General features: G+C 49.5%; 53 protein-coding genes (1 of these 53 running past the window's edge). 28 read left to right on the top strand and 25 right to left on the bottom strand.

The genetic code is table 11. The annotated features are described in order from the left end of the window. Positions 1-50 precede the first annotated feature (50 nt). From C8R14_RS04715 to C8R14_RS04725, 3 genes are all read left to right on the top strand, one after another. Complete coding sequence (locus tag C8R14_RS04715) at positions 51-362, top strand: S1 RNA-binding domain-containing protein (protein ID WP_011633778.1); 312 nt, start codon at positions 51-53, stop codon at positions 360-362. Positions 363-372: 10 nt separating this feature from the next. Beyond that, the gene (locus tag C8R14_RS04720; protein WP_011633779.1) at positions 373-1179 is read left to right on the top strand and encodes a class I SAM-dependent methyltransferase; all 807 of its coding nucleotides are present in this window, start codon (positions 373-375) and stop codon (positions 1177-1179) included. A 122-nt stretch (positions 1180-1301) separates the two neighbouring features. After that, complete coding sequence (locus C8R14_RS04725; protein ID WP_107818325.1) at positions 1302-1628, top strand: hypothetical protein; 327 nt, start codon at positions 1302-1304, stop codon at positions 1626-1628. Between the two features lie 141 nt (positions 1629-1769). Here the strand turns inward: C8R14_RS04725 and C8R14_RS04730 are convergent, their stop codons facing one another. The 5 genes from C8R14_RS04730 to pmbA all read right to left on the bottom strand — a co-directional run bounded on the left by C8R14_RS04730 (position 1770) and on the right by pmbA (position 7051). Then, positions 1770-2558: an arylamine N-acetyltransferase family protein gene (locus C8R14_RS04730; protein WP_041353690.1), complete on the bottom strand. Its 789-nt coding sequence runs from the start codon at positions 2556-2558 to the stop codon at positions 1770-1772. 131 nt (positions 2559-2689) lie between these two features. Continuing rightward, positions 2690-3604, bottom strand: a complete 915-nt coding sequence (locus C8R14_RS04735; protein ID WP_011633782.1) for a DMT family transporter — start codon at positions 3602-3604, stop codon at positions 2690-2692. Positions 3605-3691: 87 nt separating this feature from the next. Next, positions 3692-4975: a TRAP transporter large permease gene (locus tag C8R14_RS04740; protein WP_011633783.1), complete on the bottom strand. Its 1284-nt coding sequence runs from the start codon at positions 4973-4975 to the stop codon at positions 3692-3694. Positions 4976-5057: 82 nt separating this feature from the next. Next, positions 5058-5612: a TRAP transporter small permease subunit gene (locus C8R14_RS04745; protein ID WP_011633784.1), complete on the bottom strand. Its 555-nt coding sequence runs from the start codon at positions 5610-5612 to the stop codon at positions 5058-5060. A gap of 74 nt (positions 5613-5686) precedes the next feature. After that, the gene (gene pmbA / locus C8R14_RS04750) at positions 5687-7051 is read right to left on the bottom strand and encodes a metalloprotease PmbA (RefSeq protein ID WP_011633785.1); all 1365 of its coding nucleotides are present in this window, start codon (positions 7049-7051) and stop codon (positions 5687-5689) included. 245 nt (positions 7052-7296) lie between these two features. Here pmbA and yjgA point away from each other — a divergent pair, with 245 nt between their 5' ends. From yjgA to C8R14_RS04770, 4 genes are all read left to right on the top strand, one after another. Further along, entirely contained in the window at positions 7297-7827 is a 531-nt protein-coding gene (gene yjgA / locus C8R14_RS04755; protein ID WP_011633786.1) for a ribosome biogenesis factor YjgA, read from the top strand. A gap of 213 nt (positions 7828-8040) precedes the next feature. Continuing rightward, a complete protein-coding gene (locus C8R14_RS04760) occupies positions 8041-8370 on the top strand; it encodes a hypothetical protein (protein ID WP_240142196.1) in 330 nt (109 codons plus the stop codon). 24 nt (positions 8371-8394) lie between these two features. Continuing rightward, complete coding sequence (locus C8R14_RS04765; RefSeq protein WP_011633788.1) at positions 8395-9168, top strand: exodeoxyribonuclease III; 774 nt, start codon at positions 8395-8397, stop codon at positions 9166-9168. Continuing rightward, positions 9165-10559 (top strand): AmpG family muropeptide MFS transporter, encoded by a 1395-nt coding sequence (locus C8R14_RS04770; protein ID WP_011633789.1) that lies wholly within the window; start codon positions 9165-9167, stop codon positions 10557-10559. Before C8R14_RS04765 ends, C8R14_RS04770 begins: the two co-directional genes overlap by 4 nt. 190 nt (positions 10560-10749) lie before the next feature. Here C8R14_RS04770 and C8R14_RS04775 read toward each other — a convergent pair whose 3' ends face one another. The 5 genes from C8R14_RS04775 to C8R14_RS04795 form a co-directional block, all read right to left on the bottom strand. After that, positions 10750-11034, bottom strand: coding sequence for a DDE transposase family protein (locus tag C8R14_RS04775; protein WP_011633790.1), 285 nt, complete (start codon positions 11032-11034; stop codon positions 10750-10752). Between the two features lie 201 nt (positions 11035-11235). Continuing rightward, positions 11236-11586 (bottom strand): cytochrome o ubiquinol oxidase subunit IV, encoded by a 351-nt coding sequence (locus tag C8R14_RS04780; RefSeq protein WP_011633791.1) that lies wholly within the window; start codon positions 11584-11586, stop codon positions 11236-11238. Beyond that, positions 11583-12254: a cytochrome c oxidase subunit 3 gene (locus C8R14_RS04785; RefSeq protein WP_011633792.1), complete on the bottom strand. Its 672-nt coding sequence runs from the start codon at positions 12252-12254 to the stop codon at positions 11583-11585. The genes C8R14_RS04780 and C8R14_RS04785 overlap by 4 nt, the downstream gene beginning before the upstream one ends. After that, complete coding sequence (locus C8R14_RS04790; RefSeq protein ID WP_011633793.1) at positions 12251-14362, bottom strand: cbb3-type cytochrome c oxidase subunit I; 2112 nt, start codon at positions 14360-14362, stop codon at positions 12251-12253. Before C8R14_RS04790 ends, C8R14_RS04785 begins: the two co-directional genes overlap by 4 nt. Positions 14363-14365: 3 nt before the next feature. Further along, the gene (locus C8R14_RS04795) at positions 14366-15355 is read right to left on the bottom strand and encodes a cytochrome ubiquinol oxidase subunit II family protein (protein ID WP_160803458.1); all 990 of its coding nucleotides are present in this window, start codon (positions 15353-15355) and stop codon (positions 14366-14368) included. A 264-nt stretch (positions 15356-15619) separates the two neighbouring features. Here C8R14_RS04795 and galU point away from each other — a divergent pair, with 264 nt between their 5' ends. From galU to C8R14_RS04815, 4 genes are all read left to right on the top strand, one after another. Then, positions 15620-16507, top strand: coding sequence for a UTP--glucose-1-phosphate uridylyltransferase GalU (galU, locus tag C8R14_RS04800; protein WP_011633795.1), 888 nt, complete (start codon positions 15620-15622; stop codon positions 16505-16507). Positions 16508-16678: 171 nt separating this feature from the next. Beyond that, complete coding sequence (locus C8R14_RS04805; protein ID WP_256201559.1) at positions 16679-17404, top strand: baeRF3 domain-containing protein; 726 nt, start codon at positions 16679-16681, stop codon at positions 17402-17404. Between the two features lie 19 nt (positions 17405-17423). Beyond that, on the top strand, positions 17424-18782 hold the full coding sequence (locus C8R14_RS04810; protein ID WP_011633797.1) for an NAD-dependent succinate-semialdehyde dehydrogenase: 1359 nt from the start codon (positions 17424-17426) through the stop codon (positions 18780-18782). A 28-nt stretch (positions 18783-18810) separates the two neighbouring features. Continuing rightward, complete coding sequence (locus tag C8R14_RS04815) at positions 18811-20526, top strand: tetratricopeptide repeat protein (protein WP_011633798.1); 1716 nt, start codon at positions 18811-18813, stop codon at positions 20524-20526. A 90-nt stretch (positions 20527-20616) separates the two neighbouring features. Here C8R14_RS04815 and C8R14_RS04820 read toward each other — a convergent pair whose 3' ends face one another. After that, positions 20617-22455 carry an AMP-dependent synthetase/ligase gene (locus C8R14_RS04820; RefSeq protein ID WP_011633799.1) on the bottom strand — a complete coding sequence of 613 codons (1839 nt, stop codon included), beginning with the start codon at positions 22453-22455 and terminating at the stop codon, positions 20617-20619. Beyond that, complete coding sequence (locus tag C8R14_RS04825; protein WP_011633800.1) at positions 22452-24788, bottom strand: acyl-CoA dehydrogenase; 2337 nt, start codon at positions 24786-24788, stop codon at positions 22452-22454. The genes C8R14_RS04820 and C8R14_RS04825 overlap by 4 nt, the downstream gene beginning before the upstream one ends. 129 nt (positions 24789-24917) lie before the next feature. Between C8R14_RS04825 and C8R14_RS04830 the strand changes: the two genes are divergently transcribed. Then, a complete protein-coding gene (locus C8R14_RS04830) occupies positions 24918-25139 on the top strand; it encodes a hypothetical protein (protein ID WP_041353429.1) in 222 nt (73 codons plus the stop codon). Positions 25140-25258: 119 nt separating this feature from the next. Here C8R14_RS04830 and C8R14_RS04835 read toward each other — a convergent pair whose 3' ends face one another. Together C8R14_RS04835 and C8R14_RS04840 are read right to left on the bottom strand one after the other, a co-directional pair. Continuing rightward, positions 25259-25639, bottom strand: coding sequence for a DoxX family protein (locus tag C8R14_RS04835; protein ID WP_011633802.1), 381 nt, complete (start codon positions 25637-25639; stop codon positions 25259-25261). 47 nt (positions 25640-25686) lie between these two features. After that, positions 25687-26550 (bottom strand): pirin family protein, encoded by an 864-nt coding sequence (locus tag C8R14_RS04840; protein ID WP_011633803.1) that lies wholly within the window; start codon positions 26548-26550, stop codon positions 25687-25689. Between the two features lie 153 nt (positions 26551-26703). Between C8R14_RS04840 and C8R14_RS04845 the strand changes: the two genes are divergently transcribed. The 3 genes from C8R14_RS04845 to C8R14_RS04855 all read left to right on the top strand — a co-directional run bounded on the left by C8R14_RS04845 (position 26704) and on the right by C8R14_RS04855 (position 29710). Beyond that, entirely contained in the window at positions 26704-27618 is a 915-nt protein-coding gene (locus C8R14_RS04845; protein ID WP_242500198.1) for a LysR family transcriptional regulator, read from the top strand. Between the two features lie 170 nt (positions 27619-27788). Then, complete coding sequence (locus tag C8R14_RS04850; RefSeq protein ID WP_011633805.1) at positions 27789-28928, top strand: PEP-CTERM sorting domain-containing protein; 1140 nt, start codon at positions 27789-27791, stop codon at positions 28926-28928. Positions 28929-29014: 86 nt separating this feature from the next. Next, positions 29015-29710, top strand: coding sequence for an FAD-dependent oxidoreductase (locus C8R14_RS04855; RefSeq protein WP_011633806.1), 696 nt, complete (start codon positions 29015-29017; stop codon positions 29708-29710). Between the two features lie 136 nt (positions 29711-29846). Here C8R14_RS04855 and C8R14_RS04860 read toward each other — a convergent pair whose 3' ends face one another. From C8R14_RS04860 to C8R14_RS04880, 5 genes are all read right to left on the bottom strand, one after another. Further along, the gene (locus tag C8R14_RS04860) at positions 29847-30839 is read right to left on the bottom strand and encodes a multicopper oxidase domain-containing protein (RefSeq protein ID WP_011633807.1); all 993 of its coding nucleotides are present in this window, start codon (positions 30837-30839) and stop codon (positions 29847-29849) included. Between the two features lie 208 nt (positions 30840-31047). Then, a complete protein-coding gene (locus tag C8R14_RS04865) occupies positions 31048-31782 on the bottom strand; it encodes a DUF2325 domain-containing protein (RefSeq protein WP_041353431.1) in 735 nt (244 codons plus the stop codon). A 157-nt stretch (positions 31783-31939) separates the two neighbouring features. Then, positions 31940-32128, bottom strand: coding sequence for a hemin uptake protein HemP (gene hemP / locus C8R14_RS04870; protein ID WP_011633809.1), 189 nt, complete (start codon positions 32126-32128; stop codon positions 31940-31942). A 165-nt stretch (positions 32129-32293) separates the two neighbouring features. Then, positions 32294-32431 carry a hypothetical protein gene (locus C8R14_RS04875; RefSeq protein WP_176752566.1) on the bottom strand — a complete coding sequence of 46 codons (138 nt, stop codon included), beginning with the start codon at positions 32429-32431 and terminating at the stop codon, positions 32294-32296. 44 nt (positions 32432-32475) lie between these two features. After that, positions 32476-32691, bottom strand: a complete 216-nt coding sequence (locus C8R14_RS04880; RefSeq protein WP_041353432.1) for a P-loop NTPase family protein — start codon at positions 32689-32691, stop codon at positions 32476-32478. Between C8R14_RS04880 and C8R14_RS04885 the strand changes: the two genes are divergently transcribed. The 3 genes from C8R14_RS04885 to C8R14_RS04895 all read left to right on the top strand — a co-directional run bounded on the left by C8R14_RS04885 (position 32690) and on the right by C8R14_RS04895 (position 35202). Further along, positions 32690-32872, top strand: coding sequence for a hypothetical protein (locus tag C8R14_RS04885; RefSeq protein WP_041353433.1), 183 nt, complete (start codon positions 32690-32692; stop codon positions 32870-32872). The two genes, C8R14_RS04880 and C8R14_RS04885, sit on opposite strands and share 2 nt — an antisense overlap. A gap of 72 nt (positions 32873-32944) precedes the next feature. Further along, on the top strand, positions 32945-34822 hold the full coding sequence (locus tag C8R14_RS04890) for an alpha-amylase family glycosyl hydrolase (RefSeq protein WP_011633811.1): 1878 nt from the start codon (positions 32945-32947) through the stop codon (positions 34820-34822). Between the two features lie 158 nt (positions 34823-34980). Further along, complete coding sequence (locus C8R14_RS04895) at positions 34981-35202, top strand: hypothetical protein (RefSeq protein ID WP_041353434.1); 222 nt, start codon at positions 34981-34983, stop codon at positions 35200-35202. A gap of 55 nt (positions 35203-35257) precedes the next feature. On the opposite strand, the gene C8R14_RS04900 is transcribed toward C8R14_RS04895, so the two are convergent. From C8R14_RS04900 to C8R14_RS04910, 3 genes are all read right to left on the bottom strand, one after another. Then, positions 35258-37351: a TonB-dependent hemoglobin/transferrin/lactoferrin family receptor gene (locus C8R14_RS04900; protein ID WP_011633813.1), complete on the bottom strand. Its 2094-nt coding sequence runs from the start codon at positions 37349-37351 to the stop codon at positions 35258-35260. A 96-nt stretch (positions 37352-37447) separates the two neighbouring features. Then, complete coding sequence (locus C8R14_RS04905; protein WP_011633814.1) at positions 37448-39169, bottom strand: CbiX/SirB N-terminal domain-containing protein; 1722 nt, start codon at positions 39167-39169, stop codon at positions 37448-37450. Positions 39170-39241: 72 nt separating this feature from the next. After that, entirely contained in the window at positions 39242-40543 is a 1302-nt protein-coding gene (locus tag C8R14_RS04910; protein WP_011633815.1) for a DUF2325 domain-containing protein, read from the bottom strand. A 214-nt stretch (positions 40544-40757) separates the two neighbouring features. Between C8R14_RS04910 and C8R14_RS04920 the strand changes: the two genes are divergently transcribed. The 7 genes from C8R14_RS04920 (at position 40758) to C8R14_RS04950 (ending at position 52824) form a co-directional block, all read left to right on the top strand. Then, complete coding sequence (locus C8R14_RS04920; RefSeq protein ID WP_011633816.1) at positions 40758-41999, top strand: sialidase family protein; 1242 nt, start codon at positions 40758-40760, stop codon at positions 41997-41999. Positions 42000-42118: 119 nt separating this feature from the next. Then, complete coding sequence (locus tag C8R14_RS04925) at positions 42119-44608, top strand: TonB-dependent receptor (RefSeq protein ID WP_011633817.1); 2490 nt, start codon at positions 42119-42121, stop codon at positions 44606-44608. A 314-nt stretch (positions 44609-44922) separates the two neighbouring features. Next, entirely contained in the window at positions 44923-47052 is a 2130-nt protein-coding gene (locus tag C8R14_RS04930) for a TonB-dependent receptor family protein (protein WP_011633818.1), read from the top strand. A gap of 65 nt (positions 47053-47117) precedes the next feature. Further along, positions 47118-48356, top strand: a complete 1239-nt coding sequence (locus C8R14_RS04935; RefSeq protein ID WP_011633819.1) for a sialidase family protein — start codon at positions 47118-47120, stop codon at positions 48354-48356. Then, on the top strand, positions 48356-48856 hold the full coding sequence (locus C8R14_RS04940) for a thioredoxin domain-containing protein (RefSeq protein ID WP_041353436.1): 501 nt from the start codon (positions 48356-48358) through the stop codon (positions 48854-48856). The genes C8R14_RS04935 and C8R14_RS04940 overlap by 1 nt, the downstream gene beginning before the upstream one ends. Positions 48857-49001: 145 nt before the next feature. After that, positions 49002-51557 (top strand): 3-hydroxyacyl-CoA dehydrogenase/enoyl-CoA hydratase family protein, encoded by a 2556-nt coding sequence (locus C8R14_RS04945; protein ID WP_258332525.1) that lies wholly within the window; start codon positions 49002-49004, stop codon positions 51555-51557. 64 nt (positions 51558-51621) lie between these two features. Then, positions 51622-52824: an acetyl-CoA C-acyltransferase gene (locus tag C8R14_RS04950; RefSeq protein WP_011633822.1), complete on the top strand. Its 1203-nt coding sequence runs from the start codon at positions 51622-51624 to the stop codon at positions 52822-52824. 53 nt (positions 52825-52877) lie between these two features. Here the strand turns inward: C8R14_RS04950 and C8R14_RS04955 are convergent, their stop codons facing one another. The 3 genes from C8R14_RS04955 to C8R14_RS04965 form a co-directional block, all read right to left on the bottom strand. Next, positions 52878-53216, bottom strand: coding sequence for an MliC family protein (locus C8R14_RS04955; RefSeq protein WP_011633823.1), 339 nt, complete (start codon positions 53214-53216; stop codon positions 52878-52880). Positions 53217-53264: 48 nt separating this feature from the next. Beyond that, a complete protein-coding gene (locus C8R14_RS13470; RefSeq protein WP_166484973.1) occupies positions 53265-53432 on the bottom strand; it encodes a hypothetical protein in 168 nt (55 codons plus the stop codon). A gap of 357 nt (positions 53433-53789) precedes the next feature. Next, positions 53790-53975 carry a hypothetical protein gene (locus C8R14_RS04965; protein ID WP_181413694.1) on the bottom strand — a complete coding sequence of 62 codons (186 nt, stop codon included), beginning with the start codon at positions 53973-53975 and terminating at the stop codon, positions 53790-53792. Positions 53976-54317: 342 nt separating this feature from the next. Here C8R14_RS04965 and C8R14_RS04970 point away from each other — a divergent pair, with 342 nt between their 5' ends. From C8R14_RS04970 to flhC, 3 genes are all read left to right on the top strand, one after another. Further along, positions 54318-56717 (top strand): DNA internalization-related competence protein ComEC/Rec2, encoded by a 2400-nt coding sequence (locus tag C8R14_RS04970; RefSeq protein ID WP_011633825.1) that lies wholly within the window; start codon positions 54318-54320, stop codon positions 56715-56717. A 196-nt stretch (positions 56718-56913) separates the two neighbouring features. Continuing rightward, complete coding sequence (gene flhD, locus C8R14_RS04975; RefSeq protein WP_011633826.1) at positions 56914-57231, top strand: flagellar transcriptional regulator FlhD; 318 nt, start codon at positions 56914-56916, stop codon at positions 57229-57231. 26 nt (positions 57232-57257) lie between these two features. After that, positions 57258-57671, top strand: the 5' portion of a protein-coding gene (gene flhC, locus C8R14_RS04980) for a flagellar transcriptional regulator FlhC (RefSeq protein ID WP_011633827.1). 162 nt of this gene lie beyond the right edge of the window; 414 of the gene's 576 nt are visible here — the first part of the coding sequence; its start codon is at positions 57258-57260; its stop codon lies beyond the right edge, outside the window.

Here is a 57671-nt window from a genome sequence, read left to right on the forward strand (position 1 = left end):
CAAACACAAACAAAAAAAAGCCCGCAATTACGCGGGCTTAGCGGCATTTCATGCCATCAGGTGCCTGGCTGTGCCAGACGCGGAATCATTCCCACCAGATTGTTAAGCCAGGACAGATCGTCAAAGTCAAGGTGCTGGCAGTGGATACCGTACGTCAGCGTATCAGTCTAACCATGCGGATTGATGATGTGCCTGAAGCAACCGAACAGCCTAAAATACATACAGTACATAAAGAAACAGGTAAAGACAACCGCCAGCCCCGGCGTGCTTCTCGTCAACCACAGGTTGCATCCAGAGTAGATAAATCCACATCTGTCAGTGCACTGGCTCTTGCACTGGCGCGGGCGAGGGAAAAGAAATAAAGCTGGATCTATGAGAGAAAAGATAACTTATACGCATGGATACCACGATTCAGTGCTGCACTCGCATAGAAATCGTACTGTCGAAAACTCTGTTGGCTATATTAAAGACAGGATTATCCCCGGGAAAAATTTACTCGATATTGGGTCTGGTGCTGGCACTATTACCGTTGATTTTGCCAGACGGTTAGCGCCTGGCCAGGTTACTGCTGTAGAAATAACTGCTTTAGCACTTGAGTTGACCAAAGCAGAAGTTGAGCGGCAGCATCTGGAAAATGTGAATTTTTTGGTTGGTGATGCCACCACGCTGGGGTTACCCGACAATAGCTTCGATATAGTACATGCGCACCAGGTCCTGCAGCATGTGGGCAATCCTGTACAGGCGCTCCGTGAAATGAGGCGTATCTGTAAGCCTGATGGAATCGTGGCAGTTCGGGATAGTGATTATGGTGGGTTTATCTGGTACCCCATGATTCCTGCACTTGATCAATGGATGAAATACTATCAGGAGGTGACCCGAAGTAACGGTGGAGAGCCTGATGCTGGTCGCTATTTACTCTCTTGGGCGCAACAAGCCGGGTTTACAGAAATCAAATCAACCTCCAGTACTTGGTGTTTATCCACTCCGGGTAGTCGTGCCTGGTGGGGTAGTATGTGGGCAGATCGAATTTTGAAATCGGACATAGCTGATCAGCTTCGTAATGACGGCATTGCAACAGAACAGGATCTTGAGTGCATAGCACAGGCCTGGCTGGCCTGGGCTGCCAAAGAGGACAGTTGGATGTCCATTGTCCATGGAGAAATAGTTTGTTGCCCTTGAATTACCAAAAAATTTCTTTCAGGAGACTTACGTCTCCGATATGCGCTCAATCACGCAGTACGGACAAGAAATTATGCGACTATAAATTGACAGAGTTATTGATCAGTATCAGACATTACAGCATGTTGCGTTTTGCAATATTGACCATTTACTTTGCGGTGTCTGGTGGGCTGTTAGTTAAATTTTTCGATTCTGGTTTCTCTCAACATTATCCTGAATTGCTCTGGTTATTTCAGGTTGGCGGGGGAACTGTCACCATTGCATTTTTCATATATGAAATTGTTCTGGATGATAATTTAAGAAGGTTATGGAAATCTGTTGCCGCGACTGTCAGAAAAAAGGATGATGTCTTGTTAAGCCATCGCCAGTGCTGGAAAAACATTTTGGTTCCGGTTGCAACGTATGGAATTTTTATTGGGACACTCGTTTTCTGGCTAGGTATCGCTTAGGAACACTATCCCTGTAATTAATTGTGCATTGGAGTGTGCATGGTGAAATCCATGTTTCACGGAAGGTGTATCGCAGCACATCATTGATGGTGATAAGGAGATTTAGTCTACAAAGCCACCATGATAATAACCGGTTTGCCATTATTCTTCCGGCCAGCGTATGGCAAACTGTTCCAGTAGAATATTCTTCAATTTATCGGATGGAACATGGTGCGCTATTACGCGACCATCTGGATGACGATGCCTGAATTCTCCATCCAGTAGTGAAAGACGTCCACCATTGGGCAGAGCGCGCGCAGCCATGATCTGTTTTGTAAAACTGGATTCCGGATATGTGCTGGTGTACCAGTTGGCTACTTTCTGATCGCTGGCTGGCATTTCTTCACCCCAGAATTCGTATATGTCCAGCCAGTGGTTATCTGTCCAAACCTGATGAAACCAGCGCCCAGCCTCATGCATCAGCCGGCGGCGATCATGCAATGTATCCTGCTCCAGATTTTCCTGCCACAGCAGAGCCTGTGTCAGCGAATAGCCACCTACACCAACATCGGTCAGCCATTGCTGACCACCCAGCTCGACGCTGATAAACAGGTGGGTACGTGCTGGCATCTCCAAACGATCGGTTACTCGCAGGCGTACCCGTGCCGCCAGCGGTCGTGCCTTGAACCCAAGTTGTAAGAGAATCTGTAGAAACAGACCATTTTGCTCGAAACAGTATCCGCCGCGCTTTGCCAGAACCAGTTTATTAAACAGAGCTTCTGTTTCCAGATGGATCGGTTTTTTCAGAAATACATCTAGATTTTCAAATGGTATCGTCTGCGTATGTGCGCGAGTCAAAGCATGCAATACCTCCAGTGTATTTTCTACCGCACCCTGATAGCCAATCCGTTCGAAGTATTGTGATAAACAGACAGGTGGTTCTTTGTTCATTTTTGATAAAAATCGGTGTATCATAAAGAAAAAATGTGCTGGCCTGACAGCAGGAACTGGTTTCTGGTAACAATACTCAGCCTGGTTGAAGTATGCTCGGAGAAGCCATCCTGTAAAAATACCGGAAATGCTTACAGATTGGTATCGGTTATGACTGCTGGCCTGATCCCGCTGTACTTTACCTGAGCATGCTTGCCAAGCGCGACGATCACAACTACGAGTGTAGCCACCAGCCAGGTGGTGAGGTCCGCACGCTCTCCCAATAGCAATACTGATGCAATAATGGTTAGAAATGGCTGCAATAGCTGGGTCTGGCTGACTTTTGAGATTCCACCCAAAGCGAGCCCGTGATACCAGGGAAAGAAGCCGAGATATTGGCTGATGACCGTGAGATAAATAAATCCAATCCAGGATTCCATAGGTAGGTTCAACGTGGTAGGCGCGTAAAGTACGGTCGGGATGATTAGGACGGGAAAGGAAAAAACCAGCGCCCATGAAATCACCTGAGGCCCGCCTAACGATTTGGATAGCCTCGCGCCTTCTGCATAACTGACGCTGGCACAAATCACTGACCCGAAAAGCGCGAGGTCGGCCAGATGAAGCTTGCCACCAGCCTGATTCAGTGAATAGCCGACTACCACTGCCGCGCCTATCAGTGCAAATAGCCAGAATTTGCCAGATGGGCGCTCGCCTGAAAACAGGGCGGCTGCAACTGCGGTTGCCAGTGGAAAGATGCCGAGAACAACGCCACCATGTGACGCATCAACATAACAAATTGCCCAGGCAGCTAGTAATGGAAAGCCAATCACCGCGCCGAGAGCCACAATTACCAGGCCTTTCACCTCTTCGCGGGTTGGCAGGCGCTGGCGGGTGAGCCATAGAAAAATAGCCGCCAGCAAAGCAGCCCCCGCCCCCCGGCCAAGTGCTACAAAAACCGGGTCAAGTGCAGTAACTGCTGCGCGCATGGCTGGCAGTGTGAGTGCAAAGAAAACTACAGCAATAAATCCATAGAAATAGCCAAGATTCTCGTTACGCGTGTTTGTCATGAAGATCTCGATCAAGATAGGAAGAAGTTCCGGGATGACAGATCTACACCCCGGTGCATGCACTTGTCTGGTGGTTATTCGGAGAGATCAGACAAGTTTGATCAACCCCGGGTAAAGCGCTACCAGTGCCAATGTCAATATCTGCAGCAGGATGAACGGGATAACACCCCGGTAAATATCAAGAGTGGTGATGGATGGCGGTGCAACACCCCGCAGGTAGAATAATGAAAATCCAACTGGCGGAGTGAGGAAAGAAGTTTGTAGATTGAGCGCGACCAAAATACCAAACCAGAGTGGATCAATTCCCAGCTTGATCAGTAGAGGGGTGATCATGGGAATAAAAATATAGGCGATTTCAACAAAATCGAGAAAAAATCCCAGCAAGAAGATGATTAACATCATCAGCAGAATGAATCCCCATTTACCGCCTGGTAAATGGGGCAACAGTAGTTCGGCCGCTTCATCACCACCGGTATAGGTAAACACCATTGAAAAGAATGTAGCACCTGCCAGGATGGTAAATACCATGGTTGTGATCTTAGTGGTTTCCATGGCAACCTGGTGCAGCATGCTGATTTTGAACTTTCCGTTCAGCATGGCCAGAATGATTGCACCGACCGATCCCATCGCAGCTGACTCAGTCGGCGTGGCAATACCAATGATAACTGTTCCCAGTACAATTATGACCAGGGACAAAGCCGGGATGATTGTTTTGAAGGCGTGCCAATATTGCTTGATGAGGGAGCCACTTTTGTTGGGTATAGGAGGGGCTGCTTCTTTTCTGAACCAGGCAAGTATCAGGCAATAAATGATATAAATGACGACCAGCAGCAGGCCAGGTACCAGTGCCGCTCGGAAAAAACTGCCGACCGGCCTTTGTAGTACGTCGCCCATGATAATCAGCACAATCGAAGGGGGAATAATTTGCCCCAACGTGCCCGATGCGCAAATTACCCCGGTAGCCAGCCGCTTGTCATAACCGTATTTCAGCATGATAGGCAGGGCGATCAATCCCATGGTAATGACTGAAGCGCCTACCACGCCGGTGGCCGCTGCCAGCAGCATCCCTACGATGACAGTTGATACCGCCAGACCACCCCGGATACGACCAAACAGGGAACCCATCGATTCCAGCATACTTTCCGCAATGCCGGATTTTTCCAGGATCAGCCCCATGAAAATGAACAGTGGTACCGCCATCAGGGTGACACTGGTCATGATTGAATGCATGCGCTCGGCGACCATCAGGAACAGATGCAATCCCTCGAAATACAGGCCATAGAAAAGTGCTACGCCACCAAAAGTAAAAGCAACCGGAAAGCCGAAAGCCAGCATGATCAGGCAAACCAGGAACATGGACAGCGCAATCATTTGGCAATGGCTCTGGTGAATATTCTGTCTGAGAGTGACAGAATGGCGGTCAGAAAAACTATCCGGACAAGGCTTGACAAGATCATGATTCTTTCTGCTGTGGGGCGGCGTAATCAGTCAGAGGTGGGTTATGTTTTTCCGCCAGCAGCCGCAGATTACGCAAGATTTCTGCCAGTGACTGAATCAGTACCAGACCATAGCCAATTGGTAGTAATGCCTTGAATGCAAAGCGGTAGGGCAGCCCGCCAGGATCGCTGGATGTTTCCTGTAACTGATAGGAATAACTGACGAAATCCCAGGAGCTGTAGAGAATTAGCGTACACATGGGGATGACAAAAATAAGATAACCGCAGATATCGATGATTGCTTTGCGGCGTGGTTTCAGATGGGCGTAAATGATATCTACCCGTACATTGGCGTCTTCTCGCACAACGTAAGCGGCACCCAGCAGGAATATTGCTGCGAACAGGTGCCATTCCAGTTCCTGCATGGCGATTGAGCCGCCGTGAAAAAAGTAGCGTGTGATGACATCAGTGAACACCACGCCGATCATTAGCACGCACAGCCAGCCTGCCAGCCAGCCTGTTGCGCCGGAAATCCTGTTAATCAGGCGTTCCAGTTTGCATAAGATTTCCACTTTGAATCCTTTCAAGGGGATGGGACAGTCGTTGATTTTCCAGTGGTTCTGGCGATATTTTATGTGCTGATAGCTTAATGTCCTGCGATGATCATGCGTTCAATCAGCAGCGAACCACAGTGGCGTGAGCCGCGCACGATGATATCGTCACCAACGGCAACAATACCGGACAACATTTCCTTCAGATTTCCGGCAATAGTGATCTCCTCAACGGGGTAGCTGATCTCACCGTTTTCCACCCAAAATCCGGCGGCGCCCTGGGAATAATCTCCAGTGACGAGGTTGACACCATGGCCAAGCAATTCAGTAACCAGTAACCCTTTATTCATTTTTTTCAGTAGAGCATCGAACGGCAGTGATACATCGTTTTCCAGGATCAGATTATGATTGCCACCGGCATTACCAGTGGAACGCATACCAAGTTTACGCGCTGTGTAGCTGCCCAGAAAATACCCTTGCACGATACCGTTTTCCACCACCTTGCGCGGATGAGTCGCCACCCCTTCATCGTCAAACGCACAGCTTGCCAGACCTTTTGGCAGGTGCGGCAACTCACTGATCTGAATGGTTGCAGGAAATACCTGTTTGCCGATGCTGTCCAGCAGAAAGGAGGATTTGCGATAAAGGCTGCTGCCACTGATTGCCTTGACAAAATACCCCAGCAGACCGGAAGAAATAGTTGATTCAAACAGCACCGGCACTTCGCAGGTAGCAATTTTTCTGGCACCGAGGCGTGCCAGGGTGCGCATACCGGCTTTTTGGCCTATTTCCTCAATGGCTTCGAGATCGCTGGCCGCACGCGCAACGCTGTACCAGTAATCGCGCTGCATGTTATTTTGTTCCCCGGCAATGACCGCGCAGCTGATGCTATGGCGAGATAGTGGATAACCCGCATTGAAGCCATGACTGTTGGCATATACAAACCGGGAAGCACCGGCCGATACACTTGCGCCTTCCGAATTGGTGATACGTTTATCTGTTGCCAGTGCTGCGGCTTCACACCGGCGTGCCAGCTCAATGGCTGTTTCAACAGACAGTGACCACGGGTGATAGAGATCAAGGTCAGGGAAAGAAGTCGCCAGCAGATCCTTGTCAGCGAGTCCCGCATAAATATCGTCAGCCGTGTATCGGGCAATCGACAGAGCGGCAGAGATGGTTTCGCGAATGGCCTGTGGAGAAAAATCCGAGCTGCTAGCATTGCCCCGCTTATGTCCAATATGAACGGTGACAGATAGCCCTTTGTCGCGTGTATATTCAATAGTCTCCACTTCCCCCTGGCGCACGGTGACGTTCTGGCCAGAGCCATCGGAAACATGCATCTCGCATGCGTCGGCACCTCCTTTTTTGGCAAGTGTTAGCACATCATTTGCAATTTGCTGCAGGGTCTCGTAGGGGTAGGTGAATGGCTGCAGCGGTTCCGGATAATTAGAATTATTCATGTAATTGGGTTGGAGACGGTTTATCAGAGCATTGAAAACAGATCCGTTTTCAGATCAGGGCTGATCCGGCCGAAAACGGAACAAAAGAAGAATGATCGTTACAGCTACAGGTTGCTTAGTGATGATCGAAGGTGGTTTTGAATCCATCCATGTGGCATGGACATTACTCTTCAGTGTGCCATGCTTATTACTAAGGTTCCCTAAAGCGGGTTATGATACCAGTTTCTTGACTGTTCCCGATACGTGTGACTGTGCCCAACCATCAGCAGGATATTTCCGACTCCGACCTTGAATCCCGGCCGAGTAAGACCCGTCTTAAACAAGAAATGCATGCTTTGCAGGTGCTGGGTGAGCGGCTGGTTGAGCTTGAACCGGCCAGAATAACCGAGTTGGATCTGCCAGAAAAACTGACAGACGCACTGCTTGAAGCCCGCAGAATAACCAGTCATGGTGCGCGTCGCCGCCAGATGCAATTTATTGGCAAGCTGATGCGTGCAATTGATCCTGTGCCTGTTCAGGAAAAATTGGATGCGTGGCAGCATTCCAGCCTGAAGCATACTGCATGGCTGCATCAACTGGAGCGATGGCGTGATCGCCTGATCAGCGATGAGGCGGCTGTGACTGAATTCGTGCAAAGCTATCCACAAACTGATGTCCGGCAGTTGCGTACCTTGTTGCGCAATGTTGAAAAGGAAAAACTGGCAAACAAACCTCCTAAAAGTTTTCGTGCCTTGTTTCAACTATTGCGACAGATTATTCCGGAAATATCGGCGTAGGTGTGTCATTGGGCTGGATTGCTTGCCATGACTAAAATACCGCCTTTGCGAACATTGCAGGTGTGAAGTAATCGAGCAAGTTTTGAAAAATTATTTTTAAAATTGCTGAAAATGAGCGAAAAATTCGGATTTGTCTATTGATTTGAAGGAGATTAGCAGATGCGGTTGAGATGGATTGTATGTTCAGTATTTTTGATGTTGATGGTTTTGCCTATGACATCATCGAGTGCCCAGCCAGCTGGCACCAATGCAATAGCGGCGAAGTGCAAAGGCTGTTTGTGCCCGGGTGATCCCTGTCAACTTTGCCGGTTGCCACCGCATACGGATGATCCGATTCCTGAAAATGAGCCAGCAACCTGTCGTGCTATTCGGGAAGCTGTTCCACCAGCGTCATTTCAACCAGGAGAAAATGAATATTTTTCTAATCTGGATAAATCGACCATGATGTGTATTCGCAGTGGTGGTGATGTCATTCCGAACACGCGCCGTGCACCAGGCTATCCGGCACGGGTTTATTGCAAACCGGATCTCACACGGCGTTGAGAATTTATTTACCACTATCATCGCATGAGAATTATCACTTTGAACCTGAACGGCCTGCGTTCAGCAGCCAGCAAAGGGCTTTTCGACTGGCTGCCTCAACAGGAGGCGGATGTAATCTGTGTGCAGGAATTAAAGGCACAGCAGAATGATATTAACGGTGTGATGCGCACACCGGATGGCTATAGTGGTTATTTTCACTGTGCTGTGAAAAAGGGTTACAGCGGGGTCGGTATTTATACCCGTCATGCACCTGATCAGATTGTGGAGGGAACCGGTATTGCGGAAATCGATGCAGAAGGGCGCTTTTTAAGAGTGGATTTCGGAAATCTGACGGTTATTTCAATTTATCTTCCTTCCGGCTCCAGCGGGGAACATCGCCAGGCTGCCAAATTTTTCTTTATGGAGCATTTTTTTCCTCTGTTGCAATCATTGGCGGAAGGTGGTCGCGAAGTGCTGCTGTGCGGGGATTGGAATATTGCGCATAAGGAAATTGATCTCAAAAACTGGCGTTCCAACCAGAAAAATTCTGGATTTTTACCGGAAGAACGCGCCTGGCTGTCTACTGTATTTGACGAGTTAAAACTGGTGGATGTGTTCCGCACAATCAATCCGGAGCCGGATCAATATACCTGGTGGTCCAATCGCGGTCAGGCGTGGGCAAAGAATGTCGGCTGGCGAATAGACTACCAGATTGCTACACCGGGTCTGGCGAGCACAGCAACGGGGGCATCAATTTATAAAACAGAACGTTTTTCCGACCACGCTCCTCTGCTCATCGATTACGACTTCAATCCATGAAATTGGATGCATGCATCGGCTGGTTGCATGCGCTGCGTATCTATACTCACCCGAGAGTACTGGGCATGCTGGTGCTTGGGTTTTCTGCGGGCTTGCCGCTGCTGCTGGTATTGGGCACGTTATCGTTCTGGCTGCGTGAAGCGGGTATTGACCGGACAACCATCGGTCATTTGAGCTGGGTGGGCCTGGCCTATGGCTTCAAGTGGGCCTGGGCGCCGCTGGTGGATCGGATGCCGTTACCGCTGCTCACTCGCTGGCTGGGACGCCGCCGCGCCTGGCTGTTTTTGTCACAGCTTTTGATTGGTGGTGCGTTGATCGGTATGGCCAATACTGATCCGGCTGGAGATTTATCGCGCGTGGTGATTTTTGCACTGATCGTGGCTTTCGCTTCGGCTACCCAGGATATTGCGCTGGATGCCTACCGGATCGAGGCAGTTGCCTTGCGGTTACAGGGTGCGATGGCGGCAACCTATCAGGCGGGTTATCGTCTGGCGATGATTCTGGCTTCAGCGGGAGTGCTGTGGATTGCCGCAGCATTTGATGTTTCCCCGGGAGAATATAGCGCCTTATCCTGGCAAATAGCATATTTATTCATGGCGGGTTGCATGCTGATCGGGGTCATTGCCACGTTGATCATCCGTGAACCGGATGTGCCAGTTGGTCAGTCAGCTATTGTGGATGAAATACAGGTAAAGGTAGCGCTTGCCGGTTTGCACCCGGATGGATTGCCAGCTCGGCTGCTTGCCTGGCTGTATGGTGCAATGATTGCGCCGTTTCGTGATTTTATCGTGCGCTATGGCTACCACGCACTGCTGATTCTGGCGTTGATTGCCATGTACCGGATTTCAGATGTAGTGATGGGTATCATGAGTAACCCGTTTTATGTGGACATGGGCTATACCAAGGACGAAGTGGCCACGATTTCCAAAGTGTACGGCGTGCTGATGACCATTCTGGGTGCCGGGATCGGCGGTGTGCTGATTGCGAAAACCGGTGTGATCCGTACCCTGTTTTTGGGGGCGGTACTGTCCGCAGCCACCAACCTGCTGTTTGTGTGGCTGGCGGGCAGAGGCCATGATGTCGGCGGACTGATATTCACTATTTCAGCCGACAATCTTTCAGCAGGCATAGCCTCCGCCGCTTTTGTTACTTATCTTTCAGGGCTGACACACACCGCCTATTCGGCCACCCAGTATGCACTGTTCAGTTCAATCATGCTGCTGCTACCAAAATTTATCGCCGGTTTCAGCGGCGAATTTGTTGATGCTTACGGCTACGCGGTATTTTTCACCGGTACTGCTCTGCTAGGCGTACCGGTATTGCTGTTAGTGTGGAAAGTGGGGCAAATTGACCATGCTGGATCAGTGAAAAATAACTTGCGAAAAGAGTAGGTAAATAGCCAGCCTTCCGGTCATAGATAGTCTGGGCAATTTGGGTTTGGGTTTGGGTATCCATGGCATCAATCGTGGCGATGCAGCCCTCAAGAGCCAGCGTCTGCGGCAACGACGGCATCTGGGCCGAGCGTCGGCAGAATGCTGCCAACCCAGCGACGGGGTGCTACCTTAAATTCCTCCAGGCAGATCAGCCAGAAGAGACGGTCCAAGGTGTCGTGTAGAGGGTGAGCTTGAGATACTGTCGAAGCCAATCCAGCTTCTCGTTCGCCCAGGCCAGTATCTCATTGATCGTAATTACCAGCACTTTAACCAGATCATGCCGACTTTTCCGCTGCCGAGGATCCGTGATTGATACAAAAACATCTGCCAGACGCAGCTTGCCTTCCGTCTCTATAGGATACCCAAAAAACAGAAAACTACACAAATCAACCTTCTGTGAACAAAGATTTTGTAGCTGATTAATCGTAAACATCTATTTCAGACAGTCAACAACATTGGCATTCGTACGATTACCCTGCATTGGAGAATATGACCCCGTAAAAATTTGAGAAAAGTGCTTAACTATGTGGTCGACTATTGCTTGGCAGGAACAGTTTTCACCGGCGTTGCTATTGAAGTGTGAGAGACAGTTGTTATCGACAAGCAAATAGTAGGCCTGCATGACAATCGACTGCTATATGGGTGTCATGCGCTCAGCAAGATTAGCCATAATCCAGATGGTGCCAGCCACCATGATGATCAACAGCGAAGTAGAAAACAGGACCAATAACAGATCCTCACGCTTGCGTTTGCGGTCAAGGTGCAGGAAGTAGCGAAAGTGCACCACGGTCTGCACCAATGCCAGCACCGCGATAGTTATTAACAACGGGTCACGTGCCATGGCTTGCCACTGTACCAGCGCAAAGGGTACCAGCGTGAGGCCAAGCGCTAGACCAAACCCCCACATGTAAGACATGAAATCACGCCGCTCATTGGCCCTGAGCGCGTTGGTCGCGGATGTCCGGGTAACAATAGGTTCACTCATGCCAATCCCGCCAGATAAACTACTGAAAAAATAAAGATCCAGACAATGTCCAGAAAATGCCAGAACAGTGCCAATCTGAGTAGCCCCAGCTTGGTCTCGCTATCCAGGCCATGAACGGCGATTTGCCCCAGCATGCAAACCAGCCAAATGCAACCTGCCATCACATGCAAGCCGTGCAGCGGCACGAGACCAAAGAAGCCCGATAAAAAGCCGCTTTGCGTGGGCAGGCCGCCGGCAGCAAACATGGCGCGAAAATCATTCAGTTCCATCCCCAGGAAAACTACGCCAAGCACCAGTGTGATCAGCAGCCAGCCGACCAAGCGTGATGTCGGGTGTTTGTATTTCATGGCGATTGACGCCATACCGAACGTAAAGCTGCTCGTCAGCAACAGCAGTGTTTCAATGAAGATGGGACCCAAGTGGTACAGTTCGCGCGGGCCAGGGCTGTCTGCAGTGCCATGCAGCAAGGTGGCGTAGGTAGCAAAAGCCATTCCGAAAATAATGGCGTCGCTCATCAGGAATACCCAGAAACCAAACACAGTTGCTTCGGCCTGGGTGTGCGCATCCGAGTGTTCGACCCCGAGGTTCAGGCCCGGGTAGATAAAAATCTCCTTGTTCTGGCGTGCGTCAAGGTAAAACTCCAAGCGCTTGAAAAGCTCTGAGATCATGTGGGCACCTCTACGGTTTCAATCGCGGCACGCCCTTTGTTCGCGGCCGTGTGCTCTTGGCTGCGCTTGATCGGCAGCGCCAAGCGTGCAGCCTGGATCCAGTGCTGATGCGTCCGGCAGACAGCTTCTGCCGGGATGATTTTAAGTGTGTCACGCTGAAAGCCGCGCATCACCAGGGTGCCAATCGTTATCAATCCTGTCAGGATTACGAGCCACCAGATTTGCCATACCAGCCCGAATGCTAACAAGAAGCTAGTGCCGCCAAATACTGGACCCATTGCGCTGTTCTGCGGTATTTCGATATTGACGTATGCATCGGGTTCCTGATAGCCGACGCCAAATTCCTTGGCGGCGGTAAAAGCATCACGATCGTTGATACTTGGAACAACTGGGAAATTGTACTCCGGCGGGGGCGCTGATGTAGCCCATTCAAGGCTGCGACCGTTCCATGGATCGCCCACAAAAACGCGGTTTTTTTCACGATACTTGATTGAAACCCACAGCTGAATTACAAGCGCCATGAGCGCTGCTGCAACCAGTAGAGCACCTACAAATGCAACGATTTCCAGTGGTACGTAGCTAGCCTGTTCGTAGGCAACACTGCGGCGTGGCAACCCCATCAAGCCCAGAATGTACAGCGGGAAGAATGCACCCATCCAGCCAAAAATCCAGCAGTATGCGGAAATTCTTCCCCAACGTTCATCCAGGCGAAACCCGAATGCTTTGGGAAACCAGAAGGTATAACCCGCCAGCATGCCAAACAGTACGCCTGGTACGACCATATTATGAAAATGTGCCACCAGAAAAACCGTGTTGTGTACTTGATAATCCAGGATGGGATTGGCCAGCATGATGCCGGTAATGCCGCCAATCACGAACAGAAAGATGAACGCCAACGAATAAATCATGGGTACACTGAAGCGTATGCGACCGCGAAGCATGGTCCACATCCAGTCATAAATTTTGACTCCGGTAGGAATGCCGATCAGCATGGAGGCAATCCCGAACACCGCGTTGATATGGCCCGATTGACCCATGGTGAAGAAGTGATGCAGCCACACCAAAAATGACAGGAATGCAATCGATATGGTTGCCCACACTAACGATTTATAGCCAAACAGAACTTTACCGGAGAAGGTCGAGAAGATCTCGGAATAGACACCGAAGGCAGGCAAAATCAGAATGTAAACTTCAGGGTGACCAAAGAGCCAGAACATGTTGAGGAAATTCATCTGATTGCCGCCCAGGCCGTTGGTGAAGAAATGAAAATCGAGGTAGCGATCCAGTGCCAGCTGTAGTGTCACTACAGTAAGTGGAGGCATGGCAAAAATCATCATGATAGCGGTGCATAGCGCGGTCCAGGTAAAGAGCGGCATGTAATAAAGCTTCATGCCAGGCGCACGTTTTTTGTAAATGGTGACGGCAATGTTGATGCCGGTGAGTGTGGAGCCCAAAGAAGCCAGTGTGAGTGACCAAATCCAGTAATCAACCCCGATGCCCGGGTTGTATAAGGTTTCGGTATAGGGGGGGTAACCAAACCAGCCACCGGTAGAAAAAGCTCCGACGACAAGTGAAATCATCACCAACGCAGCACCTGCTGCAGTTAGCCACAGGCTGATGGAATTGAGTATCGGGAAAGCAACGTCGCGTGCGCCGATTTGTAGCGGTACGACATAGTTGATGAGCCCCGTGAGAAACGGCATCGCCATGAAGAAGATCATAATCGTGCCGTGCGTACTGAAAAGCTGGGCGAAGTGGTCGGATGAAAGAAAGCCGCCACCTAATCCGACTGCGCCCTGCGCGCGCATCAAAACTGCTTCGGCGATGGCACGCGTTAACATCACCAGTGCCAGCACTACATACATGATCCCAATCTTCTTGTGATCGGTGCTGGTGAGCCAGTCGAACCACAAAGTGCGCCAGGCGCGGTAGCGCGTCAGCAATGCCACCACCACCATCACGCTGATGATTACGAGCGCGGCTGCAAAACTGCCTAGAAGCCCGTTAATAAAAATATCGCTATCATCGCTGCTGAGCATGGCCAGAAACGGAAACGAATCCGCACCGAGAAGTCCTAGCGGATGATTGAAAATGGTAGACCAGCTCATAGGTTATTGACCCTTAGTGATCGCGGGCGCCAGCGCGGTTGACGGCAATGGTTTCTCATCCATGACTGATATCACTAAATCGGTGAAGAAATTAGCTTTCACGCCTGTGAAGTAAACATTACCATCGAAGGTCGGAGCTGCTGGTGCCAGCGCTGTGCTCAGCTGTGCCTTGGTTCCTTGCGTTGCAATGGCGTTCAATGCGGCTGCATCGAACGGGATTCCGGTAGCGCGGACTTGCTGCACCCAGGCATCAAAGTCTGTCAGCGTCATCGCCACAGCGACAAACTTTTGCTGGTGGAAGCCATCGCCGCTATACATGGTGTTTTCACCGAGGAAGTGGCCCGGCCGGTCGGCTTGCAGATTGAGCTGTGTGACCATGCCGCCCATGGCATAAATCTGGCTGCCTAATGCTGGAATGAAAAATGATTGCATCACCGTGGCTGAAGTCAGCTCCATGGTTAGCGGCTGCTCGGCAGGAAACGCCAGCATGCCGACGCTGGCAATGCCATGCTCAGGATAAACAAAGAGCCACTTCCAATCGTAGCCAATTACCTGGACATGGGTTGCTGGTTTACTGGACGCAAGGGTGTGATAAGGGTCAAAGCGTTCTGTATCTTCCCATACCAAGACGCTTAAAAAAAGAACAATGGCGATTGGGATGCCCCAACTGAAATATTCGAGTGGTTTGAAGATCTCCCATCGTGGCACGTATTTGGATTTGGTGGCGCCATAGCGATAGTGCCATGCAATCCACGCCGTACCGATAAACACAGGCAGCGCAATCAGAATGAAGAGGATGGCCACGACCAGCCAGAAATGTTCACTTTGAGCTGTCGCAATTGGGCCTTGTGGATTGAGGAAGCTCAAATGTTCGGCACTGTTACATCCTGAGAGCAACAAGAGTGCAACATAATGAACAGACAAAGTGCCGGTTTGTTGTAAGCCAAGGCCATGCATGTGTAGCACAGACACTGGCGTTGTGGATTTGGGCATCACTGTTCTCATTTGGCTCTGCGTCGATAATAACTACAAACTACGATCAACCAGTCCTACATTAGATACTCATGCATATTGACCAGTTCAAAAACTGGCTTGCAGTATGATTCATCTACCAGAGCAATTTATTGCTTCGTATTGATCGGAGTTCAGTTTTGTGCATCCATGTCATAACATAATATAACTATGCCGGCTTCATCATAGGAAAATTAGTACCGATCGAGTATCCTTATTTGAATTTGAACAAAATAATCTTCTATCATGAGCGTAGTAAAAAAAGCTGTATTCCCGATCGCAGGTCTTGGCACCCGCTTTCTACCTGCAACCAAGGCATCTGCCAAAGAGATGTTACCAGTCGTAGATAAACCGTTAATTCAATATGCCGTTGAAGAGGCGTATGCTGCCGGAATCCGACACATGATTTTTGTGACAGGCCGCACCAAGCGTAGCGTCGAAGATCATTTCGATACGGCCTACGAGCTGGAAAATGAGTTGGAGTTGGCAGGCAAGACCATGTTGCTGGATGTCGCTCGCGGTATTGCTCCCGATGATATGGTCTGCACCTATGTACGTCAATCCCGTGCGATGGGGCTTGGTCATGCGGTGCTGTGCTCAAAAGAGCTGGTTGGTCATGAACCCTTTGCAGTATTACTCGCTGACGATTTAATGATTGGGAAGCCTACGGTAATGGCGCAGATGGTTGAGCAATTTGCCAAAAGGCAAGCCAGCATCCTGGCTGTTCAGGATGTACCACGTGAACATACCAGGCGCTACGGAATCGTCAGCGGCCGTAGTGTGGCGCCAGACCTTGTGGACGTCAGCGGAATTATTGAGAAGCCTGCTCCAGATGTTGCGCCTACAACGCTGGCCGTTGCTGGTCGCTATGTTTTGACCCCGGGTATTTTTAAAGAGCTGGAAAACATGCCTCACGGTGTCGGTGGCGAAATTCAGCTCACTGACGGTATTGCCCGACTTTTGCAACACGAGAAGGTTTTTGCTTATCGCTACAAAGGTGTTCGTTACGATTGTGGAAGCAAGCTGGGATTTTTGCAGGCAACAGTGGATCTTGGCGAGTGCCACGATGAAGTTGGGGCCGAATTTTCAGCATGGCTGCAACAACGCGACGTACATTTGAAGGCTGATAATTAATTGTTTAAAGTGGTGTCTGGATCTGTTCTTACTAACGATGCCTGAAATGTAAGTCCTCAATTGAGGATTTACATTTCAGGCTGAATTCCATCATTTCATGATTTTATATTTTCATAAGTTATAAACTGTGGGGGTTTATTTCTGAAATTTTGTCTGAATTATATACTGATCATTGCGCGTACATCCGCACGACTGATCGAAGCATTTAAAGATCGCCCAATCCATGAATTCGGCCCGCAAACTACTTTGCAAACGGGTAATAATTTTCCGATGGAGAGCCCGTTTTCGTTCGCTGCAGAGGGATTGGATCGTGCCCAAATTCCCAATGATACAGGCTACCTCAAGGAATTCTTTAACCGCGTAGATAAAAGCTTACAGGAAATTCAGAACAATCCCGAGCGTAAACGTTTGCCGGTAATTATCGTCGGCGATGCGCGCAATGCAGCCTTTTTCAAAGAGGTTTGTGACCAGCCAACCGATATCGTCGGAGAAATCACCACTGTGCCTGATTTAAAGGTACCTGCTGAAAAAATTATTCCGGAAGTGCAGGCCATGCTGGTTGAATATCGCCTCAACCGGGCAAAAACAGCTCTGCATCATCTTACCCAGGCACGCGACGCTCATCAATTACTGACAGATTTTTCCACTATTTTCCGTGCTGTGGCCGAAGGAAATGCAGTGCGCTTGTTCGTGCGTCAAGGCTATATTCAGCCGGGCATCATTGATTTTGACCAAAAGATCGTTACTGTTCACGATGATGCTACTGCATCGGATATGACAGATGATGTGGTGGATACATTTATCGAGCTGGGCATGCAACAGGGTGGTGAAATCTGCTTTTTGTCAGCTGAGCAGCTGGGAGAAGAGAAGCCGCTCAGCTTGCAGACAAGATATTAATTGGTTTGTAGAGAGAGTCATGATTCTGACAACAAACCCTGCAACCGGAAAAATACTGCGAACGTACAGGCGCTATTCCGAAACGATGATCTTCAGTGCGCTGGAACATGCGCATGCGGCTCATCTGGCATGGCGGCAGACGCCTTTGTCTGAACGGGCAGGAGTGCTGCTGAAACTGGCAGAAGTTCTGCGAAAGAAATCTGAACAATATGCCCGGCTGATGTCAGAGGAAATGGGCAAAACCAGTCGCGCAGCACGGGCGGAAATCGAAAAATGTGCCTGGTGCTGCGAAGTGTATGCAGCTAACGCTGCAACCTGGCTGGCTGAGGAAGAGGTTGCAGCAGATGGCCGAAAACATCGTATCGTTATTGAGCCGCTGGGGGTCATTCTGGCGGTTATGCCCTGGAACTTTCCGTTCTGGCAGGCGATTCGTTTTCTGGTTCCGACACTGCTGACAGGCAATGGCGCTTTGTTGAAACATGCCGCCAATGTCACGGGATCTGCCCTGAATATTCAGGAGGCAGTAAGTGAAGCCGGGTTTCCACAAGGGCTGTTCAGCACGATTCTCGCTTCTCATGAACAGATCGAACAGATTATTGCTCATCCGTTATGTCAGGGTGTTTCACTGACTGGCAGCGCTGAAGCGGGCAAAATTATTGCTGCCACAGCCGGAAAATACCTGAAGAAAATCGTACTGGAACTGGGGGGTTCTGATCCCCTGGTTGTACTGGCGGATGCAGATATTACCGCTGCGGCAAAGGCAGCGGTAACCGGGAGATTTCAGAATAACGGGCAGAGCTGCATTGCCGCGAAGCGCATCATCGTTCTGCGGGAGGTACAGGAAGCATTTACTGCAGCGTTACTGGCTGAAGTTGAAAAACTGGTGGTGGGGGATCCGCTCGACGAAAAAACGGATATTGGTCCGCTGGTCAATGAACAGGCCGCAGAAAAAATGGAACAATTCGTGGCTGATGCACTTGCGAAAGGTGCGGTGGTACGAACAGGCGGCAAACGTCAGGGGGCTTATTTCCCGCCGACTGTGTTGACCAATGTGACTCCGGATATGAATGTACTGACCGAAGAAGTATTTGGCCCGGTCGTGCCGGTCATCGTCGCTCAATCCGTAGATGAAGCCGTTGCATTGGCTAACAGTACCCGGTTTGGCCTGGGTGCGAGCGTATGGAGTCGTGATCTGGTGTATGGCGAGCAGGTCGCACGCAAACTGGAAGCAGGCGCCGTGTTTGTCAACAGCATCACCAAATCGGATCCGCGCATGCCTTTTGGTGGCATTAAGGAAAGTGGTCTGGGGCGTGAGCTTTCCCGGTGGGGATTGAGAGAATTTGTCAATATCAAGACCATTAACGTTTATGATAGCTAGAGATAAAAACCATACAGGAGAGACTCACATGCCTATTTCAAAATTCATATTGGTCGGCTGTATGCTGACAGTTGCCGGGATTCCCAGTGCATTTGCGCATACCGGTCATGGCGGCAACGAGATGCCTGCCACATACGGACAGGAATCTGCTGTACCGACGACGGATGAATCGCTGGCGGACGAACGGCAAGCCTCGGCACTCCTGAATCTCGGCACACATACCTTCCCGGTCAGTACACAAAACAAGCTGGCGCAACAATTCATCAATCAGGGAATTAATCTTGCCTACGGCTTCAATCATGCGGAAGCCGGTCGTGCATTCAAGGAGGCAGCCCGCCTGGATCCCGGGCTGGCAATGGCCTATTGGGGACAAGCACTGGTGCTGGGCCCCAATATCAATGCAGCAATGGATGCCGGTGAAGAATCGTTGGCGGTGAAGCTGATCAATCAGGCTAAATCACTCATGACCACAGCGTCGCCGAAAGAGCAGGCACTGATACAAGCACTGGAAAAACGCTATTCAGACATGGCCGAAGCACGTAAAGTCAACGATAAAGCGTATGCGGATGCCATGCGTGAGGTGCATCATCAGTTCCCGGATGATCCGGATATTGCCATGCTGTATGTAGAATCCACCATGGATCTTCGCCCTTGGGGCTACTGGATGCGGGATGGTTACCCGTTTGAAGGGACAAATGAAATTGTCGCATTGACTGAAGATATGTTGCGTCGCTACCCGAACCATCCGGGGGCGCTGCACATGTATATTCATCTGATGGAGCCCACCTCCAATCCAGAACGAGCTGAACAGGCAGCGGATAAATTGCTGACACTGATGCCACAAGCCGGACACATGATTCACATGGCTTCACATATCTATCAACGTGTAGGCCGCTATGCAGATGCTGTAAAAAGTAATCAGATGGCGATCAAGGCGGATGAGGAATATATCGCACAGTTCAAGGCGCAAGGGCTGTACCCGGTGGTGTACTATCCACATAACATTCATTTCCTCTGGTTCGCGGCTTCAGCTAGCGGTCAGTATGCACTGGCACTTAAAAGTGCTCGTGACGCAGCCAGTAAAGTGGATGATAAGTTACTGAGTCAAATGCCTTTTACTGCAATTTTCCGGGTCTTGCCTTACTGGACACTTGCCCGATTTGGCCAATGGCAAAGCGTACTTGCTGAACCGGCTCCGCCTGCGGATAACGCCTTTCTCACAGGAAGCTGGCATTATGTGCGTGGCCTGGCCTATATAGCGATGGGACAATTACAACAGGCCGGGATGGAATTAGCGCAATTGCACAAAATTGTAAAAGATCCTTCACTTAATACCCCGTTGCTTTCTCAAAATACGGCGTACAACGTATTGCGAATCGCCCCTGAAGTACTGGCAGGCGAACTCGCCGCTGCACATGGAAAACTTGATGTCGCCATTGCCCACCTGGAACGGGCAGTCCGACTTGAGGATGGCCTAGTCTATACAGAACCTGCTGAATGGCATTATCCACCACGGTTGGCATTAGGAGCGATTCTACTGGAAGCAGATCGTCCCGATGAAGCGGAGACCGTATACTGGGAAGATCTGCGGCGCAACCGCGATAATGGTTGGGCACTGTTTGGTTTGCAGCAAGCTTTACGTGCTCAAAACAAAACAGTAGAAGCAGATGTGATCAAGGCCCGTTTCCAAAAAGCATGGGAACATGCAGATATCCCACTCTCTGCTTCACGTATGGGATGGTAAAACGGGGTAAAGATTAGCGTGAGTGGCTGTAGCTCACGCTAGGAGTGGTGGGTAAACAGGCTTTATCTATAATCATCCAGGACTGAACACTTAATGGCTGACATAAAGCTTGTCAATTTCGGCCTGGTAGTGTTTATAAATATTTTTTCGTTTTAATTTGAGAGTGGGAGTGAGCATTTCATTCTCTACTGTCCAGGGTTCAGGAATAAGCAGTGCACGGTGAACTTTGGCGTAGCCTGGGAAGCCGCTGATCTGTCGGGCGATTTTTTCCAGAATGATTTCTTCAGCATATTCATCATAAGCCAGTGCATGCGGATCATTTTTTGTATTGCAGTGCGTAGCAACGACTTCCCATCCATGCTTGCTCAGGACAACCAGCGCGCTCAAATAGGAACGTCCTTCTCCAATAATCATGACCTGTTCGAAGATCGGATCATGCAAAATGGCCGCTTCCATGTCAGCTGGCGGTATTTTCTCACCGGTGGACGTGACGATAATATCCTTTAGCCGGCCGGTAATGGTGATTCTTCCCTGTTCGTCGATCTGTGCGGTATCTCCGGAATCAAGCCATCCATCTGCAGATAAGATGGCACTGGTGGCTTCCGGATTGTTCCAGTAACCCAGCATGACGTTGGGACCGCGAATCAGCAAGGCATTCTGCTCGCCCAGCTTGACCTCCACTCCGGGAATAGGTTTACCGACGCTGGCCGGGACATTATCGTTCAACCGGTTGGCGCAGACGACCGGGCTGGTTTCGGTCAGCCCGTAACCTTGCAGGATAGGTAATCCCAGTGCGATAAAAGTATGCGAAACTTCTGGCGATAATGCTGCGCCTCCACTCATTACTTGCCACAGCCGTCCGCCCAGTTTTTCCATCACCTTGCGGGCGATCAATCGATCAAGCAGTGGCCACAGCAGGTGTGAAATTCGCCAGCCAGTACGTCCCTGCTGATATTCAAAACGGCTGTATCCCACATCGACAGCCAGCTTGAATAACAGTCTGGCCACTGCAGAGCCTTCGGCCAGTTTTTCCTGGATTCCCACATAGATTCTCTCGTAAATTCTGGGTACTGAAATCAAAATGGTGGGCCGGATGATCAAGAGATCTTCCGATAACTGGCGAGTGGAACGTGCATAGGCGATTGTTGCGCCACATAGCATGGGAGTGTAGTAGCCGGCTGTGCGCTCAAAAGTGTGGGACAGCGGCAAAAACGACAACAATATATCATCCGGCGTCACCGTAACAATCTGTGCACAAGCATGGGCATTGGACAAAATATTGTGATGGCTCAGCATTACTCCTTTCGGGCGACCAGTTGTACCGGAAGTGTAAATAATGGTGGCCAGGGAATCAGGCTGATTCTCAGCGAGTGGACTATTCTCCGGTTTTTCCGGCAGCCAGTCCCGCAATGCGATGGCGCGTTGATGACCTGTCAGATGCACGTCTTGTGAAGTAGTGCTCATAATGACGATGCGCTTCAGTTGGCCAAGTTGCCCGGCAACTTGGCTAAATGCCTCCCACCGCGCCATGTTCTCCAGTAGCAGCAGACTGGCACCTGCATTATCCAGACACCAGGCGGCATTCTCAGCCCGATCCTCGATATAAAGCGGTACGACCACCAATCCCAACCCAAGTGCTGCCTGTTCAAACATGACCCATTGCGGGCAATTACGCACCATGATGGCCACCCGATCGCCAGGAGAGAGATTTTCCCGGGAAAATGCAGTCCGCCAGAGTTTAACAGCGCTGGCCATATCATCCCATGTGTAATCCAGCCAGGCTTCCTGGCTGACATCGTAGTCACGATAGGCGGTTGTGTGGGGGGTGCGTCTGACCCGTTCTTGGAACAACCCATCAAGCGTCCGGGCCGTTTCAACGGGGATCACGTCTATGTTCCGGGATGGTGTGGCGGCAGTTATATGATTCATGCCGGAATTTCTCCTTGTGGATTACCCACCTGCTGCAAATCAGGTGAGAAATCATCCACCATGATGACGCGGTGGCGCAAGGCTTTCATTTCTGCCAGTAAAGTAGCTTCTCTATCGCTAATAATGCCTTGCGCCAGCGCCTGATTGATTTGTTCATCTTCGTGGGTAGTCAGGGTTTTATCTTTGACTGCTTGCCTCAGTCTGGCTTCAATTGGTTCGCAGGAGATGGCGCTAACCATGGCTTGCCCGAGTAATGCCAGAGGATCATCCTCGTCAGCCGGCAGGTAAATTCCCATTGTCAGGCGATCACGTGCTTCTCCAGGGGTCAGAATGAGCCGGGCGACTTGATGTGAAAGCGTATCAGGAGGCGGCTGGCAGCGCATGCCGCGCGGAAAAACCATGAGTCGCAACAGGCACCGCGTGACTTTTCTGACCGGGAAATTAAGCAGGAATTCATGGAGTGCTTGCTGCATACGGTAGAGTGCATCCTGCATGGACCAGTGTAAAAATGGCAGATCGGCAGCAGGGCGGCCATCATCCTCAAAACGTTTAAGCGTGGCTGAACAAAGATACAACTGGCTGAGCACATCGCCCAGACGTGCGGAAAGACGTTCACGCCGCTTGAGTGTGCCACCCAGCTTCAGCATGGCAACATCCGTTAGCAGCGCAAAGGAAGCAGAGAAACGTGTCAGCTGTCGGTAGTAATTGACAGTTTCACTGGCTGCATTTGCCGGCACTTCTTTGATCAATCGCAGACTGAAACCAAAAATCAGACTGCAGAATGCATTGCGCAAGGTAAAGGCTACGTGTCCGATCAATGCCTTATCAAACGCTTGCAGACTGCGCTTCCTGTCTTGATCCCAAGCTGCGCTGATTTCCTGCAGCGTGAAAGGATGGGCACGGATAGCACCTTGTCCAAAGATGATCATGTTGCGTGTCAGGATATTGGCACCTTCTACGGTGATTCCCACCGGTGTCTGCTGATAGGTGCGTGCCAGATAATTGGAGGGCCCCAGACAAATTCCCTTGCCGCCGTGAATATCCATGGCATCGTTAATCGCCTGGCGGCTGCGTTCGGTCAGATGATATTTGACGATTGCTGAAATGACCGAGGGCTCCTCGCCTAGATCAACTGCACCGGCAGTCATGACGCGTGCGGCATCCATCATATAGGTGTTGCCGGCGATGCGGGCAAGTGCTTCCTCCACCCCCTCGAAATAACCAATTGGCAATCTGAATTGTACGCGTACCCGACCATAGGCACCGCTGCTCCAGGCAGATAACTTGGCTGCACCGACACTGGTGGCCGGCAGCGAAATCGATCGGCCGACGGAAAGACTGTTCATCAGCATGCGCCAGCCTTGTCCTGCTTTTTCCTGTCCACCAATGATCCAGTCCATGGGAATGAAAACATCCTTGCCGGAATTGGGCCCATTCTGGAAAACACCATTCAGGGGAAAATGTCTGCGACCAATATCAATCCCCGGTGTATTGGTCGGAATCAGTGCCAGCGTAATGCCGATATCTTTTTCACCGCCAAGCAATCCATCCGGATCATATAGTCTGAATGCAAGCCCCAGCAAGGTGGCAACCGGCCCCAGCGTGATATAGCGTTTTTCCCAGTTGATGCGTATTCCCAGTACATCCGGCTGACCATTAAATTCAGCGCGGCAGACGATGCCTGCATCTGGAATGGATCCGGCATCCGAACCGGCTTCCGGCCCGGTCAATGCAAAACAGGGGATTTCAGTGCCATTGGCCAAGCGCGGCAAATAATGATTTTTCTGCTCTTCCGTTCCATAATGCAGCAATAACTCGGCCGGACCGAGTGAGTTGGGCACCATCACCGTAACCGCTGCGGTGTTGCTGCGCGAACTAATTTTCATCACCACTGCTGAATGTGCCAGTGCAGAAAAGCCGAGCCCACCGTATTCCTTGGGAATAATCAGCGCAAAAAAGCGGTTTCCCCGGATAAATTGCCAGACATCAGGTGGAAGATCATGCCGTTCATGCGTGATATGCCATTCATCCAGCATGGCACATAACTGCTCAACGGGGCCATCGAGAAAAGCCTGTTCCTCCGTACTCAAAGTTGGTTTGGGATAGGCCAGCAGCTTGTCCCAATTTGGTTTGCCGCTGAAGAGTTCACCTTCCCACCAAACTGTACCGGCGTCGAGCGCCTCCTGCTCGGTTTGGGAAATTTGTGGCAACAGCTTGCAAAAAACTCTCAAGGCAAGGTTGGAGACAATGTTGCGGCGTAGAAACGGCACCGTGAATAATGCCACGATGAGGACAAGCAACGCGACAAACAGGAGCAAAACAAACTCTGACATGGCTTTCTCCATGAATTTTTAGTGATTATTGATCGTTACACTACCCGAGAATAGGATGCTGTCAAGATTTTGTTTGTATCCGTACTTATGCTCAACAAACTTGGAGAAGCTTGATTTTTCCGGTAACAAATGTACCTCGAAGCATTGGGCAGTATTCTGATTGATGAAATTGGCCTGCATGCTGCCTTGACAATGCGCCATGATATGCCGAATGACTGGCATATGCTGAAGAAGAATGGCTTTGTTGATCTGACTATTGCCAAATTCAGAATCCCGAAAAACCAGATTCCCATGCGGGTTGCAGCAAAATCGCGCACTCGCCATGTTGTGCCCCTGGGCTGGGCTTCGTAGGATGACTATGACCTGCGGCAGCATGCCCTGCGATCATTGCGATTTTGCCAGCAACGCGGCTCATGGAGGATCCGTGCAGAGGTTCCCTAACGATCAGTTTCGGATAATCTGTGATTTCGTCAAGCTCTGCTGCTGCGGTTGTCCAGGCTGTAGCCACCGGCACCATGCACTGCCAGCAGAGTGAAGCCACCTGCGATGGCAATATTTTTCATGAACATGATCATTTGTGTCTGATCGGCAAGATTGCTGTGAAAAATTACTGCTGCTGCCAGTGTAAACAGTGCCAGAGCGACAGATACCAGGCGGGTTTTCCAGCCAATGATAATTGCCAGAGCCCCACCCACTTCAAGCAGAATGACCAGCGGCAATAGTGTTCCTGGAACGCCCATTGCATCCATATAGCCTTGTGTATCTGAATAGCCACTAATTTTTGAAATACCTGCGAGTAAAAATATTTGTGCCAGAAGCAAACGTGCAACGAATTGACTGATTTTTTCCATTTGAATCTCCTTGCCAGTAAGCTGGTGTTTCTTAAAAATACTTTTTATTACTTGCGTTTAATCCATGCTTTATCACGCACAAATTGATTGGATTGATAATCCTGTAGCGCCTCATCAATTTGTTCGCGGGTATTCATAACGAACGGGCCATACTGCACGATTGGCTCGTGCAATGGTTTTCCGCTGACTGCAATGAAACGTACTCCTTGTTCTCCTGCCACGAAGTCGAAAATGCTGTCGTCAACACCTATCACAACCAAAGAATGAAGTGCGACAGCCTGTCCGTTAAATTGTCCATTGCCTTCAAATACATAAATGAAGCTTGTATTCTGCGCCGGTAACTGGTGCTGAAAATGCCGTCCGGGCTGTAGCTGTACATCAAAATAAGTTACTTGCGTCAAATCATCCTGGATCGGTGCAACGGCATTACCCAATCGGCCGATCAACACTTTCAGTCGGTAGTCTGCTGTTTCTATCACTGGGAATGCCGCTGCAGGAAATTCCTGATATTCCGGATGATCCATCTTGTTGACCGCAGGCAGATTAATCCACAGTTGGAATCCACGCAGCAAGCCATTTTCCTGTTTCGGCATTTCGGAATGAATCACCCCGCTGGCCGCTTTCATCCACTGTGCTGAGCCCGGTTCGAGGTTGCCGGTATTGCCCATGCTGTCCTGATGCTGCATATAGCCATCCAGCATATAGGTGAAAGTGATAAACCCCCGGTGCGGATGTGACGGAAAGCCGGCAATGTAATCATTCGGATTGTCACTGCTGATGTGATCTAGTAACAGGAAAGGATCATAATTGCGCAATGTTGCTGTGCCGATGGTGCGGTGCACGATTACGCCGGCCCCTTCAGGTACTGCTGTCGCGGGAATGATTCGTACAGAATTTACTAAGGTATTCATTGTTTTCTCCTTTTTCGTCCTGTCATGCATTGACAGGTTCTGCTTACCAGAAGCATTATCTACGTTGTTGTAATAAGAATAAATAGTGTTTTATGTAAATAATTGTTCTTGTATCTGGAACAATAAAAGGACTCTATGGATCGATTTGAGAACATGAATACGTTTGCGTACATCGTGGAAGCGGGCAGTATCAGCGCTGCTGCGGATCGTATGGATGTGGCCAAGTCTGTCATCAGCCGACGGTTAAAGGAACTGGAAGCGCACTTGGGCGTTCAGCTATTTCATCGCACTACGCGGCAAATGAAGCTTACCGACAGCGGGCGTGCTTTTTACGAACAATCTGTTCGTATCCTCGCGGATATTCTCGAAGCCGAGCACGCCGTATCGCAATTTCATGGTGCTTTAAAAGGTAATTTGAAAGTGGCAGTTCCACTTAGCTTTGGTTTGATGCATCTGGGCCCGGCTATCACCGCATTCCTGCATACTCATCCGGGTATCAAATTTGATCTGGATTTCAATGATCGTCAGGTTGATTTGCTGGCGGAAGGTTTTGATCTTGCCATCCGCATTGCCAGCTTACCTGATTCCAGCCTGATCGCGCGTCACCTGGCACCAATTCAAGCCGTTATGTGCGCCAGCCCGGCGTATCTGGAGCACATGGGTATGCCGCAGACACCTGAAGAGCTCATCAGGCATCGCTGTCTGGCCTACAATCTGATCAGTAATAGTGATAACTGGCATGTGTATGACCCTGCGGGACAATTGATCAAAACCAGAATTACTCCCTACCTGAAAGCCAGTAATGGCGAGTTTCTGCGTGATGCCGCCGTCGATGGGCTGGGTATCGTATTGCTGCCGGCTTTCATTGTTTATCGGGAAATCGAACACGGTGCGTTACTGCCGATATTAACGGAATACCACTATTCGCAACTGGCAGCCTATGCCATCTACCCGCAAACTCGTCACCTCTCGCAGCGTGTCAGAGCATTTGTCGATTTCCTGAGCAAGCGATTTGAAGTAATGCCTTATTGGGATTCTTGCTTGCGCCATACAAAAAATATTTCATGAGGTTTCCTCCAAGTTATCAGCTTTACGGGATAAAACACAAGGTACGGTTAGCGGGTGTAAATTTTTGTGATAACAGCTTGATTCAGGGCAGGGAGGAAATGCAGGAGCTTGACAAGCAATTTGAGGTTGTTTTAATGCTCTTCAGGTAAGTTTATGACGAGAGGTAGAGTGTGAAGAAAAATAATTTACAGATTTGTATGGGCACCTTCTTGGCTGCCGCGCTGGTTTTTGGGCAGACAGTACAGGCAGATGAGCTGATTTTGCGTGGCAACCAAACTATCAGTGATGATGCGGATGTCAGTGTCATTATTGTCGGTAATTCTGGTGCCAATTCTACGAGTGGTGATGGTCATCTTATTGTTAATAGTGGCGCAACACTCGCGAATTTTGATGGGAATTCTCCAACGCTCTCTGGCCGGATTGATGGTGTGGAATATCACCATGAGGATGGCTATCTTGGCTTTAATGCCGGTTCAACTGGCACCGCCACTGTTACGGGTGAGGATACACTCTGGGATAACTCAAGTGGCGGTTTGTATACCGGCTACCTTGGACAGGCTTTGCTTGTCGTGGAAGAGGGTGGAAGAGTTGTCAGCGAGCAGGGCTATCTTGGGTACCAGGCCGGTTCTACGGGTGCTGCTGTTGTTACCGGTGTAGATTCTCGTTGGGACAACTTGGGAAATCTTTACATTGGCGGGAATGCTTCCAGTACGGGTGGCCAGGGGAATCTTGTTGTCAATGATGGCGGCGTTGTGTCGGCCGATGAGGGTGCCACTATCTGGTCTGTCGGCAGTCTTGCGGGCAAAGGTGGCATGCTGGAGGGGGATGTTATCAACCATGGCCTGATCAGTCCGGGCAATTCTGCCAATCCGTTTGGCGTGCTGACGATTACCGGTGATCTTGTATTGGAAGAGAGCAGTACACTGGTCTTTGAAATTTTTGATCCAACGCTGTATGACCAGCTTTTTGTTAATGGTGATTTTACAATGGGTGGCTCGTTGGCGCTGGATTTTGACAATTTTATCCAGTCAGCTTTTGATACTACTTATGACCTGATCCAGGTTGGTGGTAACCTCACTGGCACATGGGACAATTTCGATATTAATACTTCCACCGGGTTTGATTCCAGTCTGCTGACTTACAGCGTCGCGGGTAGTGATAGTCTCGGTTACAGTCAGGTGCTTCGTCTAACTGTTGCAGGTGTGGGGAATCCGAAAAATCCTATTCCTGAACCAGCCACTGTCTTGTTGATCGGACTGGGTGGCATGATGATGCTGTGGCAGTGGCGTCGGAGTGCCCTGGCCAGCTAATAGCAGCAATCAACACATTTTCCCGCCACACATGCGTGTAAATAGTCAAGCTAGTCTTTAAATTTTAGAAGAGGTCCAATTCAATTATGCCAACCAGTTATGATGTCAGGTTATTGCAGAAAAAGGAAATAGCTGAAGGAACCATGGAATTCACGCTGGAAAAGCCCAAGGGCTTTGAGTATCGTGCGGGTCAATATGGTGATCTGGTGCTGCCGCCTTCTACCGGGCTGAACGACAGCAATAACAAACATGGTTTTTCATTCGTTAGTGCACCATTTGAGGACACGTTGCGCATGGCTACCCGCATGCGTGATTCGCTCTATAAAAGAGCAGCAGCCAAAGTTCCGGAAGGGACCATGGTGCAACTGCTTGCGCTGTGGGGAGATTTCACACTGCAAAAAAACGAGGCTGTCCCGGTAGTGTTTATCACAGGTGGCATTGGTATTACACCAGTGCGCAGCATTATTGCGCAGGCTACGCATGACAAGACAAATCACAAAATTACACTGATTTACGCCAACCGCACACCTGTACAGGCTGCTTACACTGATGATCTGAAATGGCTTGCAGGAGAAAATAAAAATTTTACTTTTGTACCGGTGTATACATCAACCCAAGGTCACGTTAATGCAGAACTCATCAAACAACATGTGCCTGATATTATTGCATCGCGCTATTATTTGTCTGGCCCGGAAGGCATGGTTAAGGCCATGCGCGCACTGCTGATTGAGATTGGCGCTGATGAAGATAACATCAGAACAGAAGAGTTTGAAGGGTACTAGCCCAAGCATATGACGACAAAAAATTCTACTGACATTTATTTATATCTGATCTGGTACTTTGCATCGAAAAAGCTCAATTGATCTACCCGCAGGATCATTCTGATTCAAGGCCCCCTGTAAAAACGGGAGCCTTCTACTATTTCACCAGCCAGCGGGTGGACATTCCAGCCATCATATGATCGTTGACGTGGCAGTGGAATAACCAGTTGCCTGGTGAACGGGGAACCATGTCAACAGATCGCATGCTGGCAGGCATGATCTCGATTACGTCAGTTCGGCGACCATTATCCAGCACGGTCTGCCCATGCCAATGTACTGTGTGGTTATCCACTTCATTGCCCAGTGCGATCAGATGCCAGCGAACACGCTGGCCACGTGTAGTTTCAAAGCCAGACAGATTGCCGAAAATCCGGCCATTGATCGTATGTTTCAGGCCACTTTCCTCATCATTTTCTTCGTTGAATATCATGTATAGCGCGATAAACTCCTGATCCACATCGCGTGGAATAGGGCCTCTATTCGAACGCGCTTTATTAGCAGCGGTGACAATGATGGTTCCGATTAACCCCAGGTTGATTTCGTGTTCTGCCATGACATGCGAGTGATAGAGCCAGACAATGGATGAGGGGTCATCCGGACCGGGGCCGGCATCCCGATCAACGACCCAGGTATAAGTGTAGCGTCCACCCGGAGGAATACTGCCGCCCGCACCACCATCAGCACCTTCATTATCCTTGTTATACATCACGCCATGAGGGTGTATTGAAAGTGGCAGATCAGTGTTGTTCAGAAAATGGACCTTGATGATATCGCCCACTACTGCGCGGATGGTGGGACCTAGAATTCCCATCCATTCAGGCTGAGATATAGGTTGAGAGTAACTGTTGTCGGTATAACCGATATAGCGATATTTGGTGTAAACCAATGTGTTTCCGTAGACACCCAGACCATTTTCGGGGTTGATCAGATTTCCGCCAGATGGCGCATAATTCCAATCTGTCTTTTCTGCGGCGATCCAGTACTCTTGTGTGTCCCTGGCTTGTACTGAAAAAGATGCCACCAGCAGAAGCAGAAAAACAAACAAAATCGGATATGACCATAAGAATGGATAGCTGTTTTTTGTATACATGGATGGACTCTCTTTTAGTTTGCTCTCAATGCATGACGCTGTTAGGGATCCTCTGAAAAATGATCTGTGTTGCCTCACTACGTTAAACACAATCTCAAAATATGCATTTACTAGCTGTAAACTGTATTTTTCGCCTGTATTTACCTTGTGCTGGCTTCTTCATTAACATTCTCAGAGGATCCTGAGTAACAGATGCTGTGTGTAATGATCAAGTTGCTGGCAAATGTGATGAACCTGGTTTGTTCAGATAACGGCTACCTCGGGAGAGAATTTCAACCGCCTTGCCAAAAGTAACCAGATCCGATCGTTGCAGCATGACGCAATATTTGCGAGTACGCTGGCAATATCGCCTGACGGTAAAAAAATCTTCATGGTTGATGCAGTCCGCCGGACAAATCACGATATTTACGCAATCAAGCAGAGCGAGTAGACAATTTGCATTGCCTTGCACGCTACTGCGAAATGCCATAAAGTGGCCACCAGCAGCCTCAATCAGACGATGATAATCCGGATAGAGTGCTGCACGTCCGCCTATACATAAAACAGACTGATCAATGAGATGACAGCAACCATCTTTCGGACAGCTGATAGCGGGTGTGACGAGATATGGATGTGGCTGGCCTGATCTGATCCAGTGCAAACTGGCATCAACTGGCGTTTTCAGTGTGTTGGTATTGACGTGGCAATCAATCGGAGTTTTGGTGTATGCGGGATTTTCAGGCTGAAGTCGGACTGTGTTCCCATGCGCGGTGCGTGACAAAGCTGAACAGATCAAGTGATACAAATGCTTTAATCTCCATCCCAGCCTGGGAGCTTGTTGCTTGTCTTGATAGGAAAATGTGGTGAACACTGCTTTGCTTCGATGAATTTCGGGTAATTTGCTGAAATTTGGCTGTGCATCCTGACCGACTGACGCCAATGCTGGTTTTTTCAGAAATTTCATAATCAATTCCATCTCAGAAAAAAGGCTGGCTTGCCCCGGGAGGAGGGGCTGGCTTGCCGTCATAAATCACTGGAAGAGGAGAGAGAGAACTGCCAGTGATTGCTATGAAAGTTAATATCCGTCAGCTTTGAATGTAGATCAAAAATACGCTTGTAAATTATTTTGTCAGTATCAGTTTATCGTTGCGTGTCAGGCGTAAGTGATATTGCTCGCCCCGATGCTGAATAAGTATTTCATTGCCTATCCCGAACAAAGTTTTGCTGCTGATCAACTTGATGGGAAACTGTGAAATCAGTCCATCATTCAATTTAGGGTCCGTATGATATTCGGTATTGATGGTATTCATATCTCGTTCCAGTCAAATTAGTTAATGAGAATGATTATCATTGTACTGGTAAAAATAATTTGTGCAAGCGTTTTTTGGAAGCAAATTGAATTTTGGAAGGGGTGCAGAGATTAATTTCCCCGGTTATTTCTCTTTTGGCGACTTTGACTGGAAACTTTTCAATCCTTATGCCCGGTAACGCATATCTACATTTGCCCGTCGACGGGCAGTAGCAAAGACATGATAGCCGCGCTTTTGCAGGCCATGAGCAGTGCAATGGCTGATACCACTGGAGCGTCCAGTGATCAATGTCTTTTTCTTCATTTTTCGTTTTACGTGGTTTAGGTTGAGAATCCAGATTCCCGTTTTTATTGCAACCGGTTACGGGTAAAGATGATTACCATGGGCAGTGTAGTGAGGGAAATCGCTGCCAGTGGCCAGAGGTTTGCAAGGATGTCCCAGGGTGGAAGCGCCTTGAGAAAACAGCCTTCGATAATGATCAAAAAATGAGTGAGCGGGATGGTTTGAGATAACCATTGCAACAATACTGGCATATTTTCGACTGGCGTAGATAGTGTAGTCATGAAAGCTGCACGCACTGCCTCTCTCGAAGCCAATGGCAATGATGCGAACAAGGAGTTTATGGTTCTTCCGGACACACGCGTGCTATCGTTGCGCATGACGCCGATGGCAACGGGTACATGGCGTGTCACAGACACATACTGGGCGTGTGCTGTCCGGCACATTCAATGGAAGGCGTTGTGAGCAGCTTGTCGGATAAACAATTGATAATTGCGTGGTGGTTCGATTGATTGATCTTTATGGAGATTTGCTCTTATGGCTAGCAACTTGCTTCCTCTCAGCATTCTGGGTGCCGTCGAGACCAATGGCACGGTGAGTTTCGGATTCTGGCTACCTTGGGTGTCGGCTGTCGACGGTAATGCAGTCACGGTCAAGATTATTCACGAGCACGATCAGTTTTTGCAGGAGATTCCGCCACGGGAATTCCCCATGGCCCATAGCGTGCGCTCGCCTTACGGCGACTTTTGGTCGGCGACTGTGCCGATTGTCGGGACGACACCGGCAAATCCCGGATCGGCCTGGGGTACGGCTGGACGGTATGTCTATCGCTATCAGATCAACAATCCGAATGTCGGCATCCTCGACTGGATCATCGATCCGTGCGCGCGGGAGTTTGGCGTTGGTAAGCTTTCAGCGTTTACGCTCGGTTATCAACCGTATAACTGGAGTGTAGCCGAGGCAAATTGGCGCACGCCGGAGCTCTCTAATCTGATAATTTATGAAATTAACATCGCGGAGCTTGGCGGCGACCTGGAGCGCACGCGCGATCTCATGGTCTATCTTAGCGATCTCGGCGTGAACGCTATCGAAATCATGCCGTTGTCAAACGTTGCCATGTCGGTCGATTGGGGATATCTCCCCATCGGCTATTTCGGCGTTGATGAACGATTCGGTAAGCGCTCTGACTTCCAGAAACTCGTTGATATTGCTCATCAGCAAGGCATCGCCGTCATTGTCGACGTCGTATATGGTCATACCGGAGTCGATTTTCCCTACTACGACGCTTACAATCGCCTGCAGTATCACGAAAACCCTTTTATGGGACCTTTCGCCAAAGATTATTTCAGCAGCTTTGGAAAGAGCACGAACTTTGGGAGCCCATTCACACGCGACTATTTTTTCACGGTTAACCATCATTGGCTCGAGGTTTATCACATCGACGGGCTGCGCTACGATTGCGTGCCGAATTACTGGGATGGGCCATTCGGTGTGGGATATGCAAACCTTGTCTATGAGACTTACCAACTCACCAAAAACAAGATTGCGCAAAATCAGCGCTATTGGAATCGTTTCAACGCGGGTGCAGGCACGTCGCTCAGGCTCATTCAATATGCCGAGCAATTAGAAGGGCCAGAGGAGGTGCTGCGCACAACTTACTCCAACAGCACCTGGCAGAATCATACCTTCGACGCTGCCAAGGCGGTGGCACGTGGCGACCAGAGGCGACTGGCTGACTGGGGTTTATCGCTCGGTTTACTTGGTTACCCGGAGCAAGAGAACACCAATGGAGACGTGATTACTAAAACTGCGTTGCAATACATTGAGAATCACGATCACGAGCGCTTCATTTGTAATTTCGGTTTGATGAATCCGGACGAGGCCGGTAATCCGCTTTTTCTCAAGGGCGACCGCAGTCACTGGTACATGCTCCAGCCCTATCTCATCGCCATGCTGATGAGTAAAGGCGTACCGATGTTGTGGCAAGGTGAGGAATTTGGTGAAAGCTATTTTTTGCCCGATTTCGGCGCAGGGCGTGTGGGGCTTTTGCGCTCGCTGCGGTGGGATTATTTCTACGACAGCCCGGGTCAGCAGTTGGTGCAACTGGTAAGAAAGCTGTTACGTATCCGGCGCGATCGGTCGCAGATCCGTCGCGGCAATTATTTTTTCTTTAATGATTGGGACCGCTATCTTTCAAAGCGTGTCTTGCTGTTCGCACGTTACAGCAACGCACAATACACACTTGTTGCGATTAACATCGGCGATATTGATCAGTCGGTACCTTTCTGGTTTCCCATCGGCGGTGACTACAATGAAGAACTTCATGGCGGTGATCTGGGGCTCAAAGGAATTACACCTCTTCAACAAACTTGGCTCAAGGTTCCTTACCATTATGGTCGGATTTGGACGGTGTAGGAGTCGCAAGGGTATTTATTGTTGGATAAATAAAAATTTGATAAGAGGGTTCCATGTTCCCGCTACTCTTGATTTTGATGGTCGCCAGCATACCTAAATGAGTCATTATGTTGAGCACAGGCGTCTTTTGTGGTTCGTTTATAACCCTAATCAAGACTATGCTTAAAAGTGCACATGCATTGTATAGAGCGAGGCGTGTTGTCAAAAATAGCGGGCAGAATAAGTTGCTCAGTGATTATCAGGGTAAAGTTCTACGGATGATGAACATCACCAGTCAGTGTGGTTTTGAGCTGCAATATCAAGGGCTGGAAATGCTTTATCGCCACTATCGGGAAGATAAGCCGGAATCACCGGCCAGTGATATTGAACAGCTGCTGTAACCTGCCACACAATTCAGATTCAAGTCCCTACATGAACAAAGCTGGATAGCACGAATCAGAATTGATATGAAACAGCCAGTTTGTAGTTGCGTCCCGGATCTTTCAACACGTTGAGGTGACGGCGATAATCCTTGTCAGTCAGATTGTCGATTCCAAAATCAAAACGTAACCCTTTAGCCGGGCCGTTTTGTGGCAGCCAGGTTAATGTTAGATCATGCAGTGTATAGCCAGGTGTCGGGGTTCCACCTGTTGGTACACGATGTTGTGCACTGACAATACTGCTGCGCCAGCCCAGGGAAAGATCATGAGTTGGCCAATTTAACCCGGCCATTACAATCCATTTATCTGGCTGAACATTGGACAATACCCCGCCACTCGTCCGGTTGTGACCCCGGGTCTGAGCGTAGGAGAAGCCGGTGTAGCTATATTTCGCCGCATAGCTGGTCTCTATTTCGAATCCTTTCAGCAGGGCATCATGTACATTGTCACTGGTTGTGGTGCCGCCTCTGCCTGGGTTGCCAGGAACCGGGCGAAAGACAAAATCAACCATCAGATCAACGAAATTTTTAACCTTATTATGGAAATAAGTTCCGCGCATCGTCAGTTGATCGTTTTCAAACAGCAGATTCGATTTTTGTATGCGTGCGCCAATTTCCTTATTGAAGGCAGTTTCCGGTTTAAGATCGGGATTGGGGGTAAACAGATTGGAACACCTTGGTCCACAAGTGAAATGTGTACCGGTCGTAAACAGTTCGCCTAGTGTCGGTGCGCGAAATGCTTCGCTGTAGCCACCAGTGATTGAGAACCATTCAGTTACCTTAAGCAGTCCACCAAGCTTGAAATTGACGCGATCATTTTGATTGGAGCTGACGGATATGCCATCTGCCTTACTGCTGAAATAATCCCAACGTATACCAGGAATGAGTGACAATCGTTCCCACAACGTGATTTCATCCTGCAAATACAGGCCAACGACATCTGCTTCGCCCCGGGGGAATTCCGGTCGTGTGGCGCCATTGCGTTTGCCTTTAGCTTCATTATGAAAATAATCAACGCCATAGGTAATTAATTGGGTTGTAAAACTGTTCAGCTCAAGGCGCGAGCTGTTGCGTGCATTGATGCCGGTCGTGGAGAAATCAGTTTCATCGCGCCGCCGGTCAAATAACCGTTTCTCGAGACTGTAGGTAGTATTGTGGTAGACCAGTACTTCAGGATTGAGCCAGGCATTATCCACATTTTCATAACGATAGCGCAGTGTATAGTTGCGCTGCTCGGTATCCCGATCTACCAGTGTGTTGGCCGTAGAAGCGGCTTGCGGGTTGGAAGGTACTTTACCGGCCTGATCGAACGTTTGTGCAGAAAATGTGAAGCGATGATCGCCTGGTGTCCAGTTAAATTTGGCCAGACTGGCATAGGATTCAAAGCGGGAGTTTTGTAGTTTGGAGCCGTCGCCGTGACGGATATCGTCGGCTGCATTACGGTAGGAAAAATCAAGCAGATAATCGAATTGTTCTCCAACCAGCCCGTAAGCACTGATGCCGGGAATATATTGCTCGTTCATGCTCTGGAATCCCCCTCGAACTTTCATGCCGAAACGCTCACCGGAACGCAGCAGATCGGTTGCATCCAGCGTGGTTAAGGAGATAACGCCACCGAGCGCGCCACTGCCCCATACGGTGGAAGCCGGCCCGCGCATGACATCCACGCGCTTGAGCAGACTAGGGTCGGTAAAGATGCGGGCATTGTGACCACGGTTGAAATCCTGTCTGGCACCATCCAGCAGGAACAGGATGCGATCATCCCCCATGCCGCGCATGACCGGACTAAGGCCCAGATTGCGCGGCCCACCACCCAGTTCAACGTTAGGCAGGTAACGGAGGACATCTCCTATATCAGCTGCTTGCCGGGTCCGTATCTGCTCGGTATCGACCACACTGACTGATTCGGGCACTTCGCTTACCTTTCGACTGGTGCGGGTAGCGGTAACGGTGATTTCCTTCAAGTCAGCGGAAGCCAGCCTACTTTCAGATTTTGTGCCAGCTGATGTTGTCTGTGCATGAACAGCATTAGAAAGCATCGATACAGCCATGATGATTGCAAAATAAAAAATGTTGAGTGCGGCTGGATAATGCTTGCATCTCGGTGACATAAAAATACTTCCTCCAGAAATGAGTAATTTCTGGCTGGCTGGCGTAGTGCTGGCTGGCTGGCTGGAACAGCGGTTTTTGTTGCCACGGTAATGTTTTTAGTTATTGATGGCTTCCTCGTGCTGCTTTATTCCTTGTTGAATTTGTTCATCGACCCATTGCGTGAACAAGGGGTGAGGCGCAAAACCTTCTCCCAGTTCGAATTTGAGTCCCTCCAGGAATTTTTTTTCTGGACCAGTACTGGTTGTGCGTGCGGGGATGACGATGGCTGTGCCCCCTTGTTTGTTGGCTTCGGTTACCATGGCTCTTGTTTTTTTAACCCAGGGCGCACGTTTTTTTGGCCAATCTTCGCGCCAGGTGGCAACCTTGAATGCTTTGAAATTTTCACCGCCATTGCTGCGTATTTGATGGGTGATGTTTTCCAGATTTTGCAACCATTTATCGTTGTGCTGATCATCCTGCGCGCCGTGCGCAGTCAGAATGACAGTTTCTTTAGATGGATCCTTGGAGAGCGCAAGTACACGATCAAACAGTGCTTTTGCAAATAGGGGGCTATCCTCATAACCGCCTGTCCAGATGGCCGGTAAGGATGTCAGGATCCTGGGAACGGGTTTGCTGGATTCTCCATGTCCGTGCTTGCCATGTCCATTCTGTGTTTTGCTGTTGGCTATAGCTTGCTTGGTTTCAGGATCCTCGATATCCATCCCGACCAGGTGTGCGATTTCCTTACGGAATGAATTTTTGGTTGCGAAGGCACTGACGATAATTGCTGCTTTGGCGCCGCGCTGCTCCAGCTTGTGCAGTGCATGTTCGATTGTAAGAGGATCCGCCATGGAAAAGGCAAATTCGATTTTGTAGCGATCCATCAGGGGGTGTACTGCTGTACGCAGATTCTCATTCCAATGAAAATCAGAACCATGAGCAAACAGGATAACGCCGGTATCTTCTGCTGCCAGGGGCAGATGACGATTAGCTTCCCGCTTCATCCACATCGTCAGTTGCTGTGGTTCGATTCCAAAGTTATTGAGTACTGCATTCTGAGGTAGCAGCTGTTTCAGTCGTGCGTCGAGCGACATCATGCTGTCATGTTTGGGGCCCAGAGCAAACAAGATAACCTGGTTCTTGCTATTTTTAATGGCCGGAAGAGATGTCAGTACGTTGGAAAGTTTTCGTTTTATACTATTCATGTAGCCTTCCGGAGATTCGTTTTCTGATCTTTCCGGAAGGATCAGGGCATTGATCGAACGAAAATTGATTCCTGCTGATGCCTGTTTGATAATTCGCATCCAGTCGTTATACATCGCACGTCTGTCCTTATCATTTTGTGCGCCAAAACCTACTACAAGTAGGTTTTGACGGGCCGTATGTTCCATGGTGCGCAACCAGGCGGCGAGCGCCTCAACTGCGAAATAACTTTCACCATAAGGTTGCGCAAAAATAGTGGGGGCAATTTTATTTTTCTGCGTGATCAGCTGATAAATGAGTTGATAATGCGGTTCTGCTGCAGAAATAAACAAAGGCAATACCACAATACGGCTGACATTGCGGCTATGCAGGCTGGCCAATGCAGATTGCAGGGTTTGCTGGGTACGCTCGTCAGTAACGAATACCAGTGCTGCCGGATGATTGACGGAGAAAGGTAAGAATGCTTCGCGGATCTCCTCGTTGCCCACAAAGCCTCGATCGGCTGTAATCACCAAAAAACCGGTTTGATCTGTCGATTCTGTATTGGTCGCATACGCCTCGCCGGTACTTGGCAGAACAAATACCAATAAATAAAGCGACATAACAGTTTTTACTGTTCTAATTCCAAAAGACATGCTTTCTCCGTGTTGTGTTATGAATCGAAAAATAAGAAGAGCAAAAACTGACCAGCAGATAACGTTCAGCACCTACGCCGTGGTTTCGGGTAGCAAGCTAGATAAATTATTGATGCTGGCTTCGCCTGCTGCAATTTTTGCTAATGCCGTGGCGAAGCTGGAAATGCCTGTTCCCTTGAACAATAAACAAGGCTTGCGCCCCAGGCGGCAAAGTCTTTTGATCTGATAGTAGGCAGCATGGCTGACGCAATCAGTCGGGCAAATCACCGCTGTGGCGCCGTATACCATTTCCGGTAAGCGGGATAACGCATCTTCCTGTCCGCCGTCATGATGTGACAATTTGAAGCCAAACTGTCTGGCAAGTACGCGGTAGTGTGGTAGTTGTGCCGATCGACCGCCCACGCACAGAATGCAGTCGTAAGAAGCAGTGGGGGCATCAACTATATCGGCTGACTCTTTATCCATGGTATGAGTGGCACTAAAAGCCAGCAGCAGATTCTCCAGTGTATCTCGCTCGGTATGGAGGGTATCCCGTTCGCGATAAAGTTCAGTCAGATTGTGGCAGGCTTTTTTGAGTGATCGCTTGAGTTCATCAGCTTGAGCGACCTTGATTTGCAGTTGCTCGTTTTCTGTTGTCAGCAGCATCAGGCGCTGCCCCATACTGATCATGGTGTAGCCGGATTCCAGCATTTTCAGGCGCTGACGCAGGGTGTCATCTTCCCGTCGGGATTGCTGTAATTGCCGAATTTCTACAGTCGCCTGTTCCAGCCGCTGGCGTAAGCGCAATTCGGTCTGCGCGTGTTTTCCCTTGGTCAGCTCCAGTTGCTCGGTCAGCTCCTTCAGTGTCTGCTCTGTTTGACTTACCCGATTCTGCATAGCCGAAAGCTTGGCGACTGCTTCATGCATGTGCATATGAACCGTATCGTGAATTTCCTCCCTGGTTTCAGAACTGATGCGCTTGTGGGTAAGTGCTGCCCACAGAGGCCCGGCTACTTTCCCGTTGGAAAAGTGTGTTCTCCAAAGTGTCAATACCTCGTTGTCAGTTTTGGCTGCCTCGAATTGTTTGATATAGCTCCGATGCAATCTGTCCAGACGCTTATGAATCGTTTCTGATACGGCATTTCTGGATGTTGCGCAGCAAACCGCCTCGACATGTAGAGCATGTGCGTTATTTGTTGGAGCATTAAAGTGAAAATGTCTGGCAAAGCATTCAAGATCTGAAGGAGGAAGGCAAAGGCCGATAACAGGGCAGTGATGGGTTCTGTCCAGCTCCCAGAGTTTCATGCGTTTTACAGGAGGCGTATGGATGTCGATTGTTTTTTCAGGTAATAAGCTATTGATTCCCGACTGTCGCAGAATTGCTGGTGCATGCATGCGGTATCTCCTTGTGGTGAAAATATCGATCTGAATCAAATTAGACAATATGAAATAAGAATGATACTAATTATCATTGGCATCATCAACAATTACATTGTAATCGATCGGATATACCTCGCGATCAGGGCTTTATTTACACATCAAGATGCGACAATTTGTCGCATTTTCATTCTTTTTTGAATCAGTTATTCTCTGATTTTTGATGTAAATCATGAAGAAGTTAATGTTTTCTCTCCCTGCACTGGCTGGATTATTTTTCACACTTGTTCCCACGGTTACGGTCGCAACTGGGCTAAGTGCCAGTAGCTCAACACAGCAACCGCTTGCAGTGCCTGCCTCAAAATCCTCCAGATCTGCACTTGGGGTAGGGGTAATGCTGGATCAGGAAGGGCGGTTATGGTTGGCAAAAGTAGCTAATCAACACTTGCTGGTTTCCAGGTCAGAAGATGACGGAAAGCATTTTTCTGAGCCTGTGACCGTTACTCTTGCACCGGAAAACATAGCCAACGATGGTGAAAATCGCCCCAAGATTCAGGTTGTAAGTGATGGTACGGTGCTTGTCACCTGGACACAGCTACTAACAGAAAAATATGCCGGAAATATAAAGTTCTCCCGTTCAACCGATTTAGGCCGGACTTTCTCAGAGCCGGTCATTCTGAACGATGATGGTCGTATGACCAGTCACCGTTTCGATTCCCTTGCCATTGATGGCAAGGGAAGAGTAGTAGTGGCCTGGCTGGATGCAAGAGACCGTGATACAGCGCGGGGAAAAAATGAAGAGTTCAAGGGTGTTTCACTCTATAGCAGTCAATCATTCGACAATGGTGCGCACTTCGAGCCCAATCGGCAGATTCACCAGCATACCTGTGAGTGTTGCCGGACTGCTCTTACCTGGACCAGTGAGGGGCCAGTTGTGCTGCTGCGGAATATTTTTAGCGCCAACACCCGTGATTTCGCCGTGGTTAATCTGGACAAGACGGAAGAGGGGGCAAGAAGAGTTACCCATGATGAATGGCAGATCGATGCCTGTCCACATAACGGCGGCAGTCTTGCGACAGACAGCAAAGGGCAATTGCATCTGACCTGGTTTACCAATGGTACAGCCGGCTCAGGCCAGTTCTATAAACGGATCAGTGGCAACCTTGAGTCGAAACCCATGGCGCTGGGGGATATAGATGCCCAGCCCAACCACGCCGCAGTGGTAGCACATGGTGAAACCATCCTCCTCACCTGGCGTGAATTTGACGGGAACGTCTATTCCGCAAAAATGATGTTTTCAAATAATGGTGGCGAGACGTGGAGTGAGCCATGGCGCCTGATGTTATCTGCTGGTGCAAACGATTATCCGCTGCCACTAATTAGCAATGATAAAGCCTTGGTTGTATGGAATACCGACAATGAAGGGCTGCGAATTCTACCCGTTGAAAGAGTAATTAATCGATCCGGCAGCTGAAAGCCATCTTCAAAACAACAATAAACAGCAGACAACTTATGACATGTATCACAAATTAGTGATACGGCATCAGGCATTGCTGCAAATTTAATCACAAATCTGAAAGGATGGCTCAAACCATGAAGCAATTTCCTCTGACATTGATCGGCCTGTTTTGTGCAGTATCAAGTTACGCTGCTCCGGGTGATGGTTCACCTGGAAAGCAAGCTCAGAGTGAGAGTAACAGGGAGTATGCGGGAGAGCAATTGGCGCAAGTGGCTGAATCAGGCAGTAATGCAGGTGCTGATAAGGAAAAAGGGAAGAAGAAAAAGGCAGGTGAGATTGCCCCACAAAACAGAACAGTTTTCAGGGAAATGGTGGTGACAGGCGAGATAGAGCGAGATTCGCGCTTTACTTCACCTTCAATGCGTGTAACTCGGACGCAGGTCGAGCAGCAGAATGCGCAAACTACGGAAGAAGTACTCAAATACATGCCCAGCCTGCAAATACGTCAGCGTTATGTGGGTGATCCGAATGGTGTGCTGGGGATCCGCGGGGCAGATATGTTTTCAACTGCGCGCAGCATGGTTTATGCCGATGGTCTACCGCTGCACAACTTTCTGCAGGCTTCTTTCAATGGTGCACCACGCTGGTCGCTGGTCGGGCCGAACGAGATCGATTCGGTTGATATTGTTTATGGTCCTTTCTCGGCCGAGTACAGTGGCAACTCGATAGGGGGAGTCGCCAATATTAGAACACGTATGCCGAACAAGCAGGAGTTTTACTTTGAAGGCAGCTTGTTCATTCAGCCTTACGAAAATTACGGATCGGATAAGGGAACATTTATCGGTGATCGGCAGTATATTTCCTACGGTAACCGGATACAGGACAAATTTACGGTGTTTTTGGCCTATAACCGGCTGGAAGCCCAGGGTCATCCGCAGTCCTATTTTATCGACAACACCGGATTGTTCAACGTCCCCGGAGGGACACCGGTGACGGGGGGTATCAGGACGCCGGATACGCGTGGCACGCCCAGTATCATTTACGGTGATACCGGCCCCGAGAAAGTGAATACTCACTTGTTCAAGGGGAAATTCGGATATGACATTACTTCTGACTTGCAAGCGCTGTTTACCGTGGCGTATGAAGAACGTACGCGCAACCAGAACCATCCCAATAACTATCTGCATACAGCAAACGGTAATTATTTCTGGGGAGGAAGTTCACCTGTCTGTAACTCAGTTGTCACCTGTTCAAATCCGGGCAATGCTTCCCTGGATGGCACCCGTTTCGACGTGGTGCGAAATGGTTTTGGCAGTAGCCGCGACAAACGCGAGACATTGAATCTGGGTTTGTCGCTGCGCGGTGCGCTAACGCCTGGCTGGGATGTCGATACCACGCTCAGCTATTTCGATGTGTTAAAGGATATTCGTGCGGCTGCATTTTTCAATCATGCTGATCCAGGCAATACCGGTGCCGGGCAATTGCAGGATTTTCGTAAATTCAACTGGTGGAATTACGATCTCAAGCTGAGTACACCGATGTTGCTGGGTTACGACAAACTGTCGTTCCTGACCGGATACCATTTTGACCAGTACAACCTTAGTTTCCGGCAATATAGCCTGACCAATTATGATGATCTGACCCGGGGTGCGTTGCAGACTAATCGCAACAATGATGGTCGCACATCGACCCATGCGATCTTTGCACAATCGATGTTCCGTTTCCTGCCGGACTGGGATATTACGGCTGGTGTGCGGCAGGAATGGTGGGAAGCAAGCAAAGGAGTCGCTTCCAACGTGGTGGTGCCGGATCGTACCGAGACAGCCACTTCTCCCAAGGTTTCACTGGGATATGAACCCCGGCAGTGGAAATTCCGCTATTCCTTCGGACGCGCGCACCGCTTCCCGGTGATTGCGGAGCTTTTCCAGTCACTCGGTACACCTACCAGTATTCTGACTGCAAACGCTCTACTCAAACCTGAAAATGGCGTGCACCATAACTTTATGGTGGAGTACGGGCTGCCGAAGGGTTATGCCCGTATTAACGTATTCCGGGATGACATCAAGGATGCCATCCGCCAGATCACTTCCGCCTCAGGAGTACTTACAACCAGTGCATTCCAGAATATCGGCGAAGTTGGCACAACCGGAGTGGAGCTGATCTTCGAACAGAGAAATATTCTCGGTACACGATTTGATTTCATGTTCAACGGAACCTGGATGAATTCAAAAGTGGAAGAGGGGCCAGTTGTGAAATTTACCGAATCAACCGGTGTGTCTGCCAACTACAGCTTGACCGGAAAACAGGTTATTCGCCTGCCGCATTGGCGAGCCAACTTTTTCGGCACTTATCATGTGACGGATGCCTGGGACGTTTCCTTATCTGGCCGCTATACCAGCGATTCATATAACGACCCTGATAACAGAGATCATGTGAACAAGGTATTTGGTTCCCAGAGTGATTTTTTCTTCATGGATTTCAAAACCAGTTACCGGTACCGGTTCAATAACGGGTTGAAAAGCCGGTTTTCGTTCGGCATCAGCAACCTCAACAATGACAAGGCATGGGTATACCACCCCTATCCGCAACGTACTTATCTGCTTGAGGCAGCGTTTAGTTATTGAGCCCAAATAATCCGCTCGCCGTTATTCGGCGTCCTGATGGATTATTGGGATTGAAGTTACGGGTAATCAAGATATATGTCATCTGGTAAAAACCCTGTTGCCAGCTACGTCTCCAGGCCATGTTTAGCTCGGGGTGCGACAATTTGTCGCATTGAGATGCCTTTCTGGCCGGCTTATGATTGAGGCGCTCAGTATGGGTCATCCTATAAGGGAGCTTCTAAAATGGGTTCCCGGTTGAATTTTACGCTTCATTCCGCACAACCAGATTTTTAGGGGTATCCATCAGTTTTAAAGCTTTCAAAACAGGGAAAAATATGAAAGGCAGAAAAATCAAACAAAAACAAAAATGGGGATTGGGAGTCGAAAAAATCGGTTACGGCAAGTCTCTAATGCCATTGACGGTTGCGGTAACCGGGGTGCTGGCAGCTGTTGCACCCATCTGGGTACAGGCGCAAAGTACGGATGAATCGATACAACTGAAAACAATCCAGGTGATAGCACCAGAGATAGAGCCAGCGATCACGGTACAGAGCTTGCCAGAAGCAAAACGTGCCATGCGCCGGGTGCCGGGTGGCGCCAATGTGGTTGATAGCGAAACGTATGCCACGGGCCGTGCTTCAACAGTGCAGGATGCGCTGGGGTATTCGCCTGGCGTATTTGTCCAGTCTCGTGCCGGTGCTGAAGAGTCCCGCCTGTCGATTCGTGGCTCAGGTATACAACGCACATTCCATTTGCGCGGCATCAAGATTTTGCAGGATGGTTCACGGCTGAATCTGGCCGATGGCGGGGCGGATTTTCAGGCAATCGAGCCCTTGGCTACCCGCTATATTGAAGTGTTCCGGGGAGGTAATGCACTGCAGTATGGATCAACCATGTTGGGAGGCGCGATCAATTTCGTTACGCCGACTGGTTACGATGCGGAGCGTTTCCGCGCGCGGGGGGAGGCGGGTAGTTTTGGTTATAACCGCCTGATGGCTTCTTCTGGTGGCGTGCATGGTTCGCTGGATTATTTTGCCAGTGTTTCCCGTTACAGTCAGGATAGTTTTCGTGATTGGGCTGCTACCGATAACTGGCGTATGTTCAGTAATGCGGGATACCGTATCACCCCCGATCTGGAAACACGTTTTTACTTGACCTATGTTAAATCCGACTCGCAACTGCCAGGCAATCTGACCAAAGCGCAATTAAAATCTGATCCCAGGCAGGCGAATGCGTTTAGTCTGTTTGGACGACAAAAACGTGACATTGATCTTATCCGGGTGGCTAACCGTACCGTACTCAAACTGGGGAACAGCCAGCAACTGGAATTTTCCGGATTCTACTCACACAAGAATCTGTGGCATCCCATTTACCAGGTGCTATCCCAACCCACCAATGATTATGGCGTGGGATTACGCTATATCAATGAAATGCCGATTGCGAGTTATCGTAACCGTTTTGTGCTGGGTTTCGAACCGAGCTGGGGCAATGTCATGGATAACCGTTTCAAGAATGATGGCGGTAATGCGGGTGCGCGCACTGCCAAATTTGATCAACATGCCAGCAGCTATGTTGTTTATGGAGAAAATCAGTTTTATTTGCTGCCGGAACTGTCGTTGATTGCTGGCGCACAATATACTTACACGACACGCAAACAAAAGGATCTGTTCATGGCCGGCGGGGTGGATCAGAGTAAGAGCAAAAACTATCAGCGCTTCACTCCCAAGGCGGGGCTAATTTATGAATTGAATCCAGATGTGCAATTTTTCAGTAATGTTAGCACCAGTTTTGAGCCACCCAGTTTTGCCGAGTTGACCAGCGGACCAGTTCAGGCACCGACATTTGCTAAAGCGCAGCGTGCCATTACGTTTGAGGTAGGCAGCCGGGGCCGGTTATTTAATATGGCTGAGTGGGATGTGGCACTGTACCGTGCGCATGTGCGCAATGAATTGCTTGCGCTGGTGGATCCTGCTACCAGCTCCCCAATAGGTACGGCCAACGCAGATAAGACCGTGCATCAGGGGATTGAACTAGGTTTGGATGTGGAACTGGCAAAAATGCTTTACCTGCGCCAGATGTATATGTTCAGCGATTTCAAATTTGATAAGGATGCCGTTTTCGGCAATAACCAGCTGGCCGGTATTCCGCGTCATTTCTATAAAGCCGAGCTGACCTATCGCCACGCTGACGGTTACTATATTGGTCCGAATGTGGAATGGTCGCCGCAGAAGTATTACGTGGATCATGCCAATACGCTCTCGGCTGATTCCTACGCACTGCTGGGCTTTAAAATTGGCAAACGGAGCAAAAGCGGATTCTCCTGGTTTGCCGAGGCACGCAATCTGACCGATCGCAAGTATGCCGCTACTACGGGCGTAGTGGAGAATGCAAGAGGTATCGATCAGGCCCAATTCCTGCCGGGAGACGGGCGCTCCTTCTTTGCCGGTCTGGAATATCGAATGTAGCATATTCATTCTTCCTGCTGGCCAGTTCGGCTGGCAGGTTGGTATTTAACTTAAATGGAGTGAAAATGTCGATTAAACATCTCATTACAGCAATCTTTATGGCTGTAATTTCTGCAGCAATTCCTTTTACTGAGGCGGCAGAACATGCCCATGACGCCAAGGCAGCAAAACCCAAGCATGATATGAACAAAATGTGGGCAGAAATGCGTACTCGGGCAGTTGGCATGGCTGTTTCCGTGGCGGCCGATGAAAAGGGAGTATTGTGGCTGGCACGTATGCAGGATGGCCATCTCAAAGTGAGCCGCTCTGAAGATAATGGCAAGCATTTTTCCGAAGAGGTGACTGTCAATCCACAACCAGAAGCAATTCTGGCGGAAGGGCAGAATCGACCTAAGATCGCGGCACGTAACGGCGTCATTGTCGTCACCTGGGTGCAGGCATTACCAAAGGTGTTTTCCGGCAATGTCCGTTTTGCTCGTTCAGTGGATGAGGGCAAGACTTTTTCAGCGCCGGTGACAGTCAATGATGATCACGAAGAAACCAGCCATGGTTTCAGTACATTGACACTGGATGATCGTGGCCATGTAACAGTGGCCTGGTTTGATGGACGTGAGCGCGATGCAGCCGTCAAATCCGGGCAGGAATATATTGGCAGTACCGTTTATTACGCAGTGTCAGAGGATGGAGGGGCGAGTTTTTCTGCAAATCGTAAACTGGCAGATCATGCGTGCGAGTGCTGCCGGATCAGCATGACACTGGGGGTTAATGATACCCCGTTTGTTTTCTGGCGTCATATCTTCGATGGCAGCATGCGCGACTTTGCACTGGCGCGATTGGGTGCACAACCCAGGGTAGTTCGGGCCAGTGAGGATGGCTGGGAAATTAATGCCTGTCCGCATCATGGGGGGGATATTGCGGCAGATGCAGTGGGTGACATTCATCTGGCATGGTTTACCGGTAATTCGGAGCATCCTGGATTATTCTATCGGCGTATTGATGGTGAAAAAATGACTACAACTACCCCCCATGCATTTGGTGATCTCGACTTTCAGCCAGGTCATCCCGTTGTATTTGCGCATGATAAACAAGTGTTTCTGGCCTGGCGCGAATTTGATGGTGACAATTACCGGATGATGACCTCTGTTTCGGCAGATCGGGGCGATACCTGGTCAACAGCGCGCATCGTGGCAACAACCAGTGGTGCAGCAGATTTACCGATATTTGTAACAGATGCGCACAAACCGCTTGTTGTCTGGAACAGTACGCAAGACGGGATACGTCTTTTTGATGTGGGAGGTGATTAATGATGCGTCGCTTACTATGTATATTGCTGCTGGTAGTGGCAGGTGCTGCTTCGGCAGCGGATAACTTGCGTCCCTTTGTGTCCGGCAGCATGGCGCAAATTCAGGAAGAGTATGCTGGCAAGCCTTTTGTGATGTTTCTCTGGTCGCTGACCTGTACCTACTGTCCAACCGAACTGGAAATGCTTGGAAAATTCAAGTGGCAGCATCCAGAGCTGAATCTGGTGTTGATTGCAACGGATACACCGGAGGATAGGCCGGAAATCGTTTCTCATCTTGCCGGCTACGGATTAAGTGAGATTGAGAGTAACTGGGTATTTGCTGAAGATATGCCTGAACGTTTGCGTTTCGAGATTGACCGCCGCTGGTATGGTGAAGTGCCGCGTACCTATTTTTATGATCAAGCACATGAACGCCTGGTCAAGACCGGTCTGGTCGGTGAGGCATTTGTCAAGAAATGGCTGACGCTTGTCAGCATGAATACACCATCGACAGGCAAGTAATCCATACCCGTACTTTTCCGATCAGATCTATGTATAGCTGATCTGCAGCCGGTTTTCGTTCTTTTTAGTTGGGCAGCTTGCTCTTTAGGGCTCATGCTTGTAATCTTTTTTATCAGGCCCAATCCTGCTCTAGTTGCGGCAGGTGGTGTCTGGCCTGAAATTTGACCATGCGGGAGGTGTCTTGAGCAATCCATTCATTGTTAGAAAGGCTGCAGTACTGGGGGCGGGAGTTATGGGTGCTCAAATTGCAGCACATCTGGTTAATGCCAACATAGAGACATTACTGTTCGAATTGTCGGCCGAATCGGGCAATCCCGATGCCAATGTACTGAAGGCGATCAACAGACTGAATAAACAGGACCCTTCTCCCCTATCGGTAATTGACCGGGCAAGCTGTATTGAACCCGCCAATTACGAGCAACATCTGGAAAAGCTGGGTGAGTGCGATCTTGTGATCGAAGCGATTACCGAACGGCTGGAGCTGAAGTCGGAGTTGTACGAAAAAGTTGCACCCTATCTGAATAATCAGGCCATTCTGGCCAGTAATACTTCTGGTCTTTCCATCAACCAACTGGCTGCAGCCGTTCCCGAGGCCCTGCGACCGCGCTTTTGCGGCATTCATTTCTTTAATCCACCCCGTTACATGTATCTGGTGGAATTGATCCCAGGAAAACAGAGTGATCAAGGCGTACTTGATGCACTGGAAAGTTTCCTGGTGACCAGTCTGGGTAAAGGTGTTATCCACGCCAAGGATACGCCCAACTTTGTTGCCAACCGGGTAGGGGTCTTTTCCATGCTGGCGACCATGCATCATGCCCGGCAATTCGGTTTGAATTTTAGTCTGGTGGATAAGCTGACTGGTAGGTTGATCGGGCGGCCGAAAAGTGCAACCTTTCGTACTGCTGATCTGGTCGGACTGGATGTGCTAACGCATGTCGTACAAACCATGCAGAACAGCCTGACAGAGGATCCCTGGCATGCGCATTACGCTGTTCCCGACTGGTTGCAAAGACTGGTTAATCAGGGCGCACTCGGACAGAAGAGTGGCAAGGGGGTTTATCAGAAGCAGGGCAAGGAAATCCATGTGTTGAATCCGGATACGGATACGTATCAACTGGCGCAGAACGAAGTTGACAGCGAAATCGAAGCACTGTTGAAACAGAAAGATCCTGTAGCCCGGTTTGTGGCGTTGCACGATCATCCCCATCCGCAGGCCCGATTTCTGTGGGCGATTCATCGTGATCTGTTCCATTATTGTGCCGTCCATTTGGAATCAATTGCCCATAATGCACGTGACCTTGACCTGGCGATACGCTGGGGATTTGGCTGGCAACGGGGCCCTTTCGAGATTTGGCAGGCAGCGGGATGGAATACGCTTGCTGGTTGGATAGCAGCGGATATTGCTGCTGGCAAAGCCATGGCTGCAACGCCGCTGCCAGCTTGGGTGCAGGTGGTTGGACAGAGTGCTGCTCAGGGAGTACACGCACAGGAGGGCTCCTATGCGCCGGTGGCGAACAATTTGCAGCCACGTTCGCAGTTGCCGGTGTACCGGCGTCAGCTATTCCCGGACAGGCTGGTTGGCGAGGAAAGGGTCTATGGTGAAACAATTCTGGAAACAGACGCACTGCGCATGTGGCATACCGGAGATCAGATTGCCATCGTCAGTTTCAAAACCAAGAAGCATACTATTGATAATCTGGTTCTACAGGGGATGCAACAGGTTATCACTGAAGCCGAGCGTCATTTTCGCGCATTGGTAATCTGGCAGACCGAACCGCCATTCTCACTAGGTGCCAATCTGCAAAAGGCGGCAGAAAAACCGAAAACAGAAGTATCGCAAGCTCCCTTGGCACCTCCGGCACCACCTTCAGCATTTGATCTATTTATCCGGAAATTCAAAAAGTCTGCACAGTCCACCATTCTGCAAGCAGCCCGCAGCCTGGATATAGCCGACAAGTTAATGGCTGGAAAACTGGCTGAAGTGGAAGTGATGATTGCTCATTTTCAGCAGATTTCGCAGCAGCTTCGCTACAGTATGATACCGACCGTTGCTGCGGTCGATAATATGGCGTTGGGTGGAGGGTGCGAGTTTGTCATGCACTGTGATCGCGCGGTAGCAACACTGGAAACCTACATTGGCCTGGTTGAGGCGGGTGTAGGGCTGCTGCCAGCCGGAGGCGGGTGTAAGGAATTTGCCTTGCGCGCCGCGCGTAATGCGATTGATGGGGACCCTTTCCTTTATCTAAAGCATTATTTTCAGACGGTGGCTATGGCACAACTGGCTAAAAGTGCAGAGCATGCAAAGGCATTGCATTATCTGCAGCCTGCTGATGTAGTTGTCATGAATCGTCTTGAATTACTGCACATTGCCAAGGCGCAGGCGCTTGCGTTGGCAGAGACCGGGTATCGTCCGCCATTGCGTCCGCGTGAAATCGTAGTGGCAGGGGCAACGGGAGCTGCTACGATCAAAAGTAATATGGTCAACTTGCTGGAAGGTGGCTTTATTTCCGAGCATGATTACCTGATTGGCAGCAAGATCGCGCATGTTATGTGTGGCGGTGATATTGTCGCGGGCAGCCGGGTGGATGAAGAGTGGTTGCTGAAGCTTGAGCGTACAGCATTCATTGAGCTGCTGGCGACCGAGAAGACTCAGGATCGCATTGCGCATACGCTGAAAACCGGTAAACCGCTGCGCAACTGAGTGATTTGGAGTTGCGGAAGATGGGCGTGATGAAATAAAAATTCAAGTATTGAAGGAGAAACTGATGACCAGGCAAGTGCAGGAGGCTTATATCGTAGCCGCTACACGCACACCGGTAGGTAAAGCGCCACGGGGCATGTTCAAGGATGCTCGGCCGGACGACATGTTAGTGCATGTGCTGCAGGTAGTGCTGAAACAGTGTGCAGGGCTGGATCCGGCAGCGGTTGAAGATGTTATCGTCGGTTGTGCCATGCCGGAAGCGGAACAGGGGATTAATGTGGCGCGCGTAGCACTGCTGCTGGCTGGTCTGCCGGTTAGCGTGCCGGGTGTAACAATTAATCGGTTTTGCGCTTCCGGCCTGCAGGCGGTTGCCATGGCAGCCGACCGGATTCGGTTAGGTGAAGCGGATGTCATCATTGCTGGCGGCACCGAAAGCATGAGTATGGTGCCGATGATGGGTAACAAAGTGGCGATGAACCCGGCTTTATTTAAGCCAGAGAGTGAACAGGTAGCCATTGCTTATGGCATGGGGATTACTGCCGAAAAGGTGGCGGAACAATGGAAGGTCAGCCGTGAGGCGCAGGATGAATTTGCACTGGAAAGCCATCACCGTGCGATTCGCGCCATCGAACAAGGGGAATTCAGGGATGAAATTTCTCCTTATCCCGTTCATGAAGACCGGCCGGACCTGAATACGCACGAAATCCACGATTTCTCCGTTATCAGGGATACTGACGAGGGACCCCGGGCGAATAGCAGCCCGGAGGCACTCGCCCGGTTACGTCCGGTGTTTGCAGCACGAGGATCTGTCACGGCGGGTAACAGCTCGCAAATGTCGGATGGAGCAGGTGCGGTGGTGGTGGCGAGCGAGGCAGCTTTGCAGCGCTTTAATCTGACACCGATCGGGCGATTTATTGGTTATGCGGTGGCTGGTGTGCCGCCGGAAATCATGGGGATAGGACCCGTCGAGGCGATTCCTAAAGTGCTGAAACAAACCGGCATCAAACAGGATGAACTTGACTGGATTGAGTTGAACGAGGCATTCGCTGCGCAAAGTCTGGCTGTTATCCATGATCTCGGATTGGATCGGGCAAAAGTTAATCCACTGGGTGGGGCCATTGCACTGGGTCATCCACTGGGTGCAACCGGTGCGATTCGCGTGGCAACATTACTGAGCGGATTACGTCGTCACAAACTCAAATATGGCATGGTCACCATGTGCATTGGCGGCGGAATGGGAGCGGCAGGCGTATTTGAAGCGCTATAAACAAAGCATCAGTCCGATAGAGCAAATCGGACTGATTTTGGCGGGCGGCTGATTTATTGGGCAGGTATCTGTAATCTTCCTGTAAAAATTGTTTGATTACTGGTGGAATAAGTCGCCTCGCCCTGATGCTCCCACCACTCATTTTCTCCCGCAACATAACGCGCACCTGATGCAGAAATTGCAAGATTAAGAATCTCCATCCTGCCGTCGGGAAAAGTAAGCGTCACCGTATCATCATCCCGATAAACCGCCCGTACCGCCTGCCCGGAATCTGAAACAAAAATTACCGAGCTGATGACTGCTGCCATGGGGTTGGGAGATGTTAGCGGTGTGCAGGATGTCAGGATCGCAAGTAGCGGGAAGAGGATAAAATATTTTAGAAATCGTTTCATACGATTACCTGGTATTGGGGTTGTTATAAGGATCGGGCTACAAATTTTCTATAACCTGCGTTGTTTATCATATGTAAAAGCTGTTTTTAACCCGGCTAATAGCGCAGGGATGCTGGCTTGGATATTGGCAGCATCGAAATCAGCCAGTCCAAGAGCAATACCAAAGAAAGTAGCAAAAATTCCTGTGGTTGTAAGAATTGTAGGATCGTAGATCAAAATTTTATCGTCGTATCTGATGTGGAAATATAGGATTGGAATTGATATGAACCCAAGAAATAACAGAGTATGGATGGGTAGCGTAGTAAAAAATGACATAGTTTAGAAAAATTTAAAATAGTTTTCTTGGTTAAATAAACTGCTTATTCGGTAGAAACTTTAGATTTCTCTGTTATAACCATTTCAGATAGATCTCGGTGGTTGTTTTATATTAGAACTGTCTTTTAGGAGCAGTACCTACGATTGACTGAACGTGATCTTTTTCATCATACGTAATAGTGATTTGTCTTTTATGTCCTTGCGTTGCTTCTATGGGCGTACCGACAACTTCCCAAAGTCCAAGGGTGGGAACATCCATTACCCCGTGCCCGATGGCCCGTCCAGCACTTGCTTCGTTACCAAGCTCATATTCATAAATATCCTGTCGTTTTCTGTTTTCCAGTGTTGTGTCGTAGTAATGGGGTGCCCAAGATGCAATTCTATTTCTCCACGTGTGGCACCAACCCTGATTGCCCCGAGATTGGAGTCCTGTTTTCTGGACAATGCCATTCCGACTGAGTACCCGGATAAAATAGTTAAGGTGATCACAGTTAAGAATATATTGGTGATCTTTTCATCGATAATCTCCTTCGAGAATTTGGTATTGCTTTTAAACGGCTCTTTTTCTACTGAATTGAGAAAATGAGGAAATAAGAGAGGAATGCTATGTAGTAGATAGTGTTTTGATCGTGAGGTGGAAGTGTTTCTAATGGCGCTTAAAAGTAGATCATGATTTCAGATAATGGCGATACCTGACGTTAACATCACCAATACTTTCACTTTTATTCATTAGGGGTATCTGGCTAACCGGGTTTTCCCGGATGGTCATTCTCTGGTATCAAATCAGTGTTGATCGGAATTTACAGTCTTGCATTTGTGTTCGGGGCCGTTTGGTTGTTGCAGCAGCCGGTTTTGCCCGAAATTTATTGGGCGATTGGGCTGATTCCGATAGTGCTGGCAGCTTTAATTCTTTCCCGACTCCAATTTCGTTTTTCCGTGTTGGTAAGCAGGTTTCTATTGTTTGTTGTTATGCTGGGTGCCGGTTTTTTCTGGACAGCGTTATCGGCGCAGATGAGGCTGGCGGACAGTCTGTCGCATGAATGGGAAGGAAAAGATATTGTGGTTACCGGTGTTGTTCCGGACATGCCGCAGTTTGCCCGGTACAGCATGCGCTTCCGGTTTGATGTGGAGCAAGTGCTGACACCGGATGCGGTAGTACCTGCCCGTATTCAGCTTTCCTGGTATCGGGATAACAAGCGTAAGGGGGTTGCTTTACCGCATATCACAGCAGGAGAGCGTTGGCGGTTAACCGTCCGGTTAAAGCGTCCGCATGGCAGCGCCAACCCGCATGTGCTGGATTATGAAGCCAGATTGCTTGAGCGTAACGTGCGCGCAACAGGTTATGTGCGAGCAGGGCAGGATAACGAGCGGCTTGAAGCATGGAACAGTGATCCGCACTACTTCTTTGAGCGTAAACGTGATGGAATTCGTAGTCATTTTCAGCATTATCTGGCCGAATATCCGTATGCAGGGGTGCTGATCGCGCTGGTGGTGGGTGATCAACGTGCTATTCCGTCGGAGCAGTGGGAGATTTTTACCCGAACCGGCACCAGTCATCTCATGGCAATTTCCGGTTCGCATATTACGCTGGTGGCCGGGCTGGTGTTTTTGCTGGCTTATTGGGTATGGCGTCGTGTTGGTCTTGCATTGTGGTTGCCTGCCCGCAAGTTTGCGCTGATGTGCGGGTTGATCGTTGCCATCGGTTATGCATTACTGGCTGGTTTTGCTGTGCCCGTGAAGCGTGCGTTATTCATGATGATCATCATCGTGGTGGCGTTCTGGGGTAACCAGCGCGTGCGTACACTGCCTGTGTTGGGGTGGGTGTTATTGCTGGTTGTGGTACTTGATCCGTGGTCGGTCATTGCACCAGGTTTCTGGTTGTCGTTTGCAGCAGTGGCGTTAATTTGCCTGGTAGTATCCGGCCGGATTGGTCGATCAAGTGCAGTAACTGGCTGGGTGCGCATACAGTGGGCGATTACGCTTGGTTTATTTCCGCTACTGCTGATCCTGTTTCAGCAGATTTCATTGATATCACCCGTTGCCAATGCGGTGGCGATACCGGTGATTACCCTTGTCATCGTGCCGCTGGCATTACTGGCTACCATTCCCGGGCTGGAATTTCTGCTGCTGGTTGCATATCCCTTTCTGCAAATTACGATGGCTGTGTTGCAGTGGCTGGGGGAGCTTCCTCTAGCCACCTGGCAACAGCATGCACCGCCTTTATGGGCGGTGATTGCAGCGACCATCGGGGTGAAATGGCTACTGCTGCCGGGCGGGCCAGGGCTGGGCGTATCAGCTGGTTTTCCTGCAAGATGGCTGGGTATACTGGCAGGATTGCCATTATTTCTAGTTTTTCCTGAAAAACCAGCTGCGGGAGAGCTCTGGCTAACTGTGCTGGATGTGGGGCAGGGGTTATCTGTAGTGTTACGTACTCGCAACCATACTCTACTTTACGATACCGGGCCAAAATATGGTGACAGTGATAGCGGGAAGTATGTGATTTTGCCATTCCTGCGTGGAGAGGGTATTCAGACGCTGGATAGGATGATCGTTTCCCACGCGGATTCGGATCACAGTGGCGGGGCATTGTCGATATTGACGAGCGTAAAAACCGGAACGTTGCTGGCATCAATTGCGGCTGATCATCCGATACGGCAAGCTGTTCCTGATAATCGCTATTGTCTTGCAGGAGATTCGTGGTGGTGGGACGGAGTACATTTCGAAATCTTGCATCCGCTGGAACCGGAGTTTTTGCTACAGAAACGCAAGACCAATGAATCGAGTTGTGTACTCAAAGTAACAACGCCACATGGCAGTGTATTGTTGCCGGGAGATATTGGCCAGAAAACTGAGGCGAGTCTACTGCAATATGCTGGTACTTCGCTTGCTTCCAGCGTGTTGATTGTGCCGCATCATGGCAGCCGATCTTCATCTTCAGAAGCTTTTGTACGACAAGTTGATCCTGGCTATGCTATTTTTGCAGTGGGTTACCGAAGCCGGTTCGGGCACCCGCATCCGGAAATAATAGAGCGCTATCAGGCGCAAGACAGCCAGCTACAGCGCAGTGATCATGATGGAGCGGTATTGTTGCGTTTTGTCCGGGGCACTATAAAAGTTGATACCTGGAGAAAGCTTAATCGCCGTTTCTGGCATGACAAGTGGTCTGCAGCAGATGAGGCAGACTGAGCATCATCCCTCGTAACAAGCGCCTGAAATTTACTACCCCTAGTTTGTAGGAAAAATTCCTACAAATTTTCAAGCCGAATTCCTACGGTTGATATGGTAACAGCCCGCTTTCCCCAATTTGCTCCCTGGTTAAAAATGCTTACATCATTTTTGAGAACAACCCGGTTTAATTTGTATATTAGAAGGAGCAGTAAAAATGGGGACAAATCAGATTTTAGACGAAATCAGGGAAGTCAATCTCAGTTATTTGCTGCTGGCTCAACAAATGCTGCGTGAAGACAGGGTTGCTGCAATGTACCGTTTAGGTATTGACGAGGATATAGCGGATATTCTGATCAAGCTGACTAACAGCCAGTTATTGAAAATGGCTGGATCCAACATGCTGTTGTGCCGGTTCCGTTTTGATGACAGCCTGATTGCAGAAATACTTACAAGTCATAAACAGGATCGCGCACTGACACAATCCCACGCTGCAATACTCATGGCAGGGCAACCTGCTGAAAAAATTTCCTGAGCACCCGTATAGAGGAGGAAGTAATCATGAAAGTGAAAAGTATTTTATCCGAAGGTAAACAGATTCAGCTTGCCACTGAATTGGTCCGGCTGGGTGCAAGGCTGCAAGTGCTCGAAGTATCTACCACACTCAGTCGCGAACGACTTGTGAAGCTGTATAAGGAAGTTAAAGGTGTTTCTCCTCCCAAAGGTATGCTTCCCTATTCCGAGGACTGGTTTACAGGTTGGCAGCCTAACATGCATTCATCATTATTCATCAATATTTACAATTACATTACCCAGTACACGAATGTTCGGGACATTGATGCCATTATCAAGAGCTATCAGCTGTATCTGGAACATATCGAGGTTAACCACCTGCAGTGTATATTGAGTTTCACACGCGCATGGACATTGGTGCGTTTTGTGGAGAGTAAGGTGCTTTCTGTTACATCCTGCGTT

The sequence above is a fragment of the Nitrosomonas eutropha genome (assembly GCF_003201195.1).
Lineage (GTDB): Bacteria > Pseudomonadota > Gammaproteobacteria > Burkholderiales > Nitrosomonadaceae > Nitrosomonas > Nitrosomonas eutropha.

Excerpts from the sequence above, each read along its gene's own strand:
- C8R14_RS04715 (WP_011633778.1), top strand. The coding sequence starts at position 51 with ATGCCATCAGGTGCCTGGCTGTGCCAGACGCGGAATCATTCCCACCAG.
- C8R14_RS04720 (WP_011633779.1), top strand. The coding sequence starts at position 373 with ATGAGAGAAAAGATAACTTATACGCATGGATACCACGATTCAGTGCTG.
- C8R14_RS04725 (WP_107818325.1), top strand. The coding sequence starts at position 1,302 with ATGTTGCGTTTTGCAATATTGACCATTTACTTTGCGGTGTCTGGTGGG.
- C8R14_RS04730 (WP_041353690.1), bottom strand. The coding sequence starts at position 2,558 with ATGAACAAAGAACCACCTGTCTGTTTATCACAATACTTCGAACGGATT.
- C8R14_RS04735 (WP_011633782.1), bottom strand. The coding sequence starts at position 3,604 with ATGACAAACACGCGTAACGAGAATCTTGGCTATTTCTATGGATTTATT.
- C8R14_RS04740 (WP_011633783.1), bottom strand. The coding sequence starts at position 4,975 with ATGATTGCGCTGTCCATGTTCCTGGTTTGCCTGATCATGCTGGCTTTC.
- pmbA (WP_011633785.1), bottom strand. The coding sequence starts at position 7,051 with ATGAATAATTCTAATTATCCGGAACCGCTGCAGCCATTCACCTACCCC.
- C8R14_RS04760 (WP_240142196.1), top strand. The coding sequence starts at position 8,041 with ATGACATCATCGAGTGCCCAGCCAGCTGGCACCAATGCAATAGCGGCG.
- C8R14_RS04765 (WP_011633788.1), top strand. The coding sequence starts at position 8,395 with ATGAGAATTATCACTTTGAACCTGAACGGCCTGCGTTCAGCAGCCAGC.
- C8R14_RS04770 (WP_011633789.1), top strand. The coding sequence starts at position 9,165 with ATGAAATTGGATGCATGCATCGGCTGGTTGCATGCGCTGCGTATCTAT.
- C8R14_RS04775 (WP_011633790.1), bottom strand. The coding sequence starts at position 11,034 with ATGTTTACGATTAATCAGCTACAAAATCTTTGTTCACAGAAGGTTGAT.
- C8R14_RS04780 (WP_011633791.1), bottom strand. The coding sequence starts at position 11,586 with ATGAGTGAACCTATTGTTACCCGGACATCCGCGACCAACGCGCTCAGG.
- C8R14_RS04785 (WP_011633792.1), bottom strand. The coding sequence starts at position 12,254 with ATGATCTCAGAGCTTTTCAAGCGCTTGGAGTTTTACCTTGACGCACGC.
- C8R14_RS04790 (WP_011633793.1), bottom strand. The coding sequence starts at position 14,362 with ATGAGCTGGTCTACCATTTTCAATCATCCGCTAGGACTTCTCGGTGCG.
- C8R14_RS04795 (WP_160803458.1), bottom strand. The coding sequence starts at position 15,355 with ATGCCCAAATCCACAACGCCAGTGTCTGTGCTACACATGCATGGCCTT.
- galU (WP_011633795.1), top strand. The coding sequence starts at position 15,620 with ATGAGCGTAGTAAAAAAAGCTGTATTCCCGATCGCAGGTCTTGGCACC.
- C8R14_RS04810 (WP_011633797.1), top strand. The coding sequence starts at position 17,424 with ATGATTCTGACAACAAACCCTGCAACCGGAAAAATACTGCGAACGTAC.
- C8R14_RS04815 (WP_011633798.1), top strand. The coding sequence starts at position 18,811 with ATGCCTATTTCAAAATTCATATTGGTCGGCTGTATGCTGACAGTTGCC.
- C8R14_RS04820 (WP_011633799.1), bottom strand. The coding sequence starts at position 22,455 with ATGAATCATATAACTGCCGCCACACCATCCCGGAACATAGACGTGATC.
- C8R14_RS04825 (WP_011633800.1), bottom strand. The coding sequence starts at position 24,788 with ATGTCAGAGTTTGTTTTGCTCCTGTTTGTCGCGTTGCTTGTCCTCATC.
- C8R14_RS04830 (WP_041353429.1), top strand. The coding sequence starts at position 24,918 with ATGTACCTCGAAGCATTGGGCAGTATTCTGATTGATGAAATTGGCCTG.
- C8R14_RS04835 (WP_011633802.1), bottom strand. The coding sequence starts at position 25,639 with ATGGAAAAAATCAGTCAATTCGTTGCACGTTTGCTTCTGGCACAAATA.
- C8R14_RS04840 (WP_011633803.1), bottom strand. The coding sequence starts at position 26,550 with ATGAATACCTTAGTAAATTCTGTACGAATCATTCCCGCGACAGCAGTA.
- C8R14_RS04845 (WP_242500198.1), top strand. The coding sequence starts at position 26,704 with ATGAATACGTTTGCGTACATCGTGGAAGCGGGCAGTATCAGCGCTGCT.
- C8R14_RS04855 (WP_011633806.1), top strand. The coding sequence starts at position 29,015 with ATGCCAACCAGTTATGATGTCAGGTTATTGCAGAAAAAGGAAATAGCT.
- C8R14_RS04860 (WP_011633807.1), bottom strand. The coding sequence starts at position 30,839 with ATGTATACAAAAAACAGCTATCCATTCTTATGGTCATATCCGATTTTG.
- C8R14_RS04865 (WP_041353431.1), bottom strand. The coding sequence starts at position 31,782 with ATGAAATTTCTGAAAAAACCAGCATTGGCGTCAGTCGGTCAGGATGCA.
- hemP (WP_011633809.1), bottom strand. The coding sequence starts at position 32,128 with ATGAATACCATCAATACCGAATATCATACGGACCCTAAATTGAATGAT.
- C8R14_RS04875 (WP_176752566.1), bottom strand. The coding sequence starts at position 32,431 with ATGAAGAAAAAGACATTGATCACTGGACGCTCCAGTGGTATCAGCCAT.
- C8R14_RS04885 (WP_041353433.1), top strand. The coding sequence starts at position 32,690 with ATGAAAGCTGCACGCACTGCCTCTCTCGAAGCCAATGGCAATGATGCG.
- C8R14_RS04880 (WP_041353432.1), bottom strand. The coding sequence starts at position 32,691 with ATGACTACACTATCTACGCCAGTCGAAAATATGCCAGTATTGTTGCAA.
- C8R14_RS04890 (WP_011633811.1), top strand. The coding sequence starts at position 32,945 with ATGGCTAGCAACTTGCTTCCTCTCAGCATTCTGGGTGCCGTCGAGACC.
- C8R14_RS04895 (WP_041353434.1), top strand. The coding sequence starts at position 34,981 with ATGCTTAAAAGTGCACATGCATTGTATAGAGCGAGGCGTGTTGTCAAA.
- C8R14_RS04900 (WP_011633813.1), bottom strand. The coding sequence starts at position 37,351 with ATGTCACCGAGATGCAAGCATTATCCAGCCGCACTCAACATTTTTTAT.
- C8R14_RS04905 (WP_011633814.1), bottom strand. The coding sequence starts at position 39,169 with ATGTCTTTTGGAATTAGAACAGTAAAAACTGTTATGTCGCTTTATTTA.
- C8R14_RS04910 (WP_011633815.1), bottom strand. The coding sequence starts at position 40,543 with ATGCATGCACCAGCAATTCTGCGACAGTCGGGAATCAATAGCTTATTA.
- C8R14_RS04920 (WP_011633816.1), top strand. The coding sequence starts at position 40,758 with ATGAAGAAGTTAATGTTTTCTCTCCCTGCACTGGCTGGATTATTTTTC.
- C8R14_RS04925 (WP_011633817.1), top strand. The coding sequence starts at position 42,119 with ATGAAGCAATTTCCTCTGACATTGATCGGCCTGTTTTGTGCAGTATCA.
- C8R14_RS04930 (WP_011633818.1), top strand. The coding sequence starts at position 44,923 with ATGAAAGGCAGAAAAATCAAACAAAAACAAAAATGGGGATTGGGAGTC.
- C8R14_RS04935 (WP_011633819.1), top strand. The coding sequence starts at position 47,118 with ATGTCGATTAAACATCTCATTACAGCAATCTTTATGGCTGTAATTTCT.
- C8R14_RS04940 (WP_041353436.1), top strand. The coding sequence starts at position 48,356 with ATGATGCGTCGCTTACTATGTATATTGCTGCTGGTAGTGGCAGGTGCT.
- C8R14_RS04950 (WP_011633822.1), top strand. The coding sequence starts at position 51,622 with ATGACCAGGCAAGTGCAGGAGGCTTATATCGTAGCCGCTACACGCACA.
- C8R14_RS04955 (WP_011633823.1), bottom strand. The coding sequence starts at position 53,216 with ATGAAACGATTTCTAAAATATTTTATCCTCTTCCCGCTACTTGCGATC.
- flhD (WP_011633826.1), top strand. The coding sequence starts at position 56,914 with ATGGGGACAAATCAGATTTTAGACGAAATCAGGGAAGTCAATCTCAGT.